The following is a 43,240-nucleotide window of genomic DNA, read 5'->3' as shown; positions in this document are numbered from 1 at the left end:
CTGCGCCGGTCTCTACGGTTCGGTCTGCTCGGGCGCGGCGGTTGCCAGTGGCGCACCGATGCCGAAGTGGCGCAGCAAGTCACGCTGGACGCTGACCATGCCAAGCGGCGTCGCCGTCTCGCTGGGCTGGCGCCACGTCGGCAAGGTCAAGGCGGAAACCCTCGACAGCGCCGGGACGCTGCAGGGCGAATTCCCGCTCGATCCGGGCCTGCACATCAAAGCGCAGAACTACTTCGACCTGGCCACCACCTATACGTTCGGCGACCACTACAACTTCCGCCTGGGCGTCAACAACATCCTGGATAACGACCCGCCGCTGGTCACCGGGGGAAGCGCCGTCCTTGGCGGCTCCAACCTCTGCCCGGCAGGGCCGTGCAACGGCAATACCTATCCGGGTACCTGGGATGCGCTCGGCCGATACATCTACGCCGGCGTAACCCTCGACTTCTAAAAAAAGTCGAACAGGTCTGAAATCGGGGCGGTGGATCTTCGGATCCGCCGCCCTTTTTTCATTGTGGTCCAAGCAGCTACTAGTCCTTTGACGCGATTTCGCTAGGAAGGCGAAATGACAACGACCTCTACTCTCGACGTTCAAACGACCGATGCCATTCGCCAAGCCCTGGGCGCCGCCAGCCGTGGGATGCACACCGAGGCGTGCCAGATTGGTGAGCGCGCACTCGCCGCCGGCGGTGACATAGCGGCACTCAATGCGATGCTTGGGATGCTGTATACCAGGACTGGCAACCTGGATCGTGCGGTCCAGCACCTCGGTGCGGCGCATCGTGAGCGCCCGAAAGACCCTGTCGTTGCCAACAACCTTGTCGATGTCCTTGTTCAGCTCGACCGGAAACGCGAGGCGCTCGAAATTCTGACGGATGAATTGATTGCCGCTGATAGGGGCAACCAGCTTCTCAAAATCCGCGGATTCCTTGCGCAAATGCTTGATGAATTCGATCTTGCGATCCGCAGCTACGAACAAGTTGTGGCCAAGGAGCCTGAAGACTGCGAGAGCTGGAACAATCTCGGCAACGCTCGTCGGGGCCTGGAGGATTTTGAGGGAAGCGTAGAAGCTTTACGTCGGGCGACAGACCTGGCGCCTGACTCAGATGCAATTCGTTTGAATTTCGCTACCGCACTCATTCAGGCCGGCGACTGGGACGAGGCAGAAGTCCAGTTGCGGCGCATGGCTGCCGACTTCCCGGACGACCCCAATCCGCTGCGCGAACTCCATTCGCTTTTGAAGCAAGAGGGTCGGGATAACGAAGCGCTTGAAGCCGTTGAGGCGGCGATCGAGCGAGCGCCCGAGGATATCGGCCTTTTGCTCGGGCTAGCTAGCCACCTGTCCTACATGCTCAATTCGGTAGCTGCGGAAGCCGCTTACCGGCGCGTGCTGAAACTAGATCCGGACAATGCGCTTGCTTATCTCGGCCTTGCCGTCTGCTTCGATCTTACCAACCGCACGGAAGAGCTTGCCGCCCTTGTTCCTCAGGCAGAGGAGCAAGGGGTTGGTTCAAATGCCCTGAATTTCATCCGTGCGTACGACCATCGGCGAGCAAAGCGTTTTGCCGAAGGCTTGGCCGCAATGGAGCAGGTGCCTAGCGACCTCGAAACCGCTCGCCGATCTCATCTCATGGGCCAGCTTCTTGAGGGCGTCGGACGATACGATGAGGCCTTCGAGTCCTACACCCAGATGAACGAACTGATGATCAATGACGCGCCACGACCTAGAGAGCGTGCGGCTGCCTATCGCAACCTGTTGCAGGTGCGCCGCGAGGCAATGACGCAAGAATGGGTGGACCGCTGGAAGCCAGAGGCAAAAAAGGATCCCCGGCCTGCGCCCGTTTTCCTGCTCGGCTTCCCGCGCTCAGGGACAACGTTGCTCGATACCATGCTAATGGGTCATCCATCGATCGAAGTGCTTGAGGAGGAGCCGACGCTCCACAAGGCATTCGAACTCTTTTCCAATTATGAAGATATTCCGGTCGCAACCGATGAGCAGATACAGGCGGCGCGTGATGCCTATTTCGAAACTGCCGCTGCGCGCACCCCTCTTAAGCCGGGCAATTTGCTCGTGGACAAAAACCCTTTGGCCACGAACGCAATCCCCTTCATCCGGAGGCTATTTCCTGACGCGCGGATCATTCTCGCCTTGCGCCACCCATGCGATGTGCTGCTGAGCTGCTACGTCACCAATTTCAGGCTGAATGATGGAATGGCGAATTTCGTTCAGCTCGATACGGCTGCGGAACTGTACGATCTCACCTTCAGCTATTTTGAGCGCGTGCAAGAGTTGATGCCAACCCCCACCCATGTCGTGTCCTACGAAAATGTGGTCGCGGACCAACATCGCGAACTGCGCGCATTGTTCGATTTCCTCGAACTCGATTGGCACGACGCAGTCCTTGACCACCAATCGACCGCGCGCGGGCGCGGGAGAATCAAGACCGCCAGCTATGCCCAAGTGGTCGAGCCGATCTACAAGCGATCCTCTGGCCGCTGGCAGAATTATCGAAAGCATCTCGAGCCCATTTTCCCGGTGATCGGACCGTGGGTCGAGAAGTTCGGATATTCGCTTGACGAACCGGCGTCGAACGCCGCCGACAAGGGCCAATAATTGGCGCGCCCGCCGGCCATGTCTCTGGCAATCCGTCGAGCGTACTCGGCTGAGCAATTTGAATCGATATTGCCGGTGCTTTCTCGCTCGGCCGAGAAATTCGGCTATAGGATCTGACCGGATGGACGTTGCCGAACTGGCTGCCGAGGCTGAGAAGGCAATTGCCTCAGGCGACTTGCACCGCGCGATTACATTTTTCCACCGCGCTGCGGAGTTACAGCCAGACGACCCTGCATTGTGGATGAAGGTCGCGGCCATGCAACGCGGCACTGGCAATCTCCGCGCCGCACTCGATTCTATTCATCGTTCGCTCGCTTTGGCACCGCTGGATTTTACCGCGTTGATGATGCGCGCAAGCCTCTTGCAGCGACTTGGCGACTCGGAGGCAGGAGAGGCCTGGGGCAACGCCCTGGCCCAGAAGCCCGATTCCGACCTGCCGCCACAGCTCCAATCGGTTATCGGCCAAGCCGAAAAGTTCCATGCCGACTGGGTCGATCAGCGCGAAGCGAGAATGAAGGAGCGGATGGCAGCTGCCGAAGAGCGGGCCGACCCGGAAGAGCAATCTCATATCGAGCGGTTCAGGTCCAACGTGCTCCGCCGCACTCGCCCGTATCATAGTAAACCGACGCATTTTCATTTTCCCGCACTTCCGGAGCGGGAATTCCACCCACGGCGGCTCTTTCCCTGGCTTGAGGAGCTGGAAGCCGCGACGGACCAAATCGCCGTCGAATGCGAAGCGGTAATGGGAGCTGAGCGGGCAGAATTGGTGCCATATGTTCAGTATGAAGACCATCTGCCAATGGATCAGTGGCGGCCTTTGAACCGAAACCCGGACTGGACCGCAATTCACCTGCTTGAGAAGGGGGCGCGGGTAGAAGCCAACGCACGCCATTGCCCGAAAACGATGGCGCTGCTCGATCGGTTGCCGCAGCCTAAGGTGTCCGGCGCTTCGCCCAATGCAATGTTTTCGTTACTCGCACCCAAAACCGCGATCCCGCCGCATGTGGGGGTCAATAATACCCGGCTAGTTTGCCACCTGCCGATTATCGTTCCGGATGGTTGCTGGTTCCGGGTTGGCGCCGAGACCCGTCATTGGCAGCGCGGTGAAGCTTTCGTGTTCGACGACACGATCGAGCATGAGGCGCTTAATCCCAGCGACCAGTTGCGAGTGGTATTCATCTTCGACGTCTGGGCGCCGGAACTGACCGAGGTGGAGCGAGAGGCGGTCGCTGCCCTTATCGGTTCGTCGGAAGGCGGGGCAGGAGGATTGTGACCTTCGCTTCGATGCTTGCCGCAATCAACTCGGGTCGAGATGATCCGACGACCCTTGCCGAGCTTGCCGAACTTGCTTTGGACGAGGGCAGGGAATCGGCGGCACTGGCAGTTATCCTGCCTGCCGCGCAACGGTTCAGTGATCCCCGCTTATGGCAATGGAGTGGCCTGCTGCAGCGCGGACTGGATGAGCATGAGCAAGCATTGGAGTCATTTGCCGAGGCAGCGCGGCTGTCCCCATCTGACGTCAGCATTGCGCATGGCCATGCCCGCGTGGCGATGGAGGCCGGGTTAGATGCGGTAGATCTGTATGAGCGTGCTTGTTCACTTGCACCTCGGAACGGCGCACTCATTATCGGCCTCGCTGCGGCAAGAGCTGCAATTGGCAAGGGCGACATTGGAGTCGCCGGGCTTGAAGCCGCAGTTGAAAGCTCACCGATGTGGCTGGCCGGGCATGAGCAGCTTGCCCAACTATTGGCGACGTTGGGTCGTGCCAATGAAGCGACAGTTTCGCTTGAGCGGGCGATTGTGAAGTTCCCGAATGCGGTGCCGCTGTGGGAGGCGCTACTGCACGTTCAGTTGCGACGCGGATCTTATGCATCGCTCAAGGCCATCGTCGAACGCGCGGAAGCGACCAACGTCAGCTCGCCGGAGTTTGCCATTTACAAGGGTATCCACGCTGCAGAATTCGATAAGGAAATCTATCCATCGGCCCTGTTTGACGGGGCGCCCGCAACAGCCGATGAACCGCTCGGGAAGTGGCGTATTCGTCACCTGCTGCGCGTCGGAGCGGTCGACGCCGTCCTTCCATTCATCGACCGCGAGCTGAGGCGAGATCAGGCCGCCGACATGTGGGCCTATGCGAGTACTGCGTGGCGCCTGGCGGGCGACCCGCGCTCAGAATGGCTGGACGGTGACCCACGCATAGTGAGCGTGGCCAACATCACCCAATCGCTCCCGCCGCTCGAGGAGGTCGCTTCCACATTGCGATCGCTGCATGTCGCCAGGGGCGAATATCTGGACCAATCGGTGCGCGGCGGTACCCAGACCGACGGGCCATTGTTCAGCCGGATCGATCCCATCATTCGGAAGCTGAGGAAGGCCATCGTGGCGGCGGTGGAAGGCCATGTTGCCCAACTGCCGCCACCAGACCCAAACCATCCCATGCTGCGCCATCGCCGCGACCGCCTGGTACGTTTCTCGGGAAGCTGGTCGGTAAGGCTCAGGTCGGGCGGTCGCCACTCGAACCACGTCCATCCCCAAGGATGGATTAGCTCGGCACTATACGTTGCGCTGCCACCGAGAGCTCCAGATGAACAGTCGGATTCTGGCTGGCTCACGTTGGGGGAGCCGGATGACTTGCTCGGCGTTGACCTGCCTCCTTGGAGGAAGATCGAACCAAAGGCCGGTCAACTGGTACTGTTCCCCTCGTGGATGTGGCACGGGACCGTGCCTTTTTCCGAGGGAGAGCGGTTAACCGTGGCCTTCGATGTCGCGCCACCACGATAGGCGTCAATACCGTTCGTCGATTCGACATTGACTCCAGCCGCCAGCCCGCCTTTTTACTGCATCAATATTTGCTATGAGGTTGACCATGCGAATTGCTGTTGTGGTTTTCGCCGCGCTGGCGTTGGTTCCGGCAGTCGCCGCGGCCGAGGTTAAGAAGACGGACAATAAGGATCCCAACCGGATCATCTGTGAGAAGCAGGAGGTGGTCGGGTCGAGGCTTGCCACCAAGAAAATCTGCATGACCGCGGCCGAATGGGACGACCGGAAGCGTGAGGACCGGGAAGCAATCGATAAGGGCCAGCGGCAGGCGAGGGGCCCAAGCGGCAGCTAACGGAACTCCCTTTCTTCAACTTCTAAGCTTTGCCGCAAACAAGCCCATCCGCTAGTGCCGGGCGGATGGATATCCAGCCGTTGCCCGATCGTTGGACTGATGACGCAGGCTGGCTGGCGCAAGCGATCGATCCGAATAGTCGCCTGATACGCCTTGTCCAAATGAATGAGGCAGCCTATCGCGCCGCCAGTTTTCTTGACGATCGCATGATGCAGCCGGGCATTGAATCCCGGATCTGCGCCCTAAATGAAGCACTAAGCGTGGCTGCGAAATTGCCGCGCGACGATGCCCGTTGGATTTTCCACATTGGGCACGTCGGTTCGACACTCATTGCGCGATTGCTGGGCGAGCTTGATAGCGTGCTTTCAGTCCGTGAGCCGCGCTCACTGCGCGATCTCTCAGCCGCCGGATTCGAAGAGCGGGCAGAGCTAGGCGCGGCCTTGGGGCGCCTATTTGCTCGAACCTTTGCGGCGGAACAGTTCGCCCTGGTGAAGGCGACCAGCTTTGTTTCCGAAATGGCCCAGTTGCTGGTTGCGCCTGGGGCCTCGGCGCTGCTGCTCTATGCGACCCCTGCCAACTATATTGCCTCGATTTTGGCTGGAGAGAATTCGGTCAAGGAATTGGCCGCCCTTGATTCAACCCGCCGTGAGCGACTTCGAAGCCGGAGTATCGAGCTAACCGATTTCGATTGCAGCAACGCACATCGCGCAGCCTTGGCGTGGGCTTGCGAAATGACCTCATTGGAGTCGTCTGCCGAAAACTTGGCCGACCGACGGATATTTTGGGCTGATTTCGATCGGATGCTGGATGACATGCCGGGTTGGATTGGCCGATGCGCCGCCGAATTTGGCTTTGCGGTTTCGCCGGGGCGAATTGAGGAAATAGTCGCAGGCCCCTTGATGCGCCGTTATTCAAAGGCGCTGGAATATGATTATAGTCCGTCGCTACGGGCCGAATTGCTGGCTGATGCCACGAGGCGGCACGGGCGGGACATCGATGCAGCGATCGCGGCGCTTTCCAGTGCGGCGGAGTCGTTGCCGCTGCTAGCGCGGGCGCTTAACCGCGCCGAACGGGAGTCTTGAATGTATCGCATTCTGCAACTGCTGAACTCTGCCGAGGTCGCCGAATGCCGGCGGATTGCAGCCAATACGCAGTTTATCGACGGACGGGCGACCAATCCGCATAACAAGGCGAAGAATAACCAGCAGCTCCACGACCCGGCGGCAAGCCAGGCCAGTGCGCAGATAATGCTCAAGGCATTTGGCCAGAGCGAGGAGTTTCGGGAGTTCGCATTCCCCGACAAGATTGCTCCACCGTTACTCACCAAATATCAGCCGGGCCAATATTATGGCGCACATGCCGACGCGGCCTTTATCAACCTCGGCAGCCACATCATCCGCAGCGACCTGAGTTGCACAATCTTTCTCAATGACCCCGAAAGCTATGAGGGCGGAGCTTTGCTAATTCGTCTCGGCGATGGGGCCTTGAGTTTCAAACTGAGACCGGGCGAGGCTGTCATCTACCCCTCTGACACCTTCCATCAGGTAGAGAAGGTGACGAGCGGCGAGCGGCTGGTTGCGATTACCTTCATTCAAAGCAGGATCCCCGATCCGTTCCGCCGCAACCTTCTGTTCGACCTGAATGAAGTCGCGGCCCTGGAAGGCTTGAACATGCGGCCGGAAAATTTCGCCCGCCTCCAGCTCGTCCAGTCCAATCTGCTTCGTTACTGGGGCGACAAGCCTTAAGGGCGGGAAATGGCGACTGACCCAAACCTGCCGTATGAGCTCAACGAATTTGGCTTGGCGGCGCTCGAAGCAGGCAAATCGGACGAAGCGATCCAGCATTTCCGAGCGGCGGCTGAAGCAGATCCGTCGTTAGCCACATTATGGATGAACTTGGCCAAGGCGCATCGCCTGTTAGGGGACGATGATGCCGAGCGCGCCGCGCTTGAGCAGGCGCTGGCGATCGATCAATTCCATCTAATGGCCCTAATCCGACTTGCCGAACTCCATGAGCGGCGCGGCGAAAATGGATCGGCGACTGACCGATGGGCCATCTTCCTGGGCCTTTGCGCTCAAAATTCCAATCCCACGCCGGAACTGGCCGCGATGATCGCGCACGCACGGCAATTTGTTGAGCAGCGCCGACATGCATTGGCAGCAGCAGTGGACAGCGGCCTGGCAGCTGCCCTCGGAGCAGCCAGCGAACGTGACCGCCGCCGGGCATCTGCCGCTGCGGACCACATGCTGGGCAGGCGCCGATTGTTCACCAACCAGTGTCATGGCTTCCATTATCCGTTCCTCCCGGCCGATGAGTTTTTCGACCGCGAACATTTCCCCTGGTTGGCCAGACTTGAGGCTGCCACCGACGTTATTCGCGAAGAGCTGGAGGCGATCCTGGCAAGACCGGATGCCGGCTTCTCGCCATATATCGACATGCCATCCGGAACGCCGCGCAATCTATGGAGCGAGCTCGATCATTCGCTCGATTGGGGTGCATTGCACTTTTGGCGCGACGGCGAGCGGATCGATGCCGTGTGCAAGCGCGCGCCACGAACGGCGGAACTGGTTGAGTCACTGCCGCTGGCGCGCATTCCCGGGCGAGCGCCCGCCGTCTTCTTTTCGATTCTAAAGGCTGGCAAAACCATCCCACCGCACACCGGCGTCACCAATATCCGAACGATCGTCCACTTGCCGCTGATTGTGCCGGAGGACTGCGTCTTTCGCGTCGGCGGCGAGACGCGGCAATGGCGGGAGGGCGAAGCCTTCGCCTTCGACGACACGATCGAGCATGAGGCCTGGAATCGAAGCAAGCGAGATCGGGCAGTTCTGATACTCGACTGCTGGAATCCGTATCTCAGCGAAGACGAGCAAGCGATGATCCTTCGACTGTTCGAAATCTCCTCCGCCCAGCGCCCCGACAAGCCAGTTCGCGACTGACCGATCATCAATCGTTCGTCGAAAATGCCTCGCAAATGACGGCCAAGTCATGCAGGCTTATTCAATAAAAGCGAAGGAGTCCGGCCATGGATTCACGAGTAGCTTTGGCTCTACTTATCACGTCCAGCTTTGCGCTAGCTCCCGCCCCAATCCTGGCGGAACAAGCTCAGTCGCCCAAGGACCCAAATGAACGGATTTGCGAAAAGCAGGCCGTGATCGGGAGCCGTCTCGCGACGCGGAAAGTTTGCGCCACGCGGGCAGAATGGGAGGAGAAGCGCCGGCTGGACAAGGAGACAATCGATGGCGCCCAGAGGGCCGCGAACGGGCCCTGCCAGACGGTAAATACGCATTCGGGGGCGGCGGCCTGCTAGGTGCGGCGGCCAGGCCAGTGAAATGCCTGACTCCACAGCCAACGAGCCCAACTGCCTATTAGCCTGCGGTCAGAGATAGTTTCCCGTCACCCTCATCGACATTTACCTCCATCCCGTCATGGATCCGGCCGGCCAGGATTTCCTCGGCCAGCGGGTCCTGCACATATTTCTGCACGGCTCGCTTGAGCGGGCGCGCGCCATAGACCGGGTCATAACCGACCCGGCCAAGCCAGGTTCGCGCAGCATCGGTCAGCTTGAGCCGGATCTTGCGGTCTTCGAGAAGCTTTTGCAGCCGCTCGATCTGGATATCGACGATCGGTCCCATATGCTTGTGGGCGAGTCGGTGGAACAGGATGATTTCGTCCAGGCGGTTGAGGAACTCGGGCCGGAAATGGGCGCGGACGACCTCCATCACCTGTGGCTCGACCTTCTCGACATCCTCATCTTCCCCGACCGAGGCAAGAAACTGGCTGCCAAGGTTCGAGGTGAGAATGATGATCGTATTGGTGAAGTCGACCGTGCGGCCCTGTCCGTCAGTCAGGCGTCCATCGTCCAAAACCTGCAGTAGGATGTTGAAGACGTCGCTGTGCGCCTTCTCCACCTCGTCGAACAGTACGACCTGATATGGCCGACGCCTGACCGCCTCAGTTAGTACGCCGCCCTCTTCATATCCGACATAGCCCGGCGGAGCGCCGATCATTCGCGCGACGGCATGCTTCTCCATGAACTCCGACATATCGATGCGAACCATCGCGTGCGGATCATCGAAAAGGAATTCGGCCAATGCCTTGGTGAGCTCGGTCTTGCCGACGCCGGTTGGACCGAGGAACAGGAACGAGCCTAGCGGCCGGTTTGGATCCTGCAGGCCGGCGCGGGCACGGCGGACGGCGGTCGACACGGCCTTGACCGCCTCTTGCTGACCAATGACTCGCTTTCCGAGCTGATCCTCCATGTGGAGGAGCTTCTCGCGCTCCCCTTCCATCATTCGCTCGACCGGGACGCCCGTCCAGCGGCTGACTACCGCCGCGATGTCCTGGTCAGTGACTTCCTCGCGCAACATTGCGCCCTTCGACGCGGTCGCCGCCTCGGCAAGTTGCTTCTCCAGTTCCGGGATGCGACCGTATTGAAGCTCCCCGGCCTTGGCGAGGTCGCCGTTGCGCTGCGCCTGCTCCAGCTCGATACGGGCCTGGTCGAGTTGCTCCTTGATCTTCGCCTCTCCGGCGATCTTTTCCTTCTCTGCCTGCCAGCGCTGGGTGAGTTCGGCGGATTGCTGCTCGAGATTGGCGAGTTCCTGTTCGAGCGTGGCCAATCTCTCCTTCGAGGCTGCGTCGCTTTCCTTCTTTAGCGCTTCGCGCTCGATCTTGAGCTGGATGATCCGTCGATCAAGGTTTTCAATTTCCTCGGGCTTCGATTCGACTTCCATACGAAGCCGGGAAGCGGCCTCGTCCATCAGGTCGATTGCCTTGTCGGGCAGGAATCGGTCGGAGATGTAGCGATTGCTCAAAGTCGCGGCGGCGACGATTGCGCCGTCGGTTATCCTGACGCCGTGATGAAGCTCATATTTCTCCTTGAGCCCCCGCAGGATCGAGATGGTGTCCTCGACCGTCGGTTCGCCGACGAAAACCGGCTGGAAGCGCCGCTCCAGGGCCGCGTCCTTCTCGACATGCTTGCGATATTCATCAAGCGTGGTCGCGCCGATGCAGTGGAGTTCTCCGCGTGCCAGCGAGGGCTTGATCAGGTTGGACGCGTCCATCGCGCCCTCGGATTTTCCGGCCCCGACCAGCGTGTGCATCTCGTCAATGAACAGGATGATCTCGCCTGCGGCCTGCTTGACCTCGTCAAGCACGCCCTTCAGCCTCTCCTCGAACTCACCGCGATATTTTGCGCCGGCGATAAGCGAGCCCATGTCGAGGCTCAGCAGGCGGCGATCCTTGAGCCCGTCGGGCACGTCGCCGTTCGCAATTCGTAGCGCCAAACCCTCGACGATCGCTGTCTTGCCGACCCCCGGCTCGCCGATCAGCACCGGATTGTTCTTAGTCCGGCGCGCGAGCACCTGGATGGTGCGGCGAATTTCCTCATCGCGGCCGATAACAGGATCGAGCTTGCCCTCGCGCGCCGCGTCGGTGAGGTCGCGGGCATATTTCTTGAGTGCGTCGTATCGATCCTCGGCGCCTTGCGTGTCGGCACTGCGCCCGCCACGCAACTTGTCGATTGCGGCGTTGAGGTTCTGCGGCGTGAGGCCGGCCTTGGCCAGCGCGGCACCCACGTCCGTGCCCTTGGCCAGCGCCATCGCCAGCAGGATGCGCTCTACCGTTACATAGCTGTCTCCGGCTTTGGTCGCGATCTCCTGTGCCTGGTCGAGCAGGCGGATAAGGTCCCCGTCGATGCCCGGTGCCTGGGTCGCGCCGCTGCCCGTTACCGCCGGCTGCTTGTCGACCAGCGAGTCGATCTCGCGCCTTGCTGTGGAGCCATTTCCGCCGGCTGCGTTGATCAGGCCGACCGCCATGCCCTGCTCGTCGTCAAGCAGCGCCTTGGCGTAGTGGGCTGGCGTAATTCGTTGGTGATGCTCGCGCACTGCGATGGTCTGGGCCGCTTGCAGGAAGCCGCGAGCGCGGTCGGTTAGTTTCTCTAGGTCCATGACTACCCCTCGGTTTCCCGACCATGTGGTGTGTTAACTCTGCAACACAAGCCCTATGGCCGCGGGGCCAGTGGATCGGAGGTTGCGGGCGCTGTCAGGACCGTCGGCGGAACGGCCGGGTCAACGAAAGGTGCGGGTCCTTCAGCCAGCACCGCTGCGCAGCCGAATCCGCCTCGCGCCCCGCTCGTTCCCCATTCCCGATATTTCTTGTTATCGATGTGGAAGCGAATGCCCTTGTAGAAGCCGAGTCCCGTATAAAATCGCTCTCCACTTGATCGATGGATGCGGCAAAGCTCCGTCATCAGGGCCTCGCGGCTGATAGGTCGTAGCGGAACCATGTCGACCGCTCCCATGAGCAGGTGGGTGCTCTCCTGGGCGCCCTTGGCGCATGTATTGAGCGCGGCGTTTCGATAGACTGAAACCGCCTCGACCGGTCCGATCCGCGGCACGATATAGGTACCGACATAGCGCAGCGCCGCAACGATGTTGGGCCATGCATTGCTTGGCGGAACCTCGAACGGCTGGGCGCCGCATTTTTGCCAGTCAGTGGCGGTCCTGAGAAGCTGCCAGGTCGGCACCACGCCGCCTACGCCATAGGTCACCAGATAATTGTGGAAAGCCTTCACATAGACTGGCCGCCAGCTGGCCTGCGCGATCCACGCGCGATAGCCGGGCTCATCTTGCCCGGCGGTCACATATTCTGCCGCCGGGTTCCAATAAGGTGCCTGGGCGGACGCGGGCATCGCCGAGAGCACCAGCAGGGCAATGATGAGCTGGCGGATCATTTCCCATCAAAACGCGCGGGCGATTGAAATGCAACGACAACCGCCTCATCTCTCCGTCCATGGAGCGACCGATCGACGTTGACTTGCCTCACAAGCTTGGCCGCGAGGAGGCGCGGCGGCGCATTGCGACCAATATGCACAAGCTCGAGGGGCATATTCCGGGCGGCGCAAGCCACGTCGATTCCCATTGGTCGGGGGATCGGCTGACGCTCAACGTTCGCGCCATGGGCCAGAGTGTCGAAGCGCTAATCGACGTCGACGAGACCAAGGTCCACTGTCGGATACAGCTGCCAGGAATGCTTGTGCTTTTTGCCGGGCCGATCGAGTCGATGTTGAAGCTTAAAGGCAGTGACTTGCTGCTTGAGGACAAGCGCGACTAGGCTCCGCGCGCAATATGCGGGGGAGTCGGCATGCGGCATTTCGCGGTAGTGGGGTCTGGGCCGGCTGGCTTCTATACGGCTGAGGCGCTGGTCAAAGCCTATGGCGACGCGGCGCAGGTCGACATCATCGATCGTTATCCGGTTCCTTATGGACTCATTCGGTTCGGAGTGGCGCCCGATCACCAGTCATTGAAGGCGGTGTCAAAGCGCTACGACAAGGTCATAGAGGAAGGACGGGTCCGCTTTGTTGGCGGGGTCACGGTTGGCCGCGACGTTTCGGTGGACGAACTACGCGGCCTCTATGATGCAGTAATCCTCGCCATTGGTGCTCCCATCGACCGCAAGCTTGGCATTCCAGGCGAGGAGCTGCCGGGCGTTGTGGGCTCCGCCGAGTTCGTCGGCTGGTATAATGGTCATCCGGATTTCGCCGACCTGGCTCCGACATTGGAAGGCGCCCATGCCGTGGTCGTGGGCAACGGCAATGTGGCGCTCGATTGCGCTCGAATATTGTCAAAATCCCGTCACGAATTCGAAGGCTCGGATATCGTCGGTCACGCGCTGGAGGCGCTTGAGAAGTCGTCAATTCGAACGGTAACAATTCTCGGCCGGCGTGGTCCGCATCAGATCGCGATGACGCCAAAGGAGCTTGGGGAGCTTGGCCATCTCGAAATCTCGTCGCCGGACGTGAGCGCAGACGATTTCCCGCCGCCCGAGTCCGATGAAGCGCAAGAGCCGGGCCATCGCAAATCGATCACCATTTTACGCGAATTTGCCGACCAAATGCCGGATCCGTCGAAACCTAGGCGGATCGTCTTCGATTTCTTCGCAAAGCCGGTGCGGATCGAAGGCGACGGCCACGCCGAAAGGCTGATCGTCGAGCGAACGATGCTTGACGAAACTGGCACCGCACAAGGCACCGGCGAAACCTATACCGTGCCCGCCAACCTCATCGTCACCTGTATCGGCTACCAGACTCCGCGCATCGAGGGGGTGCCCTATGACGAGCGTGGCGGGAAATTCGCCAACGATCATGGTAAGATTGCCGACCGTCTCTATGCGGTCGGCTGGGCGCGGCGCGGGCCGACCGGCACGATCGGCACCAACAGGCCGGACGGATATGAGGTTGCCGACCAGGTCGCGGCCGCCATGCCCCCTGGGTCGGAAGACGGCAAGGCGGGCGGGGCGCAGCTTGACGCCCTTCTGGCAGAGCGCGGCGTCCACGCGACAAATTATGACGACTGGCGCATGATCGAGGCAGCTGAGGCCGCCGCCGCAAGGCCCGGAAGTCCGCGCGAGAAGTTCGTCCGCGAATCCGATTGGCTAAAACTACTCGGCCATTGATGCGTTGGCTTGCGCATCGGGGACTCGCCCGCTAGGAGGCCCTCGCCCTGCACCGGACGCATGCGTCCGGGAGCCCGGTCGGGGAGTAGCTCAGCCTGGTAGAGCACTGTCTTCGGGAGGCAGGGGCCGGAGGTTCGAATCCTCTCTCCCCGACCATCATTCCATTCGCCCTGTCCCGGGGACAGGCCGAATGGGATGATCTTACTTACTAGGCTATTTCGCCCACAGATTCCCTGCGCTCCGCGAGCGCTTTCAGCAGCGCTTCGGCGGCCGGCTCGCTTGAAGCCGGATTTTGCCCGGTGATCAGCAACCCGTCGCGTACGATATAAGGCTCGAAATTGCCTGCGAGGCTGAAGTTGCCGCTAAGCTCTTTCAGCTTGTCTTCAAGCAGGAACGGAACAACGGTCGTCAGGCCGACCGCCGCCTCCTCGCTATTGGTAAAGCCGGTTACATTCCTGCCTCGGACCAACGGGGAACCGTCCTCGCTCATCACATCCTTGAGTACCGCGGGCGCGTGGCACACGAGCGCCACCGGCTTCCCAGAGCGAATGGTTTGCTCGATGATCGACCGGGATTTCGCGCTCTCCGCCAGATCCCAAAGCGGACCATGGCCGCCGGGATAGAAGACCGCATCGAATTCGGCAGGGTCGACCGCCTCGAGCTTCTCCGTTGCCGCCAGATGCGCCTGAGCTTCGGGATCAGACTTGAAACGCTTGGTGGCCTCGGTCTGGAATTCGGGGGAGTCGCTCTTCGGATCGAGCGGCGGCTGACCACCCTTGGGGCTCGCCAGCGCGATCTCATGCCCTGCGTCCTTCAGCACGAAATATGGAGCGGCAAACTCCTCTAGCCAAAAACCGGTCTTTTCTCCGGTGTTGCCGAGTTGGTCATGGCTGGTGAGGACCATCAATATCTTCATGGCGATCTCCATCGATCACCCCCGCCCAAGCCTCACTTAGGCATTTGTCGTGACGGTTTCGAGTCTCGTTGCATTGCCCTCCCATGTTAGCGGGCCTAGACTCGCAGGCATGACTGGCCAATCGGATGAAGTGCAAGTCCATCGGCGCTTTCGCGGCCCGCCAACTTCGGGCAATGGCGGCTATGTCGCAGGGCTGGCGGCCGAGTGGATCGAGGGGCCGGCGCAGGTTTCTTTGCTCGCCCCGATTCCATTGGAGGTGCCGCTGCATCGTCGTCGCGACGACGCCGAAGTAATGCTGTTTGACGCCCAAGCCAATTATGCCCGTGCCGCGCCGCTCGACGATCCGCTAAACTTCGAGGTGCCTGGGCCACCGACCGAGGACGAACTGGAAGCGGCGGCGATGAGTTTTCCCGGCCCGAGCGGTCATCCAATCCCCGGCTGCTTCGTTTGCGGCACCGAGCGCGGTCCGGGGGATGGTCTGTGTATCTTTGCCGGCGAAAGCCCGCATCGCGATGTGGCCGTCGCGGAATGGATTCCCGAGGCGGAATTGGCAGGCGAAGACGGTCATGTCGAGGAGCGCTACCTCTGGGCGGCCCTCGACTGCCCGAGCTACTTCGGTCTTTGTGAACCGCGTCCTTTGGCCTTGCTCGCGCAAATTGCGGCGCGGATCGAACGTCCAGTTACGCCGGGCGAGCGGCTGCGCATTACCGGTTGGGAGCGGAGCCGTGAGGGGCGCAAGCATCATGCCGCGACCGTAATCCATGACGAGGCAGGCGAGATCGTCGCGCTTTCCAAGGCGCTATGGGTGGAGATTAAGGAGCTGCCTGCCTAAGTGGCGAAGCTCGGGTCGAGGCGATAGGCCTTTCGCTTGAGCGCGGGCCAGGCAAGCAGGTTTGCCGCCATGGCCAACCCGGTTGCGCCCTGTTCCGCAGTGAGCTCTGCTGCTCCCTGCGGCGGTTTGCTAACCTTCTCGCCGGCAGTGAGTGCCATGACCTGCGCCTGACAGGCGCGCTCGAGGAAATAGAGCTTCACGAAGCATTCGCCGACATTCCTGCCGACCGCCAACGTCCCGTGGTTGCGCAGCAGCATCGCTCCCTTGTCGCCCAGGTCGGCAACGATCCGCTCGCGCTCGTCGAGGTCGACGGCCACGCCTTCATAATCATGGAAGGCAAGGTCGCCGCGGACCAGCATGGCGGTCTGGGTCAGCGGCATCAGCCCCTCTTCATTTGCACTTACGGCCTGGCCGGCCGGAGTATGAAGATGCATCACCGCATGTGCATCTTCACGCGCCATATGCACCGCCGAATGGATGGTGAAGCCTGCAGGGTTGGTGATGAAAGGCGTAGGCTCGACTGGATTGCCCTGCACGTCGACCTTGACCAGCGAGCTTGCCGTCACCTCTTCGAACATCAGCTGATAGGGATTGAGCAGGAAATGATGCTCGGGCCCCGGAATTCGGGCCGACAGATGGGTGAAGATGAGGTCATCCCAGCCATAATGAGCAACCATTCGATATGCGGCGGCGAGGTCGACCCGGATCGCCCATTCCTCGTCGCTGACCTTGCCCTTCATGCTGGGAATTTCGACCTCGGCCAAGGCACGCACCTCTTCCATCCCTCGATTGATGTTGTCGACGCGGTTCATGTCACTGCTCCTGGCGATCGGGGTGGGCGGCGGCAAAGGCCGCGTGAGCGCTGGCCGTTTCGTCGGCGCGGCGCAAGGTGGGATAATCGGTTAGGGGCACCGAAAAGCGCCGGGCATTGTACAGCTGCGGCACCAGGCAGATGTCGGCGATCGTCGGCGCGTCTCCGAACAGAAATGCGCCAGCATGCGGCCGCGCCATTTCCTCCAGCGCTGCCAGGCCTTCCGTGACCCAGTGGCGATACCATTCGTCCTTTGCCTCTTCGCTTATGCCCAACGGCCCCCGCAGATATTTAAGCACTCGAAGATTGTTCAGCGGGTGAATATCGCAGGCAACGGCCATGGCCAGAGCGCGGACATGGGCCGAATCCGCAAGGTCCGCAGGCATCAACGGCGGTTCGGGGAATTTCTGGTCGAGGTAAACAATGATCGCCAGGCTCTGGGTCAGCCGGTGGCCATCGATCTCCAGCATCGGCACCAGGCCTTGGGGGTTGAGCCGGCGAAAAGCCGAATCCTTTTGAGCGCCGGAGGCAAGATTGATCGACCGTTGCTCATATTCGACGCCCTTCAAATTGAGCGCGATTCGCACGCGGTAGGAAGCCGAAGAACGAAAATAGTCATAGAGGACGGCGTTGGCCATGGCGCGAACCTGCGCCTCCGCTGCGCCACTCGTCAATCAACATGCAATCAGGTGTACCGCCGTACGGAGAGGCCGCCTTATAGGAAGGGGGCGATTACGTCGGGAGGTACACGGATCGGACGGCCGCTGGCCTTATCGATTATTGCCCATTGGGTCACCGCGCGAACCCGCACCTTTCCGTCGTCGCCGACGAATTCCATATGCCGGTCGAAACGAGCGCCTTTTGGCGCTTCGCCGACCCAAGTACGGCCGGTCAGCACGTCGCCCTCAAGGGCGGCGCGCATATAATCGATCTCGTGGCGGACCACGACCCAGACGTAATCGTCCTGATGCTCAGGCGAAGCGACGCTGTACCAGTGGGCCAACGCAACTTCCTGAATCCATTGCACCCAGACTGCATTGTTGACGTGCCCAAGCTCGTCGATGGCGTCCGGAGGCGCGACGATGCGATGCTCGAAGACAGGGCGCTTCATGTGAGGCTGACTAGCACCAGCTGCGCTTGGACCCGATATAACGGTGGGCGAGACCCTCATCGATTAACTGACTTCCGATCGAGTCACCACCTCGTTCCAATACCATCAGTTCGCGCCCATAGCGGTCTTGCGTCTGCAGCCGATGCGCAACCATGTCGAAGGGGCCCTGGTCGAGCAGCGCAATCAGCCGGTCGGCGGATCGCCGGGCTAAAGCCGCTTCCTGAGGGCACCGTGGTTCGGCGAGTTCGGGTGCATCGATTCCGACAATACGGATATTGCGATCGCCCAGCTTGAAGGTATCTCCGTCAATCACGCACGCTACGCCGCGACCGGGCCCGCATGGAGTGAAGGTCGCAGCAACCACTTCTCGTTTGGCAAGTGGGCCGAATGGGGGGATCAGCGCGGGATCGAACAGGGCGCCAGCCAGGATCAGCAGCGGGACAAGCACCATTCCGCGACGAAGGTCGCGACGAGTGGGCTTGAACGAGATCGGCCGCGGGGCCGGACGGAAAGCCTTGCGTTTCATGGCCGCGGACTTTGGCGCAGTCTTGCGAACTGCGCCAGTCCGTCCGGCGCGGCATGATTAGTTGCCGCTTTCCTCTTCTTCGAAAGTCACTGCTACGTCGGCATTGGCCGACAGGCGAACCTGATTGCCTTCGACATCGGCGACCAGTCCGCGCGAGATGAAATGGTGATGGCCTTCATGGCTGCCCTCGCCGCTGTCGGCCTTGGTCAGCTTGATGCGGTCTCCTTCGATCCGGTCAACGGTTCCAAGATGGACCCCGTCGGCGCCAATCACTTCCATCTGCTCCCTGATGTCCTCAAAACCGCTCATCGCTATCCTCCTTCATGACAAGACCGAAACGAACATTCACGGCCGCGGTTGCACTTCGCTTCGGTAAATATGCCATTGCCGTTGCTCGGCGGTCGAGCCGGGCACGTCGTTGACCCGTCGAAGCGTAACCGGTCCAACGAGATTGAAGGGCTCGCCGGTCTTGAGCTTGCCATATAGGCGGAAGGGAATGTCGACATAAGCTGACCCGGCTGCTCCCTCCATTGGGCCTGGCGCACCGACCTCGGAGTGAATTTCGGCGTATTTCTCATAACCGGCAGCGAATTGCGCTTCGGTCATGCCACTTGCGCGGCCTCCGTCCGACCATTTGCCGTAAGCCTCTGCAAATTTCCGCTGCTCCAACAAACCGCCGAAGCGCTGGAGAACCTGACCCGCCCCTTGCGCGCCCTTTGGATCGATCTTCCCTTCGGAAATCGGCGTCCGGTCGTCCGGCAATCCGCCGGGCTTTATAACGTCGGGCGACGCTTTTGGGGCTTGGGTCGGTTGATTTTCCGGCGGGGCGACCGACTGGTCGGCTTTCGTAGGCTGACGTCCGTCACATGATGCGCAGGCGATCGCCGCCATCACGACAAGCATTCTTACGGTCACTTATGGCTCCCTTTTTTCGAGCCTCTACAGCGCTTCTTGCCCATCATCGTTCCACCTGCCGCTTGTTTGGAACCCGCTGCGCAAGCAATCGTTCGTTACGCAGCAAAAATGGAATTCAGGGAGTGAAAAATGGCAGATGAACGCGATACCGACGATCGGGTGACGATTGTCGAAACGGACGGCGGCGGTGGCAGCGGAGGAGTGCTGGCGGTCGTGCTGCTAGTAATCGTGGTGCTGGTGCTCCTGTTCCTGTTCCGCGACCAGCTCGGCTTCGGCTCCGACAAGACCGAGATCAGCATTCCCGACAAGATTGAGGTCAACGTCAACTGACGCAGATTTGCGCGACGCGGATGAGACGCGTAACGACCCCCTCGCTTCACCCATGAAGTCGAGGGGGTTTTCGCAGCCGTGAGCAACGCGCCAAACGATCTTCAATATATGACCGGCTTCGGCGGCCAGTTTGAGACAGAAGCTGTTGCCGGGGCGCTTCCGAAGGGCCGCAACAGCCCACAGCGACCTTCCTACGGACTTTATGCCGAGCAATTGTCGGGAAGCGCCTTCACTGCTCCGCGGCACGAGAACCGGCGTAGCTGGCTATATCGCATGCGACCCACCGCCGATCATCGGCCGTTCGAGCCATTCGGCGGAGCCAGGCTTTTTTCGGCTGCGTCCGGCGAAGCGCCGCTTGCTCCGAACCGGCTGCGCTGGGACCCGCTAAACGATTTACCCGACGGCACCGATTTCGTCGACGGCATGGCGACGATGCTGGCGACCCGTGACCCCGCCGAGTTGATAGGCGTCAACGTACATATCTATCGCGCCACCCGGAGCATGGATCGCCGCGTCTTCGCCAATGCGGACGGAGAGATGCTGGTCATCCCCCAAGAAGGCGAGATTGAGCTGTTCACCGAGATGGGACGCCTGCGGGTTGCGCCGGGCTGGATCGCCTTGGTGCCGCGCGGCGTACGCTTTCGCGTCATGTTGGGTGGCGGAGTGGCGCGCGGTTATGTCGCGGAGAATTTCGGCTCCCCGTTCCGCCTCCCGGAGCTGGGACCGATTGGGTCAAACGGCCTTGCCAATGCGCGCGATTTCGAAACGCCGGTCGCATCATATGAGGACCGGGACGAGCCGTTCGAGCTGGTTCAGAAATCGCTCGGCCATTTGTGGACGACGCACCTCGATCACAGCCCTCTCGACGTCGTGGCATGGCACGGCAACTACGTGCCCTGGCGCTATGAGCTGGCGAGGTTCAATACGATCGGCACGGTGAGTTTCGATCATCCCGACCCCTCGATCTTCACGGTGCTAACCAGCCCCAGCGAGACTCCGGGTCGCGCCAATGCCGATTTTGTCATATTCCCGCCACGCTGGATGGTCGGCGAGGATACGTTCCGCCCGCCCTGGTTCCATCGTAACGTGATGAGCGAGGCGATGGGGCTGATTCACGGCGATTATGACGCAAAGGCGGAAGGCTTTCGCCCCGGCGGCCTGTCGCTTCACAATATAATGAGCGGACATGGTCCCGACGTCGAAAGCTGGCGAAAAGCGAGCGGCGCGGAGCTGAAACCGGTCAAAATAGAGGGGACGATGGCGTTCATGGTAGAAACCTGCTGGCCCTATCGACCAACGTCATATGCACTTGAGCACGCCCAGCCCGATTACGACCAGGCTTGGGCTGACTTTCCCAAGGCGAAGATGCCCTAATGACCGGGATCGACGAAACCCATGATCCGGCCCGCCAAAGCTGGGTCGAAAGCGCCAACGGCCATCCCGATTTCCCAATCCAGAATTTGCCGTTGGGGGTCTTCTCGGTGGCTAAGGGCGAGCCTCGGATCGGAGTCGCAATCGGTGAAATGATCCTAGACCTTAAAGCCTTGTGCGGCGCGGGCCTGCTCGACAAGCAGTGGAGCCCGGCGCTTGGTTCGGGATCGCTCAACGCCTGGTTCGCCCAAGGACCTGCCGATGCCCTTGCGCTTCGCAGGCGTCTGTCGGAACTGCTGTCAAATGACGGCAATCGTCACGCGGTCGAACCGCATCTGGTGAACTCGGCGAATGCTGAGATGCACTTGCCCTGCAGGATTGGTGACTACACCGATTTTTACGTCGGCATTCATCACGCGACAAATGTCGGCAAGCAGTTCCGACCCGACAATCCACTCCTTCCCAACTATAAATATGTACCGATCGGCTATCATGGACGCGCCAGCTCGGTGCGCGTGTCGGGCGAGCCGGTGGTGCGGCCCAAGGGCCAACGCAAGTCGCCCGAGGCCGAAGCGCCCGAATATGGACCGAGCCGACGCCTCGACTATGAGCTTGAGCTCGGCTTCTTTGTCGGCAAGGGCAATGAACTGGGCACGACCATCCCGATCGCTGAGGCCGCCGGCCAAATTGCGGGCTATTGTTTGCTGAACGACTGGTCGGCACGCGACATCCAAGGATGGGAGTATCAGCCGCTAGGTCCATTCCTAGCGAAGAATTTCCTGACCAGCATCTCGCCCTGGGTCATTACTCCCGAGGCTCTCGCGCCCTTCCGCAAACCCATGCCCACGCGCCCGGACGGCGATCCTGAGCCTTTGCCCTATCTCTTCGACCCGTCAGACCAGGCGAAGGGAGGGCTGGGCATCCAATTGGAGGTAGCGCTGCTTACGGCGAAGATGCGCGAGGCAGGATTGCCGCCGCATGTGCTTAGCCGCGGCGACGCCAGCTCCGCCATGTACTGGTCGGCGGCACAGATCGTCACCCATCATGCATCCAACGGCTGCAATCTCCAGCCGGGCGACCTGATCGGAACCGGTACATTGTCGACCGCCCAGTCGACCGGCCTCGGTTCGTTGATGGAGATAAGCGCGGGCGGCAAGGCGCCGATCGAGCTTCCTGGTGCCGAAAAGCGCAGTTTTCTTGACGACGGCGATGAGCTGACACTCTCTGCGCGTTGCGTGGCCGAGGGTGCGGTGCCGATCGGGTTCGGAAGCTGTACCGGGCGAGTGCTGCCGGCGACCTAGAGCAGGCCGCGACTTTCGGCCATCAGCCGGGTGATCGCGTAAAGGGTATCGATGCTTGGCGTCGGCACGCCGACGCGGCGTCCGATTTCACGCGGAGCGCCCACTAACGCCTCCAACTCGATCCTTCTGCCCGCTTCGACATCTTGCAGCATCGACGTCTTGAAAGCGCCGAGCCGCGCAGTGACTGCCATGCGATCTTCTCCGCTTTCGCTAATTGGACAACCGATCGCCCCTCCCACCGCCGCTGCCTCGGCCATGCAGGCAAGGATGAACGGTTTTAGCTCGGGCTCGGTAAGCAGCCGGTCGGCCGTCGCCTCGGTCAGCGCCGATAATGGGTTCATCGTCATGTTGCCCCACAGCTTGTACCAGATCGCCCGGCGGACATCCTCGCTGACTTCGACCCTGATGCCGGCGTTCTCGAACAGACCGGCAAGCTCACGAACGCGCTGGCTGGTCCCGCACTTTGGTTCGCCCAGGATAAGCTTGTCGGCATGGGCCACCTCGACCGAAGCCGGCGAGGTGCGACGGCAAGCGGCATGAACAACGCATCCGACGAGCTGGCTTAGAGGGATGGCCTGCGAAATCAGCCCGCCGGGATCCACCGACGACAATGGCTCACCATCCAGAAACCACCACGGAACACCGTTGAGCATCGGCAGAATCAGCGTTTCCGGCCCGGTCATCGGTCCCGACACACCGGCTACGTCGCCAAGGGCTGGGGCCTTGACCGCGATAATCAGCAAGTCCTGCCGGCCGATCGCGGAGGGGTTATCCGATGCGCTAACCTCGACTCGCTCGGTAACCTCCCTCTCGCGCACTGTGAGGCCATCTCGAAGCGCCCTTAGCGTTTCGCCTCGGGCCAAAATTGAAACCCGGTTGCCTGCAAGCGCCAGCCGTGCCGCAATCCACGCGCCGATGGCCCCGGCGCCGATGATGCCGATCTTCATCGTACCGCTATGCCGACTGAGTCGAAGTTGCGCCAGACGACCGCCGTTCGCCGATTGGTCGATACCATTCGCCGCTTCGCCCCAAGTGCAGAGCGCTGGCCGAAATCGGGCTGCAACACCATCGAAGCATCGATGCAATCGTCCGCAACTAGAGGCAATGCCGCGGTCACCTCTTCGTGACCGAGGATGAAGGGAGACTTGAGATGCTTGCCCGATTCAATCGCAAGACTGCAGCCGTACTGTCAGGGGTAACGGCATCTCTGCTTGTCGCGGCATCGGCTTCGGCCGCCCAGCAAGGGCCCGTGGTCGTCTACGCGGAGCCCGACAATGTCCGTACCGAACGCGTAACATATGCCGACCTCAACCTCGCCGACCGCGCCGATCAGAGGAAGCTGGGTCATCGTGTGACGGGCGCCGTGAAACGCGTTTGCCTGTTCGAAAACAGCCGAAGCGGATTGCAGGATGCTGGCTATTATGGCTGCGCCGACGACGCGTGGGACGGGGCGAAACCGCAAATCGCCCAGGCGATCCAGCGCGCCAAGGATATTGCAATGACCGGCAAATCTTCGATCGCCGCAACCGCGATCTCCATCAACGTCGCTTCTCGCTAGGCCGGTACCGCTCGTAAGAAATAGGAGCCGCCATGGTGGTAATGCACGGGCATGATCGTCATGGCGGCACGCACATGGGCGAATATTGAGGGTTTAAGCGCAAGCTACGGATATCGTCGGGCACCAGGTCTGAGGCAATGACGAACTCCTTAAAGGAGTTCGAAAATGCACAAGGACAACCATGGACTGTTGGCCCGCGCAGTTGCCCAGGCCTGCGCATCAAATGACATCGCCGTCCTCATCCCCTGCCACCGCGTGGTGAAGTCGGATGGGTCATTGTCCGGCTATCGCTGGGGCACGGCGCGTAAGAAGGCCCTGCTCGAAATCGAGCAGGCTGCTCGGCCATGAGCCTGCCGCCAGCTTCGGATGAGCGCTGGATAGAGGTAAGTAACACACTAAATCGGGATGGTTTCAGTGTCTTGCCCGGCGTTCTCGATTCGCACCAATGCAAGGAATTGATTGAGAGTTACGACCACTGCCGATTTCGGAGCACGATCAACATGGCCCGCTACGGCTTCGGCAGCGGTGAGTATAAATATTTCAGCTATCCATTGCCGCCGGCGCTGACGGAACTCAGGCCCCAAGCATATGATCGGCTCGTCGGCCTGGCAAACGACTGGTACGCCGCGATGGGCAAGCCCGACCGCTTTCCCGCGGCCCATTCCGACTTTCTCAAACGATGTCACGACGCCGGTCAAACCCGTCCGACGCCGCTCATCCTGAAATATGGGTCGGGCGACTACAACACCCTTCACCAGGATATTTATGGAGACAATGTATTCCCGCTGCAGATGGCAATATTGCTCAGCGACCCGGCCGATTTCGATGGTGGCGAGTTTGTTTTGACCGAGCAGCGCCCGCGGCAGCAGTCGCGTGCCAACGTCGTGCAACTGGCCCAGGGCGATGCCGTGATCTTTGCCGTGCGGGAGCGGCCGGTTCGCGGCACCAAGGGCGTTTATCGGGTGCAGCATCGCCACGGAGTCAGCCGGCTTCATCGCGGCTCGCGATTTACGGTTGGAGTGATCTTTCACGACGCAGCCTAGTCTGTTGACGTCCGTGGCCCTAGAAGCGCGCTCGTTTGACCATGGCGATGCACCAAGGATTACAGCAGGTTTTCGAGGAAAACCGCGAGTCGCTCCTGCGCTATTTGCGGGCGCACGGCGCTGGGGATTCGGCCGAGGACCTGTTGCAAGAGCTTTGGCTGAAAGCCGCTTCACATCCTGGCGGACCAATCGCATCGCCTCGAAACTATCTATTTCGGGCCGCCACAAACCTGATGATCGACCATCGCCGGTCCGAATTCCAAGGTCGGCGGCGCGAAGATGAATGGTCGACGCTTGCCGACCGCCTGGGTAATGCCGTCGCCAATGATCCGGGGCCGGATCGCGGACTTGATGCGCAACGCAGGCTCGCGACGGTCGAGCGCGAACTTAGGAAGCTTTCGCCCAGGGCCCTGGCGATCTTTCGCGAGCATCGCCTTGAAGCGCGCACGCAGCGTGACATCGCTGCTCGATTTGGGATTAGCGCAAGTACGGTCGAGAGTGATTTGCGGCAGGCCTATCGGCTGCTCGACGAGATTCGGAGGCAGCTCGATGAGGAATAGCCCAATCGACTCCGTCTTGAGGGACATGAGGTGGGAATGACCCGAGACGCCGACGACGCCCGCGAATCCGCATTGCACTGGATTGTTCGCACGAACGATCCAGCGTTCGAGGCGTGGGAAGAGTTTACCGACTGGTTGGAAAAGAGCCCGGCCAATGCCGAGGCCTATCACCGCTTGGCGGGCAGCGAGGCCGACCTTTGTCCGATCGTCGCGGCGATAACGATGCCTAATGGGGCCGGCGAAGCTCACGCAGAGCGAGGGGGACGCCGTGGACTGGCCGTTGCCGCCGGAATTGCCGCGCTTGCGGGCGTGATGACCGCAATCGTCGCACCTCGGTTGATGCCACTCGATTATTCAACTGCACCTGGTGAAACCAGGACGATTGCACTGGGTGACGAAGACCAGTTGATAATGAACGGCGACACTCGCCTGTCTCTATCCGGATTTGGCCGACGCACGGTCAAGCTCGAACAAGGGCAATTGCTGTTACACTTAAGGGAATCCGGGAAGGGCCCAGTCGAAGTCCGCGCTGGCGATCTAACTGTGGTCGATGTCGGCACTGTGTTTGAGGTCGTGCGAAACGGGAAATCCACTAGCGTGGCGGTTAGCGAGGGCGCGGTGCTCGCCGATCCGAATGGGGCACAGCTTAAATTGTCGCCGGGAGAACGACTCGACACCGTCGATGGCGCCGACGTCCTGCAGGCAGCTCCAGTCGACCCGGCCGCCGTCGGGGCGTTTGCGCGCGGACAGCTGATTTATGCCGACCAGCCGATCGAGCAAGTCGCCGCCGACCTCCGTCGGTCGACAGGTATCGACTTTTCGACGACCCCCGCTATCAGGGCGCGCCGATTCAATGGCACATTGTCGGTTGCTGAAGTGAAGCGTGATCCCAAATCGCTGGAGCCCTTGCTAGGCGTATCCTTGAAGCGATCAGGCCGGGGCTGGGTGATGGGAGGAAAGGGCTAGGAATTCGACTGCTGATTGCTAGCGCGACCCTTTCCGCGCTCTTGTCCCTTGCCGCCCCCGGCCACGCCGCTACCCAGTCGATCGATGTCCCCAAGGGGACGGTCGGCCAGGCGGCGTTCGCCATCGGCCGCCAGGCCGGGGTCAGCATCGCGATTCGCGACAGCAGCCTGTTAAAGCGTCCATCGCCTGCCATCCGCGGGACTATGGGAGCCGAACAAGCCCTGATGCGGCTGGCAGAAGCGAGCAGGCTCAAGCTTCAGAAAGTCGGCCCGCGGTCCTATTTGCTCCTCCCCAGACCGCCGCAAATTGCAAACGACCAGCGCCCGCCCACTCCTCGCGCGGTGCCGTCGCCTGTCCCGCAGCCAGTCGAAGAGACGCAGGATATCGTCGTCACGGCCAGCAAGCGCGATACGCTTTCTCAGCGTTTTCCCGGTCAATGGACCCGCATTGACGGGCATGAGTTCGCGCCGTTGGGCGTGGCTGGAACGGAGGCGATCGAGGCGCGGTCGGTGGGTTTCTCTTCGACCCATCTTGGCGCCGGCCGGAACAAGCTTTTCATTCGCGGTATCGCCGACTCCAGCTTCAGCGGGCCGACTCAATCGCCGGTCGGGCAATATTTCGGTGACATGAGAACCGGCTACAGCGGACCCGACCCCGACTTGAAGCTCGTCGATATGAACTCGGTTGAGCTGCTCGAAGGCCCGCAGGGAACGCTTTACGGTTCAGGTGCGCTCGGCGGCATCGTCTTGCTCAAGCCCAATATGCCGATCTTCGGCGAGATTTCCGGAGCAGCGGCCAGCGGTGCATCGGTGACCTGGCACGGCGATCCGAGCTATGACCTGTCCACGACGATCAACGCTCCAATTGCCGACAATATCGCATTGCGGGCCGTCGGATACCATGCGCGAGACGGGGGATATGTCGACAATCGCGCGACCGGAGAGCGGGACATCAACAACGTCCGGGTCAACGGCGGCCGAGCCACGCTTTCCGCCGAGTTGACGCCCGGCTGGTTCATTGACCTGGCCGGCATTGGGCAACGCATTCGGGGCGCCGACAGCCAATATGCTGATCGGGACCTGCCGGGCCTTTCCCGATACAGCTTTGTCGACCAGCCATTCGATTCGGACTTCACCCTCGCCAGCTTCGTCGTTCGCAAGGATAGCGGCTCTCTTCGCTTCCGTTCGACTTCCGGCGCCAGCTGGCAGGACGTTGACGAGAATTTCGACGCGTCGACCGACGGCAATATTCGCCAATTACGGCAGCACAGCAGGGCCCGCGCAGTCAGCAATGAAACTAGGTTGTGGCGACCGATGTCCAATGGGTACAGCTGGCTCGCCGGCTTCAGCTCGATCGTCCACCGCTACAAAGTGTCTCGCGAAATTGCCCAGGACGACACGATATTCGACCTCTCCGGGGCCGAAAACCGGGTGCGCGAGACAACATTGTTCGGAGAAGTCGGGTTTGAATTGACGCCAAAGATCGAGGCGACTGTCGGCGCTCGATATACTTTGTCCGACCTGTCAGGTTCCGGCGAGCATTTAAGCCCATTGGCGGCATCCCGGCTGGGAGACGAGGATACTGAGCGGAAAGAGCAAAAGCTGCTGCCGTCCGCGGCCCTGCTGGTCCGTCCGGTTACGGGGCTTACGGTCTATGCTCGCTATCAGCAGGGCTTCCGGCCGGGCGGTCTGTCGATCGCCAACGACAGCGTCCGGCTCTATCGCAACGACCGGCTGGCCACCGCTGAAGCAGGCTTTCGCTATGGCCGTCCCGGGCGTGACCGTTTCGACCTGCAGGGCAGTGTGACCCATAGCCGCTGGTACGACATCCAGGCCGACTTCCTCGACCCTAGCGGGCTCCCCGTGACCGAGAATATCGGCGATGGCCGTGTATGGACGCTAACTGCAAATGGTGGCGTTCGCGTCACAACCGAGCTGCGGCTTGAGGCTGGCGTCGCATGGAACGACGGCAAGGTGACTCGAGCCGCGGGGGGACTGCTCGAAATGATGGCTCCGGCAGGGGGAACGATGCGCATCCCCAACATCGCCCGCGTCGTCACCCGTGCGGCAGTCGATTGGAACCATGCGCTCGGTAACGGTCGCGCCCTCGAGGCCAACGCATATGCCCGCTATGTCGGCCATTCACGCCTGGGTGTCGGACCCCAACTTGGCGAAGAGCAGGGCGACTATCTCGACTCGGGGCTGGTCATGCGCTTGTCCGACGAGAGTAGGGCGTTATCGCTAACGGTCACCAACTTGACCGATGCGGAAGGCAATCGCTTCGCCTTCGGCGCGCCGATGGAAACAAGCGCGGATCAACTCACGCCCTTAAGGCCGCGGACCATTCGCCTCGGCTTCGAGCTGAGCTTCTAAAAAGATTCAAGGCAAGCGTCAGGCGTCTCCGTCTGACCAACTGAAAGCCATTTCCGCCCACTCGGCGGAAGCGGCCTTACCGTTGGGAAATGGGGAAATTAATGCGCCACGTACTGTTCGCTTCGACCTGCATAGCCACCCTGGCATCGCCGCTTGCCGCGGAAACGACGATCTCCACGGCGGTCACCGGCCCTGTCCGTACGTCGACCGTCAAGGCAGGCACGCCGGATGATATCTTGATCAATTCGACCGGCACGGTGAACGGAACCGCTGCCGGTGGCGTCATCATTGACGGCAACCAAAAGCTCAACAACCAGGGCACGATCCAGATCGGCAGCGTTTCGGGCGCGGTCGGTGTCGATGTTGCCGCAGGCGTCACTAGCGGCATCACCGTTGGCGGAAAGATCATCGTCGACGAGGCATATACGCCTACCGATGCCGACAATGATGGCGACATCGACGGGCCCTTCGCACTTGGAAGCGACCGTTATGGCATTCGGACGAACGGCGCGTTCAACGGTAACATCCTGATCAGCAGCACTGGCGTCATCACCGTCGAGGGCAACAACAGCTACGGCATTTTCCTGGGCGGTCCACTGACTGGGAATTTCACGCATGATGGAAAGACCACTGTCCTGGGCAGCAACACGGTCGGAGTGCAGCTGGCCGATGTGACCGGAAACGTCCGCCTGGCCGGTGAGATAGCCGCGCAGGGCGAGGGCGCAATTGCGGTGCGCTCCACTGGGGACGTTACCGGCGCAATGGTACTCCAGGGCAAGATCGTCGCCACCGGATATCGCTATCCGACGCCGCCGGCAGACCCCTCGAAGCTCGACGCCGACGACAAGCTGCAAGGCGGTCCGGCCGTTTCGATCGAGGGCGACGTAAGCAAGGGAATCATCGTTGCCGTTCCGCCCAAGGACAATAGCACCACCGACAATGACGAGGATGACGACGGAATCGAAGATTCCAAGGAAGGCTCGGCGGCAATTGCTTCCTATGGGTCCGCTGCGGCGCTGCGGATCGGTTCCGCCGGTGCGATCAATATTGGCGCCACGGAAGGCACCGGCACCGGCTTCGGCCTGATCGTCGACGGCAGCATATTAGGCGACGGGGTCTATTCTGGGGTCAATGGCAACGCCCTGCAGATCGGCGGAATGGGCGGGACGGTGAATATCGCCAATGGGATCGGCGTTAGCGGATTGATCCAGGCGAGATCGCTCGACAAGGTCGCAACCGCCATTAGCCTTGGCGCGGGCACTTCCACGCCCGAGTTGCGCAATTCCGGAAAAATCACGGCCAGCAGCGGCTCCACCGCGGGATCCATCGCAACGGCGGTCGAAATTGGTGCCGGGGCCAGCCTTCCAGTTCTCAAGAACAGCGGAGAGATCAAAGCATCTGTTGGCGGAACTGATGGCACGGCCATTGCAATTGTCGACAAGTCCGGGACCCTGTCGCAGATCGAAAATAGCGGCGCAATTACAGCCACCGGCGCGGCTTCGACGTCGACCCGCAATGTTGCCATCGACCTCAGCGCCAATACCACCGGTGCGACCATTAAGCAGACAGTAGTGGCGGCCAATTTCACCGCACCGTCGATCACTGGCGACGTCAAGTTCGGCACCGGCAGCGATACGTTCGACATCGCCGACGGTAAGTTAGCCGGCAACGTCAGCTTCGGCGATGGTGACAACAAGTTCCTGCTGTCGGGCGATGCGACCGCCAGCGGCAACCTGACCTTTGGCGCGGGCGCGGACATATTGACCACTTCCGGCACCAGCATCTTCAATGGTGCGGTCGATTTCGGCGGCGGTGCAGATACGCTAACAATCGGCGGCACGTCCTCATTCACCGGCCAGCTCAGCAATGCCACCGGCCTTGCGGTTTCGGTTCAAAAGGGAACGTTCGGAGTCGTCAAAACAGCCTCTATCGCATCGTTGTCGGTAACCGATGGAGGAACGCTTTCGGTCTTGCTCGACAAGACCCCAGGCGCTTCGAGCGTGCTCAACGTCAGCGGTACTGCAAGCTTTGCCGAAGGCTCCAAGCTTAAGCTCAGCGTTGCCAACGTCGATCAGGCGGAAGGCCACTTCATCGTCATCAACGCCGGCACCTTGACCGGCGGCAGCAACCTGGCAGCCACGACGGATCTGCTGCCTTTCCTCTACAAGGGATCGTTGACCGTAACCGGCAATCAGGTTGCGGTCGATATCACCCGCAAATCGGCGACGGAGCTCGGTCTCAACAAATCGGAAACCGCCGCCTATGCCGCGATCTACGCCGCATTGGGTAACGATGACGATATCGGCGACAGTTTTCTTGGCATTCGCAATCAGGACCAATTTATCGGCTCCATCCGCCAAATGCTTCCAGAGCACGCAGGCGGTGCATTTGAAGCGGTGACGATGGGCGATCGTACGACTGCGCGTTTCCTGACCGATCCCAAGGCGCCCTACGAGGACGAAGGCGGGATGACTTACTGGGCGACCCAGGTGGCGTGGGGATCGTCGAAGAGCATCGGTGACACCGCGGGATATAAGATTGGCGGCTGGGGCTTTACCGGTGGCGCGGAAATGAGCACCAAGCTCGGCCGGTTCGGCGCTTCTTTGAGTTATCTCTGGGGTGAGGATAACGATCGGGCGACCGACAATAATGTTGCAGCCAACCAATATTCGATCGCCGCGCATTGGCGCCTGCAAAGGGGTGGCTTCCAGGTCGCCACACGCGCCAGCTATGCTTTCCTTGATATCAAGGGAACGCGCTATTTTCGTTCGGATACCGGCGATGCTCCGATTGACCGAACGATCAAGGGCAATTGGAACGGCAACCTCTTCTCGGCCTCTGCAAATGCCTCCCAGGAGCTGTGGGCCGGTTCCTTCTTCATTCGTCCGTCCGCCGGAGTTGAATATTACCGGTTGAGCGAGGACAGCTACCAGGAGAAGGGCGGCGGGGATGCTCTCGACCTGACCGTCGATAAGCGGAAAAGCGATGAATTCGCCGTCAACGCATTGTTCATCACAGGCTTCGAGCTTGGCGCGATGCGGCCAGACGAAGGCTATTTCCGGTTCGAACTGGAAGCCGGCCGACGCCAGATTGTCGGAGGCGACCTGGGCAATACGAGCGCGCACTTCGAAGATGGCGAAACCTTCGTGCTCGAGCCCGAGCAGCGGAAGAGCGGCTGGGTCGGTCGCCTTCGCGGTATCGGCGGCAATGCCGGGTTCCGCCTGGCAGGCGAAATCGGAGCCGAAGAGCGCGAAGACAAGGTCGGATTATCAGCTCGGGCAAGCCTCGTCCTAGGCTTGTAGTGCCCGAAGGCCGCCGCCCCGTTTAATTGCCCCAAATTCCCGGCGGGGCGGCGGCCAAATATTCAAAAACCATAATTTCCTGGCGGCGCCCGGCATTGACGCCATCATCCGCCATGGACCCTGCCCATCTGAGCGGGCATGAATGCGCCGGCTGCGCTCACCATTTCATCCAAATCAAGGCGATTTCCAACCGTCTCCGTCTGATCGACTGAATGCACCATCCGCCGTCCGGCGGAAGGGAACTCACAAATTCGATCAACGGGGAAATTGATGCGCCACCATATGCCTGCCTGTTCCGGTTCCGCAGCTGCCAACCTTACTACCGGCGAGTGCAACAGATCTCAGGCACGGTCGAATGCTCGGCTCCTTGCTGCCGGCGCGTCGCTGCTGGTTCTGGGAGTCCTCGATCCGGCGAGCGCCGAGGCGGCAAATATTCCCGGGGTGTGGCAACATGCCGAGGATGTGATCGCCATCAATCTTTTCGAAGTCGGGGAGGGCGAGCCGCCTCCTAATTCCGGAGCTAACGAGACGGACATCAATGCCGGCGGCAATGCCCTTGCCGAAGCCATTGTCAGCTGTGCGGAAAGCGCCACCTGCGCGTTCCCGGGTGCTGTTTTCCAATATGCCCATGGCAGCCAGTCGGCAGCCAATAATATCATTGTCGATGGCAGCCTTTCGATCGGCGCGCAGGCGCATGCCGAAGGCGCCGCCGCTACTGCCGCCGGAGTGATACAAATCGGGCTGTGGCAGGTCGCCGCGGCCGAGGACGCAGCGCAAAACGAAATTGCGATTGGAGGGATAGTCGATGTTCTCGCCAGTGCGAATGCGATCGCGACAACCGGTTCCGCGGTCGCTTTTGCGGGGATTGGCGCCGGCATTTCACAAATTGCTACATCGATCGGAATAGATGGCGTCGCCGCCAACTTGTTCGAGAACGATGGGGAGCTAGCGATCGCAGCCGAAGCAGTCGCCGGGGCAGACTTGGGCGATGCAGCAGCTTCAGCCTTCATCGGGGTGGGCGTTTACCAGGAAGCCAATGGCCAGGAATCGGCCGCCGCCGACCTATCCAACAGCGGTTCAATGCAAGTTGAGGCGAGCGCGTCAGCCGTGGCCGGGAACGGCATCGCCGTCGCTTCGGCATCGGCCGCAGGAATTGTGCAGTTCGCGGATGCGCGGACCCAGCAATTCGCCAGCACTCTTACGTCCGGCGGACTTCTGATTGGCGTTACCAGCAACACGCCTTCGGGCCCGTCATCCGCCACCTTGTCGAATACTGGAAGTATCGCCGTCGATGTGAACGCCGCTGCTTTGGGCGGCAGCGACGCCGCAGCAACCGGCGCGGTGCTTGGCGTGGGGCAGTTCGTATCGGGATCGGACGCCAGTGCGATCATCGACAACAGCGGTTCGATCGCAATCTCCGCGAGCGTGGATGTAGAGAGCAGCGGCACGCCACGCGGCGTCGTGTTCGTATCGGGCATTTCCCAGGCCGCGACCGCCTTCGACTTTTCGACGGTCGAGACCATCGACCAGGGTGGCGTACTGACTTACCAGATCAGCTCGACGCCGGTAGGGCCCGCCGTCGCCTCGTTCGTCAACTCTGGTGACGTCGCTGTCGCCGGCCAAGTCGACGTAGTTGCACTTGGAACGAGCTCGATGGCGGAAGGCCTTGGCGTGGCCTTCGTCGACGGGTTCGACCAATATGCCAATGGCGACGGCGCTTCTGCGAGCATCGAAAACAGCGGCAATTTCACCGTTTCCGCGGACGTAACAGTCGATTCCGGCAACGTGTCCAATGCCGTCGCCATCGCCACTGGCATCGATCAATTTGCAACCGCTTACGCCAGCCATGCGACGATCGTCTTCGCCAATGGCACGACCACGCCGTCGACTTATACCGGCGGTGCGACTGCGATTGGCTCGGCCGTCGCCTCGTTCGACAACATCGGATCGCTAACCGTTGTCGCGAACGTCGATACCCATGGTGACGCGATCGCGTTCGGGGGCGCGACCGCGTCGGCCATTGGCCAATCCGCGGCTGGAACCGAAGCGTCGGCTAGCATCGACAACAGCGGCTCAATCATTTCCATCGGTTCTCTTTCAAGCAGTGGTCACGCGGCGTTCGGTGGTGCAGCGGCGATCGGGGTGCAACAGGGAGCGCAGGGCACCGCCCTGGCCGATGTCCAGTTCGACAACGGCGGGACACTTGCCGTCTTGGCCTCGGCGGTGGCGTTCGGAGAGTCAGGAGCATTCGTCAATGCGACCGCATTCGGAGCAGCCCAGAATGTGCAGGCCGACGAAGTAGCGAGCGCTCATGTCGCCAACGCCGGTACAATGGACATTCGAGCTATTGGCAGTGCAGTTGCCGAGGATACCGGCGCATTCGACATGGCCATAGCTTTTGCCGCTGCGCATGGACTGGGCCAACTGGCACAGGGCGCACAGGCACTCGTTCACTTCGAAAATAGCGGAAGCTTTCAGCTGCTGGCTGAAGTCGATGCGTCCGCGGGTGACTTCGCCCTGGCATCAGGAACGGCATCGGGGGCCATTCAACAGATTGCACTTGGGTCGGCGTCAGGAACGGCTTCGGCCAGTATCGATAATAGCGGGACTATCCTGGTCGCCGCGATTGCCGATGCCGCAGCCGGATCGACCGCCTTGGCACTTGCCGGGGTTCGGAGTGCGATCGGCCAACTGGTCATTGCCGGGGAGGGCGGCTCAGCCTCGATCACCAATAGCGGATCGATCAATCTGGTAGCGGATGCCGAGGCACTCGCGGCCGGCGGCGATGTTACCGATGTCGCAAGCGCCCAGGCCTATGTCCTCGGCATCAATGCCGCCGTTTCGGCTACTGGAATTTCTGGAGTTGCGGACGTCGATCTGGCGAATGACGGGACGATCGATATCACGGCCGTGGCGCACGCCACCGGAAGCGGATTGGCCCAGGCGTTGGCGACCGCCGTTTCCGGGCTCGTTGGCAGCGCCCATGTCGCATTCGATGGCTCGGCTGCGGTCAGTTTGACTAATGACGGAGAGTTGACGCTCGTCGGCGCCGCAGAGGCAACCGGTGGCTATACCGCCCATGCGACGGGCATTGCCGTTGCGGGGATGGACGCATCCGCAATCGGAGCAGGTGTCGGCGACGCCACCGCCTCGATCGCCAACAGTGGCTCAGTGATGCTCGGCGCCAACGCGCACGCGAACGCGGGAACAAATGCCCTTGCGGTCGCCATTGCGATCGATGGCCTCCAGGCAACTGCTCATGCCGGCATCGGCGACGCCGTCGCCGAAATCAGCAACAGCGGCGAACTGGAGATGATCGCCAACGCGACCGCAAGCGCGCTCAATGCCCAGGCGTTCGCGATTGTCGGCGGTACGTTCTTCACCGGCGCAATATTCCAGTCGGCGGCAGCGATGAACGGCGATGCCAGCGCGATCGCGGAAAATAGCGGCAGCATCAGTGTCGTTGCCGACGCGCTGGCGAATGGGGAAGTCATCGCAAGCGCCAGCGCGGTGGGCGGACCGGGTGTCAACCAGTTCGCCTTCGCAACATCGGGCGATGCGTCGGCCAGCTTCGACAATAGCGGATCGCTCGAATTTATTGCCCATGCCGATGCAAATGCGACGAACAGCGCTTATGCCGACGCGGTATTCTATAACGCCGTCGCGCAATTCGCGAACGCCAACGGCGGCGTTGGCATGGCCAATCTCCAATTGACCAATGACGGCTCCATTTCGCTAGCCGTCGTTGCCGATGCGAGCGGCGATGCAGCCGCTGGGGCACTGGCGATCGCGTCCCACGAAGTTGGCCAGTCGGCGCTAGTGATCGGCAATGACGCGACGCTCGAGCTTACCAATAGCGGCTCAATTGATATGGATGTCGCATCAATCGCTGCTGGCGCGAACGTCTGGGCCACTGCAGTGCTCGCGACGGCTATCCATCAATCCGCCGCTGCAATTGGCGACGGCGGCGCTGAGGTGTCGTTGGATAACAGCGGCTCGATCGACCTGGCTGTGCTCGCATCCGCGGAGTCGCCGGCCGGAAGCGCCGCGGCAGTCGCAGCCCTCGATGGCGCGGTGACGCAATATGCCGGCGCAGGCTCCAGCCAATATGTGTTTGGAACCACCAGCGGCGGCCTGACGTCGATCACCCAGAATATCTTCCCGACCGGACCGGCGATCCTCGCCATGGAAAACAGCGGCACCGTGGATGTCGCCGTGGCAGCAATTGCCGAAGGCGGCAGTGCAGCAGGTGCCGAAGCCACTGGATTCGCCGTCAATCAGTTTGCCCGCGGAACCGAGGCGAACGCCTCATTCGCCAATGATGGTTCGATCGATATTAGCCTCGGTGCGACGGCCAAGGCGGAGCAGTCCGCAACAGCCTCCGGCAATCTGACGGCCTTTATCCAGGCCGCCGCCGCGGTTGAAACGACGATCCAGATCACTGCGACCGGCGGAGGCGGCCAACTGACCGACGTGGCGACCAATCCGGTGGGTTCCGCGCTCGTGTCCTTCTCCAACAGCGGGGCGATCGACATCGTTGGCATTGCAAGTGCCGAGGCCGATGACGGAACTGCGACCGCCAGCATGGTCGTGCACGGCGTCGAGCAATCGGTCTTTGCGGCGGACGCGCAAGCGTTTCTTTCTAATGACGGAGAATTCGTCGTCGGTGCTCGCGCCGAGGCTACGGCCGACGCCGCGGCTACCGCCCACGCGTCGGCCCTCGGGTTCAAGGTTTCAGGCGGTGATTTCGAAATTGCGGTCGATAATGGCGGCGAGTTCTCTGTCATTGCCGAGGCATCGGCCGATGCGGCGTCTGGCCTTGCGGTGGCGCATGCCCAGGGAATGACCGTCTCAGCCGATGGTTTCCTGACAGGTGAGATCGACAATTCGGGCGATTTCCTCGTCGCTGCAGTCGCTGGCGGGCCGCTTGATGCTACCGCTCTGGCCACTGGCTTGGATATCGTTGCGGGCTCGGCAGATTTCAGCATCTCCAATTCGGGCAGCATCGTCGTCTCCGCCGAAGCAAGCGCCGGTTTTGCGGAAGCGGTCGGCATTCGCGTCACAGATAATGGCGGCATTGGCTTCGACGCGGCATCAGACATCGTCATTACCAATGACGGCGGATCGATCATCGTTCGCCAAAGCAATGACGGTGGCGAGACCTGGCTGCGCGGAACCGCGATCGATACTTCTGCGGCGCCCAGCCGGGCCGTCCTGAACCTTGTCGGCGACGGTTCGATCTACGGCAATATCGACGTCGCCGCGGGCGACATCATCAACGTGGGTGGCGGCGAAACATGGTTCGACGGCATCATCAACCCTGAATGCCAGCTCGGAGCTTGTGGTCAGGGAACGCTGAATATCGGCAGCGGCGGGGCGTTGTTCCTGCGGCACGATGGCGCGGGCAGCGATGGTCCGTCGGCGGCCTTCGTCGAGCAGCTGAACATTGCAAGCGACGGCACGCTGATCTTCGAGCTTCCGGTCGGCACGGATCCGGAGGCCAGCTATCCGCGCATTACGGCCACTGTTGCCAATCTCGACGGAACTCTGCTGGTGAGATCGGCATCGGGACTCTACGCTGACCATTATCTGTTCGAGGATGTGATCGACGCGGATGTTCGCAATGGTCAGTTTGACAGCTGCGGGATCGAAGGCAACCCAGTCCTGCTCCAGCTAAGTTGCGTCTATGATACGCAGGGCAACGTGGACCTCGGCCTTACGCGCGTTGCCTTCAACGCCGTCAACGGCCTGACCCGCAATCAAAAGGCCGTCGGATCGGGCATTGAAGCAATTTATGATGCCGACATCGACGGTCCGTTCGGCGATATGGTGGCGCAATTATTCACGTTCGACGAAGATGAATATCGCGGCGCGCTCGACCAGCTGTCAGGGGCAGGCTACGCCGCCTATCAGCAGTCATTCCATGCATTGGGCGTTCATTATGGCCAGCTGATCGACAAGGCCACGGAATGCGCGATGCCGCAGCGGGCAAGTTCTGCGCTCGATTGCCGCACCGACAAGTTCCATATCTGGGGTCAGCTTGACGTTGGCGGTCGCCGCAATGACGGCGATGTCGAGGCGCCGGGCTATGATGCCGATCGCTGGGCCGCCATCGTTGGCGCGGACGTTCGCATCGGCGACAATGCCGTCGCAGGCGCAAGCATCGGCAAAGTCACTAACCATGTCGACCACCATGACGGGGCGTCGACCAATGCAGACGGTTATCAGTTCGGAGCCTATGCGTCGTTCGACCCCGGCGCCTATTATGCAAAGGCAATCGCAACCGTCAGCCAGTTCGATGGTGACGGACGGCGGAGTGTCAATTGGGGCGAATATGGCGCGGACCTTGCCGGCCAGTTGGAAGGCGACCCCGATGTCCGCCTCACAACCCTGGGACTGCACGCGGGCTATCGCATCCAGCTTGGCAAGGCATCATTGCTGACGCCTTACCTCAACGTCGATTACAGCGGCGTCAGGTTGAAAGACTTTACCGAGTCGGGTCTTGCCGCTGCCGACCTGTCGGTCGACGGTTCGAAGTCCAGCCGCACCACACTTGCCATAGGATCCAAGTGGGCGGCGGATCTGGGAGCGGTGATTCCACAGGCCGAGCTTGGCTATCTGCACTTCTTCGGCGACCGGCGCTCGTCGTTCGACGCAGCCTTTCTGGATGACCGGGACGGGTCCTTCGAAGTGGTTTCGGCAAGCGAAAAGCGCGGGTCCCTGCTCGCCGGTATCAGTCTTGGCGGAAGGGCCGGCGGGGTCAATGTTCGGGTAGGCTACCAGGGCCTGTTCAACGGCGACGGCGCAACCCACAACGCAACCTTCCGGATAATCATGCCCTTTGGCGGGAACTGATCGCTTTGGGGCGGCTAGATGATTTCCGGGCCGACAGCTCCCGTCAGCAGCAAGCCGTTCATGATGATCAACAACACCAGGTTGGCACGCCTCGATTTGACAAACCAAAGTGTGACCAGAAGCGGGAAGAACAGCAGTGCAGGAATGATTGTCATCCAGCTTCGCATGATGGGCACGGAGCCGATGTTCATGCCAAAGCCAAGTGCGGTAATGCCCGCATAGGCGAAGGTTATGAAGTTGATGGCGATCATTCCGGCAAGGACGGTTCGGTTGGTCTTCAGATAATAGTCGTCGAAATCCGGCCACTGCTCGGGATCGTCCGGAAATACGAAGGTCGAAATGACGTAATAGCCGCCGACGATCGCCAGGATGCTCAGCAGGCTGGCGTAGTCGAACTCGAAAAACCGACGCAATTCATAGGCCGTGATCCAGAAATGGGTTTGATCGACCAGCACCAGCAAAGCCAATAATGGCACCAACCAGCCGATACGAATGGTTGCCGTCCGCGTCCGGGTGGCGCCCGCGCGGATGCGCCAGGTTCGGGCTAGGCCCGCAAGCAGTTCGGCTACAGAAAAGCCCAGCAGCAGTGCGAACAGCTGAAAGAGCAGGTCGATGCCTGTCATGCTAGCGCCATGGCACTGGCCGTTCGCTGGACGAACAGCGTGGACCGATGCGTAGAGTGCCAAATCCCGGCAACGCCTTCTCGACTAACGAGAAACAGCCTTGGCTGCTGTCTCGGTTCGTTTCTGGCAACAGCCAGGATCGGCTTCCTTTATGCTCGGACGCAGCGGGTTCGGACTGATAAAGCCGGTATCCGCTAACTTCACCGATGGCTGTTTGGGCGCCCGTCACCGCGGACGCCGCAATGATCAAGTCGATCATCTCGGCCCATTCCTTCTTGATTTATAACGGTACCGTACGGTTTAGTTATATGTGACGGGCTTGTCAATCCATAACTGAACGACCATGTACTGTATTACATTTTACAGGGAGAGTTGCGTGGCGCGTGTGAGGACCGAGGAAAAGCGGCGGCAGATCGTCGGGATCGCGTCGCAGCTGTTTCAGGAGTTGGGGTATGAACGCACCTCCATGTCGCTGATCTCGGAGCGTCTGGGCGGTTCAAAGGCGACTTTGTATGGGTACTTCAAATCGAAGGAAGATCTGCTCCAGTCGGTCCTCGTCTACGACGTGACGGAGGAAGCCGATCGGCTGATGAACCAATTCCTTTCCGGCAAGAATTTGCGCGAAGGCCTGATCACTTTGGGAAGGGCCTATATGACCCGCCGTTTGTCGCCGGGGCCAATTGCCAACATCAGGATAGTCTCCACACAGCCGGAGGGGTCGACGATCGGCAAGGATTTCTATGAAAATGTCCTTGGGCCGGCATGGAAAAGGTTGGCCGACCGCTTCAAGCTGTTGATGGACGAGGGAATTTTGAAAAAAGCTGATCCCTGGATCGCGGCCATGCAGTGGAAGGGCATGTGCGAATGGGACATGTTCGAACGGCGATTGCTCGGAGCTATCAAGGCCGGAGATCCGAATGAAATCGAACGGGCAGCCATCGCCGCAGCCGATTCCTTTCTCCAGCTCTACAAGGCAGACGCCAATGGGAAGCCTCATAGAAAGTCAAAGCAGGTCAAGCCGGATGCCGTCACAACCGTAACGGGTTGAGCGCACCTCGATCGAAATACCAGTCAAATGGCTAGGGGTTGCAGAGACCGGGTCAAGTTGTTGGGCCGGCGATTGGCCGGCGAAAGGCTGGCGCCCCGGTCGCGATTTCGTCGAGTTCACGAGCGACACGATGGCCTGCATAAATGGCATGTACGATGGCGCCAGGGGCTAGCGCGTCGCCAATCAGGTGCACGGACTTGATCCCGGCGGGACCCCATTCGGACTCACGAGCGGCTAGATTCTGAAACAGCTCGTCATTTGGCAGGCGAGAGGTGATGCTCAGCACCGAGGCGCAGTCGATGATGCGCTTCCGCCCCGACCAGACGTCAACCAGGGTCGCCTGCTCATTATCGAATTCGACAAGATTGTGTGCGGCGACAATCTCGACCCCAACCTCCCTCAGGCGCTTCTGGATGTGTGGAAATTCCAACGTGTTGGCGGTCCATGGGGCGGGGCTCTCGGCCGGCGTGACGAACGTGACATCGCGTCCAGCCGCTCGCAACATCTCGGCCAGGACACTGCCGTAATAATAGCCGTCGTCGTCGAACAGCAGCACAGGCCCCGGCGGAATCTCGCCATCCATCAAATCGTCGGGAGTGTAGGCCCGAAACTCGCCAAATCCCTTGATCGCGCTGTTGCTGCGGCCGAAGCCATCCCGGCGCCAGTTGCACCCCGTGGCGACGACGACGTGGCCGGCACCGAATTCGATGGCATCGTCTGCGCCCATCGAGCTTTCTCGATACACGCTGACGTTGGCCATGCGCTCGATCTGCCCCACGCGCCAATCGCGTACCCTGGCCCATTGCTGCAGGCCGGGAAGGCGCGCCTCGCGGCTTACCCGGCCACCAAGCTCTCGGGTTGCTTCTGCAAGATGGACGTCATAGCCGCGCTGGCCGAGCGCGCGCGCCGCCTCTAGTCCGGCAGGCCCGGCGCCGATGATCAGCACGCGCTCGTCGGTTCGACGGGGCGCGATCCGCTCGGGGTGCCAGCCCTTGCGCCATTCCTCGCCCATGGTCGGATTTTGCGTGCACCGGATCGGCGTATGGGTCAGGTCGCCGCTGACGCAGATATTGCAGCCGATGCACTCGCGAATATCTTCGATCCGGCCCTCCTCGATTTTGCGAGGAAGGAAAGGATCGGCAATCGAAGGGCGAGCGGCCCCGATCATGTCGAGCACTCCACGGCTCAGTTGGCTGGCCATCGTGTCGGGGGACGTAAATCGACCCACACCGACGACTGGCTTGGTGGTGACCTTCTTGACCCAGTCGATGAACGGCTCCTGGGATCCCTCGTTGGAGTACCGCGACGGCGCGGAATCATTGTGCCAGGCCGAAACATTGACGTCCCAAAGGTCGGGTAGGTCGGCCAGCATTTGAACGATCTCGCGCGCCTCCCCGTCCACGCTCACGCCCTCGTCGCCGAGAAATTCCTCAGTGGCGAAGCGGAGCGCCACTGCGCAGCGATCGCCGACCGCGTCCTTGGTATCCTCGACCAGCTCGCGAAGCAGCCGCACTCGATTCTCCAGCGATCCGCCATATTCGTCGATGCGCTGGTTGCGTCGCCGCTGCAGGAAATGCATCGGCAGCGACAGGTCATGCGCGGCATAGACATAAACGATGTCAAAGCCCGCACGCTTGGCTCGGAGCGCCGCTGCGCGGTGCCAGCCTCGAAAGTCGGCAATGTCGCGCTTGCTCATCATCCGCGCCTGGTGCGGATGGCCGGCCGACTGCGGTTGGTGCGACGGCGCCAGCCCCACTTCGCGCGAATAGAGGTTGGACGCCGTCGGGCCGTTATGCGCGAGCTCGATCGCTGCTAGGGATCCATGGGCGTGAACCTTGTCGCACATCAGCGACAGCGCAGGAATGTCGGCGTCGTCCCACAAGCGCGCTTCGACATAGGGCGAAACATCGCCGGTCGGGTGGATCTCGCATTCCTCGGTGCTGACGACCGCCCATCCGCCTTCGGCCTTTACCTCTCGCATCGCAGCGTGCGCCTGGGGCATGGCATATCCCATCCCGTTGCAATGCGGCACCTGGAAGAAGCGGTTGCGGGCCACGACCGGGCCAAGCCGGATCGGCTCGAACAATAGGTCGTAGCGCGGATCGCGGCTCATGATGCGGCGAGCTTCCTGCGGCGCTTGTGCATGAGCACGTAAAACGGCACGCCGACAGCGCCGAGTACCAGCGCCCAAAGGAACGGCTCGCTGCCCATGCCGACGAAGGCAAATACCGCATAAGCGGTGCCCAATACGCCAAGCACCAGCAGGTCACGCGTAGCAGGGCGTTCACCGCGCAATTTAAGCACGATCAGCGCCAGTGCTGCGCACAGGTAGAGCGGCAGATTCGCCGCGGTTACAACCGTGCTGAGGAAGGCGAAGCCTTGGACCAGCGACTTGCTGTAATTCATCATCACCATCGCGCTTGCCAGCAAGCCGGTCACAACCAGTGCTACCGCCGGCGCACCCCGACGGTCTTCACGTGTGAAGATCGGCGGCAGCACGCCGTTGACTGCCATGGTTCGAGTCAGCTCACCGACCAACAGCGTCCAGCCGTTGAGCGCTCCAAGGCCGCTGATGACTACGAACAGCGCCAATAAACGACCGCTTCCGACGCCCCCCAGC

Annotated in this window: 35 protein-coding genes, 1 tRNA gene and 1 pseudogene (1 of these 37 only partly in view); 24 read left to right on the top strand and 13 right to left on the bottom strand. The window is 61.0% G+C overall.

Features of this window, described 5'->3' with window-relative positions; translation table 11 throughout:
• From LVY65_RS12910 to LVY65_RS12875, 8 genes and pseudogenes are all read left to right on the top strand, one after another.
• Positions 1-451, top strand: a pseudogene (locus LVY65_RS12910) (TonB-dependent receptor domain-containing protein); the annotation flags it as partial.
• Between the two features lie 114 nt (positions 452-565).
• Positions 566-2,614 carry a tetratricopeptide repeat-containing sulfotransferase family protein gene (locus LVY65_RS12905; protein WP_235068658.1) on the top strand — a complete coding sequence of 683 codons (2,049 nt, stop codon included), beginning with the start codon at positions 566-568 and terminating at the stop codon, positions 2,612-2,614.
• 121 nt (positions 2,615-2,735) lie between these two features.
• Positions 2,736-3,887: an aspartyl/asparaginyl beta-hydroxylase domain-containing protein gene (locus LVY65_RS12900; protein WP_235068657.1), complete on the top strand. Its 1,152-nt coding sequence runs from the start codon at positions 2,736-2,738 to the stop codon at positions 3,885-3,887.
• Positions 3,884-5,395 (top strand): putative 2OG-Fe(II) oxygenase, encoded by a 1,512-nt coding sequence (locus LVY65_RS13405; protein ID WP_235068656.1) that lies wholly within the window; start codon positions 3,884-3,886, stop codon positions 5,393-5,395. The genes LVY65_RS12900 and LVY65_RS13405 overlap by 4 nt, the downstream gene beginning before the upstream one ends.
• An 85-nt stretch (positions 5,396-5,480) precedes the next feature.
• Positions 5,481-5,726: a hypothetical protein gene (locus LVY65_RS12890; RefSeq protein ID WP_235068655.1), complete on the top strand. Its 246-nt coding sequence runs from the start codon at positions 5,481-5,483 to the stop codon at positions 5,724-5,726.
• A 65-nt stretch (positions 5,727-5,791) separates the two neighbouring features.
• Positions 5,792-6,808 (top strand): hypothetical protein, encoded by a 1,017-nt coding sequence (locus tag LVY65_RS12885; protein ID WP_235068654.1) that lies wholly within the window; start codon positions 5,792-5,794, stop codon positions 6,806-6,808.
• Positions 6,809-7,471, top strand: coding sequence for a Fe2+-dependent dioxygenase (locus LVY65_RS12880; RefSeq protein WP_235068653.1), 663 nt, complete (start codon positions 6,809-6,811; stop codon positions 7,469-7,471). It abuts the gene before it with no gap.
• Positions 7,472-7,480: 9 nt separating this feature from the next.
• On the top strand, positions 7,481-8,665 hold the full coding sequence (locus tag LVY65_RS12875) for an aspartyl/asparaginyl beta-hydroxylase domain-containing protein (protein ID WP_235068652.1): 1,185 nt from the start codon (positions 7,481-7,483) through the stop codon (positions 8,663-8,665).
• A gap of 429 nt (positions 8,666-9,094) precedes the next feature.
• Here the strand turns inward: LVY65_RS12875 and clpB are convergent, their stop codons facing one another.
• Positions 9,095-11,674, bottom strand: a complete 2,580-nt coding sequence (gene clpB / locus LVY65_RS12870) for an ATP-dependent chaperone ClpB (RefSeq protein WP_235068651.1) — start codon at positions 11,672-11,674, stop codon at positions 9,095-9,097.
• 53 nt (positions 11,675-11,727) lie between these two features.
• The gene (locus tag LVY65_RS12865) at positions 11,728-12,459 is read right to left on the bottom strand and encodes a D-Ala-D-Ala carboxypeptidase family metallohydrolase (protein WP_235068650.1); all 732 of its coding nucleotides are present in this window, start codon (positions 12,457-12,459) and stop codon (positions 11,728-11,730) included.
• A gap of 59 nt (positions 12,460-12,518) precedes the next feature.
• Between LVY65_RS12865 and LVY65_RS12860 the strand changes: the two genes are divergently transcribed.
• The 3 genes from LVY65_RS12860 (at position 12,519) to LVY65_RS12850 (ending at position 14,336) form a co-directional block, all read left to right on the top strand.
• Positions 12,519-12,839 (top strand): polyhydroxyalkanoic acid system family protein, encoded by a 321-nt coding sequence (locus LVY65_RS12860; protein WP_235068649.1) that lies wholly within the window; start codon positions 12,519-12,521, stop codon positions 12,837-12,839.
• Between the two features lie 30 nt (positions 12,840-12,869).
• Entirely contained in the window at positions 12,870-14,180 is a 1,311-nt protein-coding gene (locus tag LVY65_RS12855) for an FAD-dependent oxidoreductase (RefSeq protein WP_235068648.1), read from the top strand.
• 79 nt (positions 14,181-14,259) lie between these two features.
• Positions 14,260-14,336: transfer RNA gene (locus LVY65_RS12850), tRNA-Pro, on the top strand.
• 52 nt (positions 14,337-14,388) lie between these two features.
• Here the strand turns inward: LVY65_RS12850 and LVY65_RS12845 are convergent.
• Positions 14,389-15,096 (bottom strand): type 1 glutamine amidotransferase domain-containing protein, encoded by a 708-nt coding sequence (locus tag LVY65_RS12845; RefSeq protein WP_235068647.1) that lies wholly within the window; start codon positions 15,094-15,096, stop codon positions 14,389-14,391.
• A 109-nt stretch (positions 15,097-15,205) separates the two neighbouring features.
• Here LVY65_RS12845 and LVY65_RS12840 point away from each other — a divergent pair, with 109 nt between their 5' ends.
• Positions 15,206-15,928, top strand: coding sequence for a hotdog fold domain-containing protein (locus tag LVY65_RS12840; RefSeq protein ID WP_235068646.1), 723 nt, complete (start codon positions 15,206-15,208; stop codon positions 15,926-15,928).
• On the opposite strand, the gene LVY65_RS12835 is transcribed toward LVY65_RS12840, so the two are convergent.
• From LVY65_RS12835 to LVY65_RS12810, 6 genes are all read right to left on the bottom strand, one after another.
• Complete coding sequence (locus LVY65_RS12835) at positions 15,925-16,668, bottom strand: class II aldolase/adducin family protein (RefSeq protein WP_235068680.1); 744 nt, start codon at positions 16,666-16,668, stop codon at positions 15,925-15,927. The two genes, LVY65_RS12840 and LVY65_RS12835, sit on opposite strands and share 4 nt — an antisense overlap.
• Before the next feature lie 73 nt (positions 16,669-16,741).
• Positions 16,742-17,377: a maleylacetoacetate isomerase gene (gene maiA, locus LVY65_RS12830; protein WP_235068645.1), complete on the bottom strand. Its 636-nt coding sequence runs from the start codon at positions 17,375-17,377 to the stop codon at positions 16,742-16,744.
• 77 nt (positions 17,378-17,454) lie between these two features.
• Positions 17,455-17,850, bottom strand: a complete 396-nt coding sequence (locus tag LVY65_RS12825) for an acyl-CoA thioesterase (RefSeq protein ID WP_235068644.1) — start codon at positions 17,848-17,850, stop codon at positions 17,455-17,457.
• A gap of 10 nt (positions 17,851-17,860) precedes the next feature.
• Positions 17,861-18,376, bottom strand: a complete 516-nt coding sequence (locus tag LVY65_RS12820) for a thermonuclease family protein (RefSeq protein ID WP_235068643.1) — start codon at positions 18,374-18,376, stop codon at positions 17,861-17,863.
• A gap of 57 nt (positions 18,377-18,433) precedes the next feature.
• Positions 18,434-18,685, bottom strand: a complete 252-nt coding sequence (locus LVY65_RS12815) for a DUF2171 domain-containing protein (RefSeq protein ID WP_235068642.1) — start codon at positions 18,683-18,685, stop codon at positions 18,434-18,436.
• Between the two features lie 36 nt (positions 18,686-18,721).
• Complete coding sequence (locus LVY65_RS12810; protein ID WP_235068641.1) at positions 18,722-19,291, bottom strand: hypothetical protein; 570 nt, start codon at positions 19,289-19,291, stop codon at positions 18,722-18,724.
• 129 nt (positions 19,292-19,420) lie between these two features.
• Between LVY65_RS12810 and LVY65_RS12805 the strand changes: the two genes are divergently transcribed.
• The 3 genes from LVY65_RS12805 (at position 19,421) to fahA (ending at position 22,293) form a co-directional block, all read left to right on the top strand.
• A complete protein-coding gene (locus tag LVY65_RS12805) occupies positions 19,421-19,621 on the top strand; it encodes a hypothetical protein (RefSeq protein WP_235068640.1) in 201 nt (66 codons plus the stop codon).
• A 108-nt stretch (positions 19,622-19,729) separates the two neighbouring features.
• On the top strand, positions 19,730-20,995 hold the full coding sequence (gene hmgA / locus LVY65_RS12800; protein ID WP_235068679.1) for a homogentisate 1,2-dioxygenase: 1,266 nt from the start codon (positions 19,730-19,732) through the stop codon (positions 20,993-20,995).
• The gene (gene fahA, locus LVY65_RS12795) at positions 20,995-22,293 is read left to right on the top strand and encodes a fumarylacetoacetase (protein WP_235068639.1); all 1,299 of its coding nucleotides are present in this window, start codon (positions 20,995-20,997) and stop codon (positions 22,291-22,293) included. Before hmgA ends, fahA begins: the two co-directional genes overlap by 1 nt.
• Here fahA and LVY65_RS12790 read toward each other — a convergent pair.
• Entirely contained in the window at positions 22,290-23,240 is a 951-nt protein-coding gene (locus LVY65_RS12790; protein ID WP_235068638.1) for a ketopantoate reductase family protein, read from the bottom strand. The two genes, fahA and LVY65_RS12790, sit on opposite strands and share 4 nt — an antisense overlap.
• Before the next feature lie 203 nt (positions 23,241-23,443).
• Between LVY65_RS12790 and LVY65_RS12785 the strand changes: the two genes are divergently transcribed.
• From LVY65_RS12785 to LVY65_RS12750, 8 genes are all read left to right on the top strand, one after another.
• The gene (locus tag LVY65_RS12785; RefSeq protein ID WP_235068637.1) at positions 23,444-23,851 is read left to right on the top strand and encodes a UrcA family protein; all 408 of its coding nucleotides are present in this window, start codon (positions 23,444-23,446) and stop codon (positions 23,849-23,851) included.
• Between the two features lie 165 nt (positions 23,852-24,016).
• Entirely contained in the window at positions 24,017-24,199 is a 183-nt protein-coding gene (locus tag LVY65_RS12780) for a methylated-DNA--[protein]-cysteine S-methyltransferase (RefSeq protein WP_235068636.1), read from the top strand.
• Positions 24,196-24,894 (top strand): 2OG-Fe(II) oxygenase, encoded by a 699-nt coding sequence (locus LVY65_RS12775; protein WP_408021994.1) that lies wholly within the window; start codon positions 24,196-24,198, stop codon positions 24,892-24,894. Before LVY65_RS12780 ends, LVY65_RS12775 begins: the two co-directional genes overlap by 4 nt.
• Before the next feature lie 41 nt (positions 24,895-24,935).
• A complete protein-coding gene (locus tag LVY65_RS12770) occupies positions 24,936-25,454 on the top strand; it encodes an RNA polymerase sigma factor (RefSeq protein WP_328282523.1) in 519 nt (172 codons plus the stop codon).
• Between the two features lie 36 nt (positions 25,455-25,490).
• The gene (locus LVY65_RS12765) at positions 25,491-26,420 is read left to right on the top strand and encodes a FecR family protein (RefSeq protein WP_235068634.1); all 930 of its coding nucleotides are present in this window, start codon (positions 25,491-25,493) and stop codon (positions 26,418-26,420) included.
• 41 nt (positions 26,421-26,461) lie between these two features.
• Positions 26,462-28,792, top strand: coding sequence for a TonB-dependent receptor (locus LVY65_RS12760; protein WP_235068633.1), 2,331 nt, complete (start codon positions 26,462-26,464; stop codon positions 28,790-28,792).
• Between the two features lie 101 nt (positions 28,793-28,893).
• Positions 28,894-32,094, top strand: a complete 3,201-nt coding sequence (locus tag LVY65_RS12755; protein ID WP_235068632.1) for an autotransporter family protein — start codon at positions 28,894-28,896, stop codon at positions 32,092-32,094.
• Between the two features lie 270 nt (positions 32,095-32,364).
• Entirely contained in the window at positions 32,365-38,949 is a 6,585-nt protein-coding gene (locus LVY65_RS12750; RefSeq protein ID WP_235068631.1) for an autotransporter domain-containing protein, read from the top strand.
• 14 nt (positions 38,950-38,963) lie between these two features.
• Here the strand turns inward: LVY65_RS12750 and LVY65_RS12745 are convergent, their stop codons facing one another.
• Positions 38,964-39,572: a hypothetical protein gene (locus LVY65_RS12745; protein ID WP_235068630.1), complete on the bottom strand. Its 609-nt coding sequence runs from the start codon at positions 39,570-39,572 to the stop codon at positions 38,964-38,966.
• Between the two features lie 376 nt (positions 39,573-39,948).
• Here LVY65_RS12745 and LVY65_RS12740 point away from each other — a divergent pair, with 376 nt between their 5' ends.
• The gene (locus tag LVY65_RS12740; RefSeq protein WP_235068629.1) at positions 39,949-40,620 is read left to right on the top strand and encodes a TetR/AcrR family transcriptional regulator; all 672 of its coding nucleotides are present in this window, start codon (positions 39,949-39,951) and stop codon (positions 40,618-40,620) included.
• 52 nt (positions 40,621-40,672) lie between these two features.
• Here LVY65_RS12740 and LVY65_RS12735 read toward each other — a convergent pair whose 3' ends face one another.
• Together LVY65_RS12735 and LVY65_RS12730 are read right to left on the bottom strand one after the other, a co-directional pair.
• Positions 40,673-42,733 carry an oxidoreductase gene (locus LVY65_RS12735; RefSeq protein WP_235068628.1) on the bottom strand — a complete coding sequence of 687 codons (2,061 nt, stop codon included), beginning with the start codon at positions 42,731-42,733 and terminating at the stop codon, positions 40,673-40,675.
• Positions 42,730-43,240, bottom strand: the 3' end of a protein-coding gene (locus LVY65_RS12730) for an APC family permease (protein WP_235068627.1). Its footprint extends 839 nt past the window's final position; only the last 511 of its 1,350 coding nucleotides appear in the window; the start codon falls outside the window, past its right edge; it ends in the stop codon at positions 42,730-42,732. The genes LVY65_RS12735 and LVY65_RS12730 overlap by 4 nt, the downstream gene beginning before the upstream one ends.

The organism is Sphingomonas cremea, from assembly GCF_021502585.1.
Classification (GTDB): domain Bacteria; phylum Pseudomonadota; class Alphaproteobacteria; order Sphingomonadales; family Sphingomonadaceae; genus Sphingomicrobium; species Sphingomicrobium cremea.
This window is presented reverse-complemented; position numbering and strand designations above follow the sequence as displayed.

What these genes read in the sequence shown, in the direction of transcription:
- LVY65_RS12845 (WP_235068647.1), bottom strand. Translation starts at nt 15,096, where the DNA reads ATGAAGATATTGATGGTCCTCACCAGCCATGACCAACTCGGCAACACC.
- LVY65_RS12860 (WP_235068649.1), top strand. Translation starts at nt 12,519, where the DNA reads ATGGAGCGACCGATCGACGTTGACTTGCCTCACAAGCTTGGCCGCGAG.
- LVY65_RS12900 (WP_235068657.1), top strand. Translation starts at nt 2,736, where the DNA reads ATGGACGTTGCCGAACTGGCTGCCGAGGCTGAGAAGGCAATTGCCTCA.
- LVY65_RS12785 (WP_235068637.1), top strand. Translation starts at nt 23,444, where the DNA reads ATGCTTGCCCGATTCAATCGCAAGACTGCAGCCGTACTGTCAGGGGTA.
- LVY65_RS12745 (WP_235068630.1), bottom strand. Translation starts at nt 39,572, where the DNA reads ATGACAGGCATCGACCTGCTCTTTCAGCTGTTCGCACTGCTGCTGGGC.
- clpB (WP_235068651.1), bottom strand. Translation starts at nt 11,674, where the DNA reads ATGGACCTAGAGAAACTAACCGACCGCGCTCGCGGCTTCCTGCAAGCG.
- LVY65_RS12765 (WP_235068634.1), top strand. Translation starts at nt 25,491, where the DNA reads ATGACCCGAGACGCCGACGACGCCCGCGAATCCGCATTGCACTGGATT.
- LVY65_RS12735 (WP_235068628.1), bottom strand. Translation starts at nt 42,733, where the DNA reads ATGAGCCGCGATCCGCGCTACGACCTATTGTTCGAGCCGATCCGGCTT.
- LVY65_RS12905 (WP_235068658.1), top strand. Translation starts at nt 566, where the DNA reads ATGACAACGACCTCTACTCTCGACGTTCAAACGACCGATGCCATTCGC.
- LVY65_RS12875 (WP_235068652.1), top strand. Translation starts at nt 7,481, where the DNA reads ATGGCGACTGACCCAAACCTGCCGTATGAGCTCAACGAATTTGGCTTG.
- LVY65_RS12805 (WP_235068640.1), top strand. Translation starts at nt 19,421, where the DNA reads ATGGCAGATGAACGCGATACCGACGATCGGGTGACGATTGTCGAAACG.
- LVY65_RS12840 (WP_235068646.1), top strand. Translation starts at nt 15,206, where the DNA reads ATGACTGGCCAATCGGATGAAGTGCAAGTCCATCGGCGCTTTCGCGGC.
- LVY65_RS12780 (WP_235068636.1), top strand. Translation starts at nt 24,017, where the DNA reads ATGCACAAGGACAACCATGGACTGTTGGCCCGCGCAGTTGCCCAGGCC.
- hmgA (WP_235068679.1), top strand. Translation starts at nt 19,730, where the DNA reads ATGACCGGCTTCGGCGGCCAGTTTGAGACAGAAGCTGTTGCCGGGGCG.
- LVY65_RS12790 (WP_235068638.1), bottom strand. Translation starts at nt 23,240, where the DNA reads ATGAAGATCGGCATCATCGGCGCCGGGGCCATCGGCGCGTGGATTGCG.
- LVY65_RS12865 (WP_235068650.1), bottom strand. Translation starts at nt 12,459, where the DNA reads ATGATCCGCCAGCTCATCATTGCCCTGCTGGTGCTCTCGGCGATGCCC.
- LVY65_RS12825 (WP_235068644.1), bottom strand. Translation starts at nt 17,850, where the DNA reads ATGAAGCGCCCTGTCTTCGAGCATCGCATCGTCGCGCCTCCGGACGCC.
- LVY65_RS12750 (WP_235068631.1), top strand. Translation starts at nt 32,365, where the DNA reads ATGCGCCACCATATGCCTGCCTGTTCCGGTTCCGCAGCTGCCAACCTT.
- maiA (WP_235068645.1), bottom strand. Translation starts at nt 17,377, where the DNA reads ATGGCCAACGCCGTCCTCTATGACTATTTTCGTTCTTCGGCTTCCTAC.
- LVY65_RS12890 (WP_235068655.1), top strand. Translation starts at nt 5,481, where the DNA reads ATGCGAATTGCTGTTGTGGTTTTCGCCGCGCTGGCGTTGGTTCCGGCA.
- LVY65_RS12820 (WP_235068643.1), bottom strand. Translation starts at nt 18,376, where the DNA reads ATGAAACGCAAGGCTTTCCGTCCGGCCCCGCGGCCGATCTCGTTCAAG.
- LVY65_RS12770 (WP_328282523.1), top strand. Translation starts at nt 24,936, where the DNA reads ATGGCGATGCACCAAGGATTACAGCAGGTTTTCGAGGAAAACCGCGAG.
- LVY65_RS12855 (WP_235068648.1), top strand. Translation starts at nt 12,870, where the DNA reads ATGCGGCATTTCGCGGTAGTGGGGTCTGGGCCGGCTGGCTTCTATACG.
- LVY65_RS12885 (WP_235068654.1), top strand. Translation starts at nt 5,792, where the DNA reads ATGGATATCCAGCCGTTGCCCGATCGTTGGACTGATGACGCAGGCTGG.
- LVY65_RS12880 (WP_235068653.1), top strand. Translation starts at nt 6,809, where the DNA reads ATGTATCGCATTCTGCAACTGCTGAACTCTGCCGAGGTCGCCGAATGC.
- LVY65_RS12775 (WP_408021994.1), top strand. Translation starts at nt 24,196, where the DNA reads ATGAGCCTGCCGCCAGCTTCGGATGAGCGCTGGATAGAGGTAAGTAAC.
- LVY65_RS12755 (WP_235068632.1), top strand. Translation starts at nt 28,894, where the DNA reads ATGCGCCACGTACTGTTCGCTTCGACCTGCATAGCCACCCTGGCATCG.
- LVY65_RS12835 (WP_235068680.1), bottom strand. Translation starts at nt 16,668, where the DNA reads ATGAAGGGCAAGGTCAGCGACGAGGAATGGGCGATCCGGGTCGACCTC.
- fahA (WP_235068639.1), top strand. Translation starts at nt 20,995, where the DNA reads ATGACCGGGATCGACGAAACCCATGATCCGGCCCGCCAAAGCTGGGTC.
- LVY65_RS12815 (WP_235068642.1), bottom strand. Translation starts at nt 18,685, where the DNA reads ATGAGCGGTTTTGAGGACATCAGGGAGCAGATGGAAGTGATTGGCGCC.